This window comes from Pseudomonas sp. HMWF021 (assembly GCF_003061005.1).
Taxonomy (GTDB): Bacteria; Pseudomonadota; Gammaproteobacteria; order Pseudomonadales; family Pseudomonadaceae; genus Aquipseudomonas.
In genome coordinates, this window is sequence record NZ_QAIK01000007.1 from 11,887 (window position 1) to 55,571 (window position 43,685).

41 protein-coding genes are annotated in these 43,685 nt (G+C 59.4%); 13 read left to right on the plus strand and 28 right to left on the minus strand.

The window, feature by feature from the left end:
* Window positions 1-3,173: RHS repeat protein (locus tag DBR18_RS00545; protein ID WP_146188718.1), on the plus strand; the 3,173-nt coding region annotated here is incomplete at its 5' end.
* Window positions 3,170-3,529, plus strand: a complete 360-nt coding sequence (locus DBR18_RS00550; RefSeq protein ID WP_108588870.1) for a hypothetical protein — start codon at window positions 3,170-3,172, stop codon at window positions 3,527-3,529. The genes DBR18_RS00545 and DBR18_RS00550, both read left to right, overlap by 4 nt.
* 79 nt (window positions 3,530-3,608) lie before the next feature.
* Here DBR18_RS00550 and DBR18_RS00555 read toward each other — a convergent pair whose 3' ends face one another.
* Entirely contained in the window at window positions 3,609-5,399 is a 1,791-nt protein-coding gene (locus tag DBR18_RS00555; protein WP_108588871.1) for a bifunctional diguanylate cyclase/phosphodiesterase, read from the minus strand.
* Window positions 5,400-5,533: 134 nt separating this feature from the next.
* Window positions 5,534-7,618, minus strand: coding sequence for a carboxy terminal-processing peptidase (locus DBR18_RS00560; RefSeq protein ID WP_177482329.1), 2,085 nt, complete (start codon window positions 7,616-7,618; stop codon window positions 5,534-5,536).
* A gap of 138 nt (window positions 7,619-7,756) precedes the next feature.
* Here DBR18_RS00560 and DBR18_RS00565 point away from each other — a divergent pair, with 138 nt between their 5' ends.
* Window positions 7,757-8,719, plus strand: coding sequence for a zinc-binding dehydrogenase (locus tag DBR18_RS00565; protein ID WP_108588873.1), 963 nt, complete (start codon window positions 7,757-7,759; stop codon window positions 8,717-8,719).
* A gap of 98 nt (window positions 8,720-8,817) precedes the next feature.
* Here the strand turns inward: DBR18_RS00565 and DBR18_RS00570 are convergent, their stop codons facing one another.
* The 6 genes from DBR18_RS00570 to DBR18_RS00595 all read right to left on the minus strand — a co-directional run bounded on the left by DBR18_RS00570 (window position 8,818) and on the right by DBR18_RS00595 (window position 14,127).
* Window positions 8,818-9,471, minus strand: a complete 654-nt coding sequence (locus DBR18_RS00570) for an HAD family phosphatase (RefSeq protein ID WP_108588874.1) — start codon at window positions 9,469-9,471, stop codon at window positions 8,818-8,820.
* Between the two features lie 34 nt (window positions 9,472-9,505).
* Complete coding sequence (locus tag DBR18_RS00575) at window positions 9,506-10,495, minus strand: ABC transporter ATP-binding protein (protein ID WP_108588875.1); 990 nt, start codon at window positions 10,493-10,495, stop codon at window positions 9,506-9,508.
* Window positions 10,492-11,292 (minus strand): ABC transporter permease, encoded by an 801-nt coding sequence (locus tag DBR18_RS00580; protein WP_007965346.1) that lies wholly within the window; start codon window positions 11,290-11,292, stop codon window positions 10,492-10,494. The genes DBR18_RS00575 and DBR18_RS00580 overlap by 4 nt, the downstream gene beginning before the upstream one ends.
* Window positions 11,279-12,115: an ABC transporter permease subunit gene (locus DBR18_RS00585; protein ID WP_163005303.1), complete on the minus strand. Its 837-nt coding sequence runs from the start codon at window positions 12,113-12,115 to the stop codon at window positions 11,279-11,281. The genes DBR18_RS00580 and DBR18_RS00585 overlap by 14 nt, the downstream gene beginning before the upstream one ends.
* A 5-nt stretch (window positions 12,116-12,120) precedes the next feature.
* Window positions 12,121-12,927, minus strand: coding sequence for an alkaline phosphatase family protein (locus DBR18_RS00590; protein ID WP_108588876.1), 807 nt, complete (start codon window positions 12,925-12,927; stop codon window positions 12,121-12,123).
* A 132-nt stretch (window positions 12,928-13,059) separates the two neighbouring features.
* Window positions 13,060-14,127: an ABC transporter substrate-binding protein gene (locus DBR18_RS00595; protein WP_003223128.1), complete on the minus strand. Its 1,068-nt coding sequence runs from the start codon at window positions 14,125-14,127 to the stop codon at window positions 13,060-13,062.
* Between the two features lie 352 nt (window positions 14,128-14,479).
* On the opposite strand from DBR18_RS00595, the gene DBR18_RS00600 reads away from it, so the two are divergent.
* Window positions 14,480-15,193, plus strand: a complete 714-nt coding sequence (locus DBR18_RS00600; RefSeq protein ID WP_108588877.1) for a UTRA domain-containing protein — start codon at window positions 14,480-14,482, stop codon at window positions 15,191-15,193.
* Window positions 15,194-15,797: 604 nt separating this feature from the next.
* On the opposite strand, the gene DBR18_RS00605 is transcribed toward DBR18_RS00600, so the two are convergent.
* Complete coding sequence (locus tag DBR18_RS00605) at window positions 15,798-17,123, minus strand: amidohydrolase (protein ID WP_108588878.1); 1,326 nt, start codon at window positions 17,121-17,123, stop codon at window positions 15,798-15,800.
* A 313-nt stretch (window positions 17,124-17,436) separates the two neighbouring features.
* Here DBR18_RS00605 and DBR18_RS00610 point away from each other — a divergent pair, with 313 nt between their 5' ends.
* The 5 genes from DBR18_RS00610 to DBR18_RS00625 all read left to right on the plus strand — a co-directional run bounded on the left by DBR18_RS00610 (window position 17,437) and on the right by DBR18_RS00625 (window position 20,719).
* On the plus strand, window positions 17,437-19,383 hold the full coding sequence (locus DBR18_RS00610; RefSeq protein WP_108588879.1) for an S-type pyocin domain-containing protein: 1,947 nt from the start codon (window positions 17,437-17,439) through the stop codon (window positions 19,381-19,383).
* Between the two features lie 19 nt (window positions 19,384-19,402).
* Window positions 19,403-19,633 carry a bacteriocin immunity protein gene (locus tag DBR18_RS00615; protein WP_108588880.1) on the plus strand — a complete coding sequence of 77 codons (231 nt, stop codon included), beginning with the start codon at window positions 19,403-19,405 and terminating at the stop codon, window positions 19,631-19,633.
* A gap of 216 nt (window positions 19,634-19,849) precedes the next feature.
* Complete coding sequence (locus DBR18_RS30185) at window positions 19,850-20,002, plus strand: HNH endonuclease signature motif containing protein (RefSeq protein WP_371921056.1); 153 nt, start codon at window positions 19,850-19,852, stop codon at window positions 20,000-20,002.
* Window positions 20,003-20,004: 2 nt separating this feature from the next.
* Window positions 20,005-20,259, plus strand: a complete 255-nt coding sequence (locus DBR18_RS00620) for a bacteriocin immunity protein (RefSeq protein ID WP_108588881.1) — start codon at window positions 20,005-20,007, stop codon at window positions 20,257-20,259.
* A 205-nt stretch (window positions 20,260-20,464) separates the two neighbouring features.
* Window positions 20,465-20,719 (plus strand): bacteriocin immunity protein, encoded by a 255-nt coding sequence (locus DBR18_RS00625; RefSeq protein WP_003223133.1) that lies wholly within the window; start codon window positions 20,465-20,467, stop codon window positions 20,717-20,719.
* A 48-nt stretch (window positions 20,720-20,767) separates the two neighbouring features.
* Here DBR18_RS00625 and DBR18_RS00630 read toward each other — a convergent pair whose 3' ends face one another.
* The 8 genes from DBR18_RS00630 to minC all read right to left on the minus strand — a co-directional run bounded on the left by DBR18_RS00630 (window position 20,768) and on the right by minC (window position 28,757).
* A complete protein-coding gene (locus tag DBR18_RS00630) occupies window positions 20,768-22,924 on the minus strand; it encodes a mechanosensitive ion channel family protein (protein ID WP_108588882.1) in 2,157 nt (718 codons plus the stop codon).
* Between the two features lie 77 nt (window positions 22,925-23,001).
* Window positions 23,002-23,178: a hypothetical protein gene (locus tag DBR18_RS28325; RefSeq protein ID WP_177327380.1), complete on the minus strand. Its 177-nt coding sequence runs from the start codon at window positions 23,176-23,178 to the stop codon at window positions 23,002-23,004.
* 157 nt (window positions 23,179-23,335) lie between these two features.
* A complete protein-coding gene (locus DBR18_RS00640) occupies window positions 23,336-24,625 on the minus strand; it encodes a M18 family aminopeptidase (RefSeq protein ID WP_108588883.1) in 1,290 nt (429 codons plus the stop codon).
* A gap of 167 nt (window positions 24,626-24,792) precedes the next feature.
* Window positions 24,793-25,893 carry a hypothetical protein gene (locus tag DBR18_RS00645; RefSeq protein WP_108588884.1) on the minus strand — a complete coding sequence of 367 codons (1,101 nt, stop codon included), beginning with the start codon at window positions 25,891-25,893 and terminating at the stop codon, window positions 24,793-24,795.
* A 49-nt stretch (window positions 25,894-25,942) separates the two neighbouring features.
* Window positions 25,943-26,578 carry an RluA family pseudouridine synthase gene (locus tag DBR18_RS00650; protein ID WP_007960625.1) on the minus strand — a complete coding sequence of 212 codons (636 nt, stop codon included), beginning with the start codon at window positions 26,576-26,578 and terminating at the stop codon, window positions 25,943-25,945.
* 175 nt (window positions 26,579-26,753) lie between these two features.
* A complete protein-coding gene (gene minE, locus DBR18_RS00655) occupies window positions 26,754-27,008 on the minus strand; it encodes a cell division topological specificity factor MinE (RefSeq protein WP_003223146.1) in 255 nt (84 codons plus the stop codon).
* Window positions 27,008-27,820 carry a septum site-determining protein MinD gene (gene minD, locus DBR18_RS00660; protein ID WP_007960626.1) on the minus strand — a complete coding sequence of 271 codons (813 nt, stop codon included), beginning with the start codon at window positions 27,818-27,820 and terminating at the stop codon, window positions 27,008-27,010. Before minD ends, minE begins: the two co-directional genes overlap by 1 nt.
* A gap of 199 nt (window positions 27,821-28,019) precedes the next feature.
* Window positions 28,020-28,757, minus strand: a complete 738-nt coding sequence (gene minC / locus DBR18_RS00665) for a septum site-determining protein MinC (protein WP_108588885.1) — start codon at window positions 28,755-28,757, stop codon at window positions 28,020-28,022.
* A 117-nt stretch (window positions 28,758-28,874) separates the two neighbouring features.
* Here minC and DBR18_RS00670 point away from each other — a divergent pair, with 117 nt between their 5' ends.
* Both DBR18_RS00670 and DBR18_RS00675 read left to right on the plus strand, forming a co-directional pair.
* Window positions 28,875-29,810: a lipid A biosynthesis lauroyl acyltransferase gene (locus DBR18_RS00670; RefSeq protein WP_108588886.1), complete on the plus strand. Its 936-nt coding sequence runs from the start codon at window positions 28,875-28,877 to the stop codon at window positions 29,808-29,810.
* A 35-nt stretch (window positions 29,811-29,845) separates the two neighbouring features.
* Complete coding sequence (locus DBR18_RS00675; protein WP_108588887.1) at window positions 29,846-31,003, plus strand: patatin-like phospholipase family protein; 1,158 nt, start codon at window positions 29,846-29,848, stop codon at window positions 31,001-31,003.
* 89 nt (window positions 31,004-31,092) lie between these two features.
* On the opposite strand, the gene DBR18_RS00680 is transcribed toward DBR18_RS00675, so the two are convergent.
* The 8 genes from DBR18_RS00680 to puuE all read right to left on the minus strand — a co-directional run bounded on the left by DBR18_RS00680 (window position 31,093) and on the right by puuE (window position 39,266).
* Window positions 31,093-31,878: an outer membrane protein OmpK gene (locus DBR18_RS00680; RefSeq protein ID WP_108588888.1), complete on the minus strand. Its 786-nt coding sequence runs from the start codon at window positions 31,876-31,878 to the stop codon at window positions 31,093-31,095.
* 373 nt (window positions 31,879-32,251) lie between these two features.
* Entirely contained in the window at window positions 32,252-33,037 is a 786-nt protein-coding gene (locus DBR18_RS00685) for an outer membrane protein OmpK (protein ID WP_007960644.1), read from the minus strand.
* A gap of 158 nt (window positions 33,038-33,195) precedes the next feature.
* Window positions 33,196-34,554 (minus strand): nucleobase:cation symporter-2 family protein, encoded by a 1,359-nt coding sequence (locus DBR18_RS00690; RefSeq protein ID WP_108588889.1) that lies wholly within the window; start codon window positions 34,552-34,554, stop codon window positions 33,196-33,198.
* 167 nt (window positions 34,555-34,721) lie between these two features.
* A complete protein-coding gene (locus tag DBR18_RS00695; RefSeq protein WP_108588890.1) occupies window positions 34,722-36,038 on the minus strand; it encodes a urate hydroxylase PuuD in 1,317 nt (438 codons plus the stop codon).
* A gap of 51 nt (window positions 36,039-36,089) precedes the next feature.
* Window positions 36,090-36,593, minus strand: coding sequence for an ureidoglycolate lyase (locus DBR18_RS00700; protein WP_007960648.1), 504 nt, complete (start codon window positions 36,591-36,593; stop codon window positions 36,090-36,092).
* Between the two features lie 151 nt (window positions 36,594-36,744).
* Window positions 36,745-37,740: an allantoicase gene (gene alc / locus DBR18_RS00705; protein WP_007960036.1), complete on the minus strand. Its 996-nt coding sequence runs from the start codon at window positions 37,738-37,740 to the stop codon at window positions 36,745-36,747.
* A gap of 87 nt (window positions 37,741-37,827) precedes the next feature.
* A complete protein-coding gene (uraD, locus tag DBR18_RS00710) occupies window positions 37,828-38,343 on the minus strand; it encodes a 2-oxo-4-hydroxy-4-carboxy-5-ureidoimidazoline decarboxylase (protein WP_108588891.1) in 516 nt (171 codons plus the stop codon).
* Window positions 38,340-39,266 (minus strand): allantoinase PuuE, encoded by a 927-nt coding sequence (gene puuE / locus DBR18_RS00715; RefSeq protein ID WP_108588892.1) that lies wholly within the window; start codon window positions 39,264-39,266, stop codon window positions 38,340-38,342. The genes uraD and puuE overlap by 4 nt, the downstream gene beginning before the upstream one ends.
* Window positions 39,267-39,687: 421 nt before the next feature.
* Here puuE and uraH point away from each other — a divergent pair, with 421 nt between their 5' ends.
* Window positions 39,688-40,041 carry a hydroxyisourate hydrolase gene (gene uraH, locus DBR18_RS00725; protein ID WP_003223171.1) on the plus strand — a complete coding sequence of 118 codons (354 nt, stop codon included), beginning with the start codon at window positions 39,688-39,690 and terminating at the stop codon, window positions 40,039-40,041.
* A 183-nt stretch (window positions 40,042-40,224) separates the two neighbouring features.
* Here the strand turns inward: uraH and DBR18_RS00730 are convergent, their stop codons facing one another.
* The 3 genes from DBR18_RS00730 to DBR18_RS00740 all read right to left on the minus strand — a co-directional run bounded on the left by DBR18_RS00730 (window position 40,225) and on the right by DBR18_RS00740 (window position 43,034).
* A complete protein-coding gene (locus DBR18_RS00730; RefSeq protein ID WP_108588894.1) occupies window positions 40,225-40,851 on the minus strand; it encodes a LysE family translocator in 627 nt (208 codons plus the stop codon).
* 88 nt (window positions 40,852-40,939) lie between these two features.
* Window positions 40,940-42,289 carry an NCS2 family permease gene (locus DBR18_RS00735; protein ID WP_007960656.1) on the minus strand — a complete coding sequence of 450 codons (1,350 nt, stop codon included), beginning with the start codon at window positions 42,287-42,289 and terminating at the stop codon, window positions 40,940-40,942.
* A gap of 298 nt (window positions 42,290-42,587) precedes the next feature.
* Complete coding sequence (locus DBR18_RS00740; protein WP_108588906.1) at window positions 42,588-43,034, minus strand: MarR family winged helix-turn-helix transcriptional regulator; 447 nt, start codon at window positions 43,032-43,034, stop codon at window positions 42,588-42,590.
* Window positions 43,035-43,116: 82 nt separating this feature from the next.
* Here DBR18_RS00740 and DBR18_RS28585 point away from each other — a divergent pair.
* Window positions 43,117-43,685: aminotransferase class I/II-fold pyridoxal phosphate-dependent enzyme (locus DBR18_RS28585; RefSeq protein WP_371921057.1), on the plus strand; the 569-nt coding region annotated here is incomplete at its 3' end.

Sequence of the window (43,685 nt, forward strand, 5' to 3'; positions counted from 1 at the left end):
GCGTGTCTCGCGATCATCATCAGCGGATTGTCCGGCTCGACAATGGCGCGGGCCGCTCGCTGTTGTTGCGTTATGACCGCGCGCATCTGGTCGCGGTTGATTACCAGGTGCTGGCAGTCGATGGCTGGTGCACCGAACAGACCCTCGCCAGTTATCGCTACGACGCCCGCCAGCGTCTGCTGGAAGCCACCAACGCGGTCGGTGACAGCGAGCGCTACGACTACGACGATCAGCACGTCATCCTGCAGCGGCAGTTGACCGGTGGCGCGAGTTTCTTCTGGGAATGGGAGCGCTCGGGCAAGGCCGCGCGCTGCGTGCGCCACTGGGCCTCGTTCTCGCAGATGGACACCCGCTACGTCTGGGACGACAGCGGCCGGGTCACGGTGCATTACGTCGATGGCAGCGTAGAGACCTACGTCCACGATGACCATGCGCGGCTGGTGCGCAAGGTCCAGGCCGATGGCGCGGAACACCTCAAGGCTTATGACGCTCAGGGCCGCCTGATTGCCGAGCAAGGGCCGCTCGGTGCCGTGACCGAATACCGCTACGACGAAGCCGGACGGCTGATCGCGCTGCTTCCACCGGAAGACGAGCCGACGTCCTACGAGTATCGCAACGGTTTCCTGCACAGCCGTTCCCGCGGCCAGGCGGTGTGGACGTACCGGCGCAATGCTGAGGGGGATGTCACCGAGGCGGTCGATCCCGACGGCCAGGTCACCCATTACTACTACGACATTCGCGGGCAGTTGCTGTCGATCCGTTACCCGGACAGCAGCCGGCACATGTTGGTCTGGAACGACCTCGGGCAACTGACCGAAGAAACCCTGCCCGACGGCGGTGTGCGGCGCTTTTCCTACGATGCGCTGGGGCGACGGACCACCACGTGCGACGAACACGGTGCCGTTACTCGCCAGCAGTGGGACGCCGTTGGCCGACTGGTTCAGACGACCTTTCCTACAGGCGCCACCCGCGCCTACAGCTACGGCGCCTACGGCCAGGTCACCGCCGAGCGCGATGAACTCGGACGCATCACCCGTTACGAGTATGACGACGACCTGCACCTGGTCTCGCGCAAGATCAACCCCGACGGCACGCGGGTGCAGTACCGCTACGACCACGCGCAACTGCTGCTGACAGAAATCGAGAACGAGTCCGGAGAAAAATATCGCCTGGACTACACGCCGACCGGATTGATCCGACAGGAAACCGGCTTCGACGGGCGGCGCACCGCGTACGCCTACGACCCTGACGGTCATCTGCTGGAAAAGACCGAAGTCGGCGATGACGGCTCGACGCTGGTCACCGGTTATGAGCGTGATGCGGCCGGACGTCTGCTGCTCAAAACCCTGCCCGACGGGGTGCAGGTGGCTTACCGCTACGACCGCCTGGGCCGGCTGACCGGGGTTGATGACGGCCAGCAACATCCGCTGGCCTTCGAGTACGACCTGCAGGACCGGCTGATCACCGAGCACCAGGGCTGGGGCACCTTGCGTTATGCCTATGACGCCTGCGGTCAGCTCAAACGCCAGCGTCTGCCGGACAACAGCAAGCTCGATTTCCACTACGCCAAGGGCGGCGCGCTGACGGCCATCGACCTCAATGGCGCGCGGCTGACCAGCCACGTCTACCAGTCCGGTCGTGAGCAACAACGCCAGCAAGGTCTGTTGCGCAGCGATTATGCCTACGATGATCAGGGCCGTTTACTGGCCCACGCTGTAGGCCATCAGCACGCATCGCTGTATCGCCGCGATTATGCTTACAGCGCCAACGGCAACCTCGAGCACATTGCCGACACTCGTCACGGCCAGCGTACCTACGCCTACGACGCCCTCGACCGCCTGATCCGCGTACGTCACTCGCGTGACGAACTGCCGGAATCCTTCGCCCACGACCCGGCCGGCAACCTGCTGATGCAGGACCGCCCCGGCCCTAACCGGATCAAGGGCAACCGCCTGCTGATGCAGGGCGACCGCCACTATGACTACGACGCCTTCGGCAACCTGATCCGCGAACGCCGTGGCCGCGATCAGCAACAGGTCACCGAATACCGCTACGACTGCCAGCACCGTCTGATCGGCCTGACCCGCCCCGACGGCAAAACCGCGACCTACCAATACGACGCTTTTGGTCGACGCATCCGCAAAACCGTCGACGGCCTCAGCACCGATTTCTTCTGGCAAGGCGACCACCTCGTCGCCGAAAGCAGCAAAGCCCAGTACCGCAGCTACGTCTACGAACCCGGCACCTTCCGCCCACTGGCACTGCTCGACGGCAAAGGCCCGAAACGCGCCTGCCCGTTCTACTACCAACTCGACCACCTTGGCACCCCGCAGGAACTCACGGACTACAGCGGCGAAATCGTCTGGTCCGCGCAATACGACGCCTACGGCAAAGTGGCCGCCATCACCCTCGCCGGCGAGGACTACCTGGACCAGCCGCTGCGCTTTCAGGGGCAGTATTTCGATGCGGAAAGTGGGCTGCATTACAACCGGCATCGGTATTACGACCCGCGGTTGGGGCGGTTTCTGACGCCGGATCCCATCAAGTTGGCGGGTGGGTTGAATCAGTACCAGTACGTGCCGAATCCGACGGGGTGGGTGGATCCGTTGGGGTTGACTTGCACCTGTCCTCCGCCGACACCGCGCCGTCCGATGCGGTACGAGGCTGGCCGCGTAGTTGTCGAAGAAGGCGAGCCCCCTCTGCCAAAGATGACAGCGCAGGAGCGGCGGGCGAGGCTTGATGAGGTGGCAGAAGAAAATGCTCATCGGCGTTTGGATGAAATGGAGAAAGCCACACAAGATGCACACTTCTTAGAAAAACATGGCAAACAGACCACACTAGCTTCTCAGCAGGAACGCTCATTGACGGGAAGAAATCCAACAACTGGAATTATTGAGGTTTACACCAATGGGAGACGAGCAGGGCAGCCAAAAATACCCAGTGCGGCTACTCACTTTTTTAGTTATCGAGATCAACTTAACGCAATACATCGTGCTCAGCTTATTTTTAGGCGGAATGGTCAAATCGCGTCCAAAGAACCAATGCATATGGGTAAGGTGGTTGGCGAGGGGTACAAAAGGGGAGGGGTTATTTATGGACAGCAAACACATGCGGTAGTAATTCTCAATAGAGCAGCTAAGCCGATAACCTCTTACACGGAGTTTTTGAATTGAAACGTAAGCCTGAATATTTTGTTTTGCGTGGTCTGCTTTTCCTATTCGATATAGAAAATACTCATGATGATGCTCGAGAAAAAATCATCGTCTCGAAGAACGTCAATGACAAGCAAGAGCTTAGTGATCTGTTTGATATTCTTATGAGGCCTGAGTTTCTTTCTTATAGTCTTGAAGAGCGAGAGTGGTGTATTGACACGCTGAAGTACTATTTGGAAGTCGGTGATAGCTTTGATGAGGTGTTTACAAGAATAACTACTTATTTTGATGACGACGTAGAGGACCAGCGTCAGTTCATGCAGGTTTTGTTAAGTTGTTTATTGAAGTATCACGTCGATGATTCAGATATGCGGTAAGGATGAAACAGCTGGGTTAATTCAACTGACGCCTTCGCGAGCAAGCCCGCTCCCACAGGGATCTGTATCGTCTGTGGAATCAGCGTTGGCCAATCAGTTGCGGCGGTTGCAGGTCAGCAGCAGCGAGACTATCAATCACATGCACGCTATACCCTGGAACATTCTTCGCATGATGCTTCGCCTGGGAAGCCATTTCCGCCAGCTGACTCGCATCGAGTTCGGCGCAGGCTTCTGGGTGCAGGTGGACGACGCCGATGGACAGTGACAGCAACGGGAATTCCTGGCGTACGCCTTGGCGATTCGGTGCAATGAAGCAGCCAGCTTCAAGATGCTCAGGGCGATAGAAGCGCCGACATTGGCTCTGGAAGTCGTCGAGCAATTGGTTGAGACGTTTGCGCCAGTCTTCCGGGCCGAGCACCAGCAGGAAGTCGTCGCCGCCAATGTGGCCGACGAAGTCGCGGGACGGGTCGACGCGTTCGTTCAGGCATTGCGCCAGGCACAGCAGGACTTCGTCGCCACGGCCGTAGCCATAGATGTCGTTGAAGGGTTTGAAACTGTCGATGTCGACGTAACAGATGATCGATTCGCGGCCCTGTTGCAGCAGGCGCGTCAGGCATTGCTGGATCGGCACGTTGCCGGGCAGCAGGGTCAGCGGGTTGGCGTAGCGGGCCTGCTGGATTTTCAGTTCGGTGATCAGTTTGAGTACATCGATCACCCGGCCAAGGCCCAGATAACCGCCATTGAGGGTGATGATGAAATCTTCTTCGATGCGCTGCCGGGCGCGGCTGGTGATCAGGCGGCTGACCTGTTGCAGCGACTGGCTCATCTCCACGGCGAGGAAATCGTCGTTCATCAGGCGGCTGATCGGTTTTCGCGCGAACAGGTCAGTCGCAAACGGTTTGAGCAGCGCGTCGGACAGTGAATGCCGGTGAACGATGCCGCACGGCTGACCCTGCTCGTCGAGCACTGCCAGCGAGTTGAGATTGGCCTGGCGGCGGAAGGCTTCCAGCACCGTGGCAGTCGGTGTGTCGCGATGCACCGCCGGTTGATCGTTGAGCAGGGCGCTGAGGTCGCTGCCTTCGTCATTTAGCGCCACGGCGCTGCTGTCGTGTTTCGGCATCAGGGCGCGAGCATCGCGGGGTGGATGTTCCTGAGGGCGGCCGAGCAGGTAACCCTGCACCAGATCGACGCCCATCTCGGTCAACACCGCCAGTTCCTCCGGCAACTCGATACCTTCGGCGATCACCTGCGCCCGCGAAGCCTTGGCGATTTGCAGGATCGAGCCGACGAACTCGCGTTTCAGCGCATCCTGATGAATGCCGTCGATGAAGTGCCGGTCGATTTTCACGTAATCCGGACGCAGTTCCGACCACAGGCGCAGGCTCGAATAGCCGGCACCCAGATCATCCAGTGCAATCGAAAAACCCATCGCCCGGTAGTGATGCAGGGCGGTTTGCAGCAACTGGAAATCGTCGATCGGCGTCTGTTCGGTGAGTTCGATCACTACCTGGCTTGGTGGAATGCCGAAGTCCTGCAGCAGTTGCAGAGTCCGTCCCGGTTGATGCGCCGCTTCGAGCAGTGATTCCGGGGAGACGTTGAGGAACAGCTTGCCCGGCAGTTGCTGCTCGTTGAACCGACGGCAGGCAGACTGGCGGCAGGCAATTTCCAGTTCGCTCAAACGGCCGGCCTGACGCGCCACCGCGAACAGCGCGATAGGCGAGTGCAAAGGGCTGTTGGACGGGCCACGGGTGAGGGCTTCGTAGCCGAGAATACGACGCTCGGAGAGACAGATGATCGGCTGGAACAGACTGTGCAAACCGCTTTGAGTCAGGATCGAGCTCAAGGCACTCAGCTGTTCGGTCGTGGTCATGGCAATCTCTGGCGATAAAAAAAGGACTGGGAGCGCTCTCGATGAAGAGAGTCGCTCCCAGTCCTTTATTGCACGACAGAATGATGACTGTTTGATGACGATCCGGGGAGCGTCAGAACTAAATTGCCATCATCTTACTTCTTGGCCACCTGATTGCTCAGCTTCAGGTAATCCAGCAGAACGCGCCCGGTCTCGCTCAGGTAGGCGTCGTCCTCGGGTTTGACCTTGTCCGGCTCGGCCGCCGCAAGTGCGTCGTCGTCTTCTTTCTTCAGCTCTTTGAGCGGCTCTTCGCCTTTTGCCTTGCGACGGATGTTCTCCATCGCCAGTTGCTTGGCATCGATGTCCGCGTGCTGGGCACGGCGTTCGGCTTCATTGAGGCTGACGGTTTTCTCTTCCATCAGCTTCTGCGCCAGGGCCAGCTTGTCGCGGATGAACACGAACTCGGCATCCTTGGAACTGCGTGCGTCATGCTCGGATTTGAGCTGCGCCAGATACGGCTTGAACGGATCGACCGCAGGTTTGATCGCCGCCTTGATGGTGTCCCACGGCATCGCTTCCGGCAGGGCGCTCTCGCCGATTTCCTTGGTGTCGATGATCGACGGATAGTCGATGTCCGGCAGCACGCCCTGATGCTGGGTGCTCTGCCCGGAAACCCGGTAGAACTTGGCCAGGGTCAGTTTCAGTTCGCCATGGTTCAGCGGCTGAATGGTCTGCACGGTGCCTTTGCCGAAGGTCTGGCCACCGATGATCAATGCGCGATGGTAGTCCTGCATGGCGCCGGCGAAGATCTCCGAAGCCGAGGCGGACAGGCGGTTGACCAGCAGGGCCATCGGGCCTTTGTAGAACGCGCCCGGGTTTTCATCTTCAAGCACGTCGACGCGGCCATCGGCGTTACGCACGAGGACGGTCGGGCCCTTGTCGATGAACAGGCTGGTCAGCTCGGTGGCTTCCTGCAGGGAGCCGCCGCCGTTGTTGCGCAGGTCGATGACCACGCCGTCGACTTTTTCTTTCTGCAGTTCGGTCAGAAGTTTCTTGACGTCACGGGTGGTGCTCTTGTAGTCCGGATCACCGGCACGGAACGCCTTGAAGTCGAGGTAGAAGGCCGGGATCTCGATGATGCCGAGCTTGTAATCCTTGCCGTCCTGTTTCAGGTTCAGTACGGATTTTTTCACCGCCTGGTCTTCAAGCTTCACCGCTTCACGGGTGATCGGCACGATCTTGCTGGTCTGGTCGTTCGGCGCATTGCTGGCCGGAATCACTTCCAGGCGCACCACGGTGCCTTTCGGGCCGCGGATCAGCTTGACCACTTCGTCCAGGCGCCAGCCCACCACGTCGACCATCTCTTTGTTGCCCTGGGCAACGCCGATGATCTTGTCGGCCGGTGCAACCTGCTTGGTCTTGTCGGCCGGACCTGCCGGCACCAGACGCACGACTTTCACCTGGTCGTTGTCGCTCTGCAACACGGCGCCGATGCCCTCGAGGGACAGGCTCATGTTGATGTCGAAGTTCTCCGCGTTATCCGGCGACAGATAGTTGGTGTGCGGGTCGTAGGACATGGCGAAGGTGTTGATGTACGCCTGGAAGATGTCTTCCGCACGGGTCTGGTCCAGGCGCGCCAGCTGGTTCTTGTAGCGCTTGGTCAGGGTTTCCTGGATCTGCTTGGAATCCTTGCCGGCAATCTTCTGCCGCAGCACTTCGTCCTTGACGCGTTTGCGCCACAGGTCGTCGAGTTCAGCGGTGGATTTGAGCCAAGGGGCGTCCTTGCGATCGATCAGCAAGGTTTCCTTGGTGGTGAAGTCCATCTTGTCGACGCCCTTGTTCAGCTCCGCAATGGCGAAGTCCAGACGCGCCTTGACGCGGTCCAGATAGCGTTTGTAGATGGTGAACCCGGCGTTGAGGTCGCCGCTTTTGAGGAAGTCGTCGAACTGGGTCTTCCACTTGTCGAATTCGGCGATGTCGCTGGCCATGAAGTAGCTGCGCGACGGGTCCAGCAGCTTGATGTAGCTGTCGTAGATGATCACCGAGCGCGCATCGTCGAGCGGCGGCTTGCTGTAGTGGTGGCGCTTGAGCAACTCGACGACGTTGAGACTGGCGATCACTTCGTCGCGGTCAGGCTGCAAGTTGTCCCAGCTGTTGGCTGCGAATGTTTTGCCCGACACCGGCAACAGGCCGATACCGATGAAAAGAGCGAGGGCGGTGCTGGGGAGCAAATGCTTCATGCTGATTCGACGCGGGGACAATTGATAACGCATATTAGGCCGTCTTTGAAGTCGCCGGTTCTACGAGAGCCGGTCGCATAATGCAAAAAGCCCGGCGCTACAGCTTCGGGCTCAGTCCAGACTCACTATGGAGGCACTGTGAAGGCATTGCAAGGCGTTGAAGGTCAAGTGGCATGGCTTGAAGAGCCGAGTCCGGCATGTGATGCAGGACAAGTGCGCATTCGCGTGGCGGCTGCGGGCCTCAATCGCGCCGATTTATTACAGAAAGCCGGGCTTTATCCACCGCCGCCCGGTGCCAGTCAGGTGCTCGGTCTTGAGTGCTCCGGGGTGATCAGCGAGGTCGGCGCCGGGTCGTCCTGGCAGGTCGGCGACCGCGTCTGCGCCTTGCTGGCCGGGGGCGGGATGGCTGAAGAAGTGGTCGTCGACGGACGGCACGTGTTGCCGGTGCCCGAGGGCGTTTCGTTGGTCGAGGCTGCAGCATTACCCGAGGTTTATGCAACGGTCTGGCTGAACGTGTTTCAACTGGCGGCGCTGAAACCCGGCGAAAAAGTCCTCCTGCACGCCGGCGCAAGTGGAATTGGTTCAGCCGCTATTCAGCTGTGCAAGGCGTTCGGCAATCCCTGTTGGGTCAGCGTCGGGTCGGCTGAGCGATTGGCCTACTGTGAGGCGCTGGGAGCCCAGGGCGGAGTGGTGCGTAGCGATGACCTAGAAAGCCTGCGCGACTTCGGGCCGTTTGACGTGATCCTTGATCCGGTCGGCGGCAACTACGCGGCGCTGAACCTCAAGTTGACCGCGCTGGACGGACGTTGGGTGCTGATCGGTTTGATGGGCGGGCGTGAGGCGAAACTGGACCTGGCGCAGGTGCTGGGCAAGCGCGTGCAGTTGCTTGGTTCGACCTTGCGCAGTCGCGACGATCAGTTCAAGGCCGACCTGCTCAGTGACCTGGGACAGCATGTCTGGCCGCTGTTTGCCGAAGGGCGGTTGAGTCCGCAACTGGCGAAAACGTTTTCGGTGAAGGATGCCGAAGCGGCGTTTGCCGAGCTGGCGAGCAATACGGTTTCAGGGAAGGTGGTAGTGGTGATTGACGACAGCCTGAGCTGACTGGCAGAACAAGATCAAAAGATCGCAGCCTGCGGCAGCTCCTACAGTGGGAGGGTGTACACCCTGTAGGAGCTGCCGCAGGCTGCGATCTTCTGCTTTTATTTCCAGTGATGAATCGGCCAGCCGGCTTTTTCGGCGTGCTCCAGCAGTACCGGATCCGGATTCACCACATGCGGGAAATCCACCTTCAGCAGCAACGGTAAATCGTTGCGTGAGTCGGAGTAGAAACTCGCGCCTTCAAGGTTTTCTTCTTCGGCGTCCAGCCATTCCAGCAAACGGGTGATCTTGCCTTCGCGGTAGGTGAGGGTGCCGACAGTCTGGCCGCTGTAAACGCCGTGCGCGACCTCCAGCTCGATGCCCAGAATTTCGTCGATGCCCAAGCGCTCGGCGATCGGTTTGACCAGGTGCGTGCCGGAAGCCGAGATCACCAGAATCCGGTCACCGGCCTTGCGGTGGGCGGCGATGGTTTTGGTGGCGTCACTGAAGATGATTGGTTCGATGAAGTCTTCCACCCACGGGCCGACCAGATGCTCGACTTCTTCCGGGGTGCGGCCGATCAGCGGTTCGAGGCTGAACGTCATGAATTCTTCCATGCGCAATTTGCCATGGCTGTAGGCGTCCATCAGCTCGTTGTTCTTGCGCATGAACGACTCGGGATCGACCCAGCCCAGGCGCCCCATCTGCTCGCTCCAAAGAGTGGCGCAGTCGCCGTGGATCAGGGTTTCGTCCAGATCAAAAATTGCCAGGGCCATCAGTGCAGTTCTCTCTTCAACGTCAGCAAAGTCATCAGGCTACCTCACACAGGGCCGTCGGATCGATGGAAAGCGCCAGACGCTGACCGTCGGGATGCAGATCCGCCGCCGAACGGTTGAGCACGTCCACCACCAACTTCACGCCGCGGGCTTCGACCCGGTAGCGGATCACGTTGCCCAGCAGGCTGTGGCTGCGGATCTGCGCATCGAGTTCGCCATTGAGGCTCAGCTCGATGGCTTCCGGGCGAATCGCGATGCGGTGGTTGATTGGCCGTTGCAGCAGCTTCGAGGCGCTGTCGGCGTCGAGCAAGTTGTAGTTGCCGATGAAGCTCGCAGCGAACAGATCCACCGGCGCAGTGTAGAGGGTTTCGGCATCGCCGCTCTGCACGATCTTCCCTTGGTTCATCAGGAAAATCCGGTCGGACATGGTCAGCGCTTCTTCCTGATCGTGGGTAACGAAAATCGTGGTCAGACCGAGTTCGCGCTGGATCTGCCGGATCTGCTCGCGCAGGTGTTTGCGAATCCGCGCATCCAGCGCCGACAGCGGTTCATCCAGCAACAACAGGCGAGGGCGAGTCACCAGCGAGCGGGCGAGGGCTACGCGTTGGCACTGACCGCCGGAGAGCTGGTGCGGATAACGGCTGGCGAAGTCGTTGAGCTCGACCAGTTTCAACACTTCAGCGACACGCTTGTGGCTGTCGTCGGCATTGACCTTTTGCATGCGCAGCCCGAAGGCGACGTTCTGTTCGACGGTCATGTTGGGGAACAGCGCATAGCTCTGGAACACCATGCCGATCCCGCGTTTCTGCGGACTCAGCGGCACGATGTCGACGCCATCGAGCAGGATCTTGCCGCCATCCACCGGCGTCAGCCCGGCAATGCAGCGCAGCAGCGTGGACTTGCCGCAACCGGACGGGCCGAGCAGGGTGACGAACTCGCCCTTGTTGATCTCGCAATTGATGTCGCTGAACACCGTGGTGCCCGCGTAGTTTTTCTTCAGGTTCTGGACGCTGACATAGCTCATTCGCTTTTGTCCTTGTTCAAGATGTTGGCGATCCAGGTCAGGACCAGCACGAAAAAGAAGTACGAGATCACCAGCGCACTTGTGAAGTGGCCGCTGCTGTTGCGCATGTTGTTCAGATACACCTGCAGGGTTTCGTAGCGCGTGCCGACGAGAATATTGGCGAACACGAACTCACCGAACAGGAACGAGAACGAGAGCAGCAAAGCGACCATCAGGCCTTTGCGCAGGTTTGGCAGCACCACCAGAAATGCCGCCTGAAAGGTGCTGGCACCGAGTAACTGCGCGGCGTCCATCAGGTCGCGCAGGTTGATCGCCTGCAGGTTGTTGGTGATCGCCCGGTACATGAACGGCAGCGCCACGGTGAAGTAGCAACCGATCAGAATCCACGGCGTACCGACCATCGCCAGCGGCCCGGAACCGTACAGTTGCAACAGGCCTACCGACGACACCACCGGCGGCACCGCGAAGGGCAGCAGGATGAGGATGTTCATCAGCGCATCGAGTTTCGGGAAGTGGTAATGCACCACGAACAGCAGCGGCAGAATCAGCACCACCGACAGCACCAGCGCACCGACGCACACCAGCAGCGACTGGCCGAAGGCGTGCAGGAAGCGCGGATCGCTCCACAACTGGAGATACCACTTGAAGGTGAAACCGCTGGGCAGGATGGTCGCCGACCAGCTGCTGGCAATCGAGTAGATCAGCGTGCCCACCAGCGGCAGCAGCAGGATCGCGAACAGCAGATAAACCACGACGCGGTGGTAGACGCCGGCCGGGCCGGATTCAGCGCGAGACATGGTAGCTCCTCTTCAGCAGCAGTTGATGCACGACGGTGACAATGGTCATCAACGCCACCAGCACCACGGCCAGGGCGCTGGCCAGATTCGGATCCAGCGAAATATCCCCGGAAACCATCGCTGCAATGCGGATCGGCAGCACGTTGAAGTTACCGGTGGTCAGCGCGTACACCGTGGCGTAGGCGCCGAGGGCGTTGGCCAGCAGAATCACGAAAGTGCCGAGCAGGGCCGGGGTCAGCACCGGCAGACCGATGTGCCGCCAGAATTGCCAGCCGTTGGCGCCGAGCAGCGCAGCGGATTCGCGCCAGTCTTCACGTAAGGCGTCGAAGGCCGGGTAGAGCAGCAGCACGCCGAGGGGAATCTGGAAGTACGTGTAGAGGATGATCAGACCGGTTTTCGAGTACAGGTTGAAGTCCTGAATGATCCCGGCCTGCTTGAGCATGATGGTGATGCTGCCGTTGAACCCGAGCAGAATGATGAATGCGAAGGCCAGCGGTACACCGGCGAAGTTGCTGGTCATGTTGGCAAAGGCATTCACGAAGTTGCGCAGCTTCGAGTCGACCCGGCGCAATGAATACGCCCCGAGCACGGCGATGATGATGCCGAACACACTGGACCAGAAACTGATCTCCAGGCTGTACTGGATCGCCTGCAGATAGAACTTCGAACTGAAGATCTTGCTGAAGTTGGCAAAGCCCCAACCGAACTCTTCCGACTGCAGACTGTTGATCATCACCCAGACCAGCGGGGCGATTTCGAACACGATAAAGAACAGGGCGAACGGCACCAGACACAGGGCCGCCAGCCATTTGCCGCGCGTCATGGCATTCACTTGAGCAGCTCCCGGCACACAGGTTTGTCGTGGGGCACGCCGAGCAGCTCGCAGACCGTGCCGCAGATATCAATTTGCTTCGGCGTGGCGTCAGCATTGAGGCTGAAGGCGTCGCCGAGGACGAACAAGGGCACCTGGCGTTCTTCGGGCAGCAAGCCGTTGTGCGAGCGGTCGTTGTTCATGCCGTGGTCGGCGGTCACCAGCACCTGATAGCCGGCGTCGAGCCAGCCTTGCAGGTAATCGGCGAGGATGATGTCTGCCGAGCGTGCGCTGTTGCGGTATTGCGTAGAATCGAGGCCGTGCTTGTGGCCGGCGTCGTCGATGTTCATTGGATGGATCAGCAGGAAGTTCGGCGCGTGGCGCAGGCGCAGGTTTTCCGCGTCGGCGAACAGGTGCGAGTCCGGGTAGTGGTCACTCCAGTAGAAGTGTCCGTGCTGGATCGGCAGCGACAGGTTCTCGGTATGCCGGTCGCGAGCGGCCACGAACGGCGACCGGTTGTACAACTCGCTGACCCAGTGATACGCCGCCGCGGCGGTTTTCAGGCCGGCGTCTCGGGCGTAGTGATAGATGCTGCGCTGGTTGGACAGGCGCGCAACGTTGTTGTGGACGATGCCGCTGTCGATCGGCGGCACGCCGGTGAGAATGCATTCGTAAAGCGGTCGGGACAAGGCCGGCAACTCGCACTCCAACTGATAGAGCGCGGCGCGTCCTGCGCCAACGTAAGCCTGCAGATGCCCCATGGCGTGACGCGCGACCTCGTAATTGAGACCGTCGAGCACGACAAGGATGACGTTGTGCTTCATAGGGGCAAAAACTCCGAAAACTAAACTGGAACCAACCCATGTAGGAGCTGCCGCAGGCTGCGATCTTTTGATTTTGATTCTAAAAACCAGATCAAAAGATCGCAGCCTGCGGCAGCTCCTACAGATGAAGGATTACTTCATCTCTACGATGACTTCTTCGTTCCACTTCTGTGGCAGGGCCTTGGAGGTTTTTTCCCAAGCGTCGGCGTCCTTGATCGGCGTGACCTTCTTGTACTGCTCGTTGGGCAGCAGCTTGGCTTTCACGTCTTCCGGCAGTTGCAGGTGATCGGCACGGATCGGACGGGCGTTGCCGCGAGCGAGGTTGGTCTGGCCGGCGTCGCTGAAGATGTATTCGCGGGTCAGCTTGGCGGCGTTCGGGTTTTTCGCGTACTTGTTGATGATGGTGGTGTAGCCGGAAATCACCGATCCGTCGGACGGGATCAGCACCACGTAGTCATCCGGGTTGGCCATCTTGGCCTTGTAGCTCAGGCCGTTGAAGTCCCAGACCACGCCGACTTCGATCTCGCCTTTTTCCATGGTGGCGATGGTCGGGTTGGCCATCGACAGGCGACCCTGCTTGGCGATGTCTGCAAACAGCAGCAGGGCCGGCTGGATGTTCTTCTCGTCGCCACCGTTGGCCAGGGCTGCGGCCAGTACACCGTTGGCGGCTTGCGCGGCGGTGCTCACGTCACCGATGGAAACCTTGTATTTGCCGCCCTTGAGGTCAGCCCATTTGGTCGGTACTTCGGAGCCGTGCAGCAGCTTCTTGTTGACGATGAAGGCGATGGTGCCGGTGTAGGCCAGTGCCCAGTTGCCGTCCTTGTCCTTGGCCCAGTCCGGGACCTGATCCCAGGTGCTTGGCTTGTACGGTTGCACCACGCCTTGCTTGACTGCGATCGGGCCGAACGCCGCGCCGACGTCGCCGATGTCGGCGGTGGCGTTGTCTTTTTCAGCGGCGAACTTGGCGATTTCCTGGGCCGAGCTCATGTCGGTGTCGATGTGTTTCAGGCCGTAGGTTTTCGCCAGGTCTTCCCAGGTGCCTTTCCAGTTGGCCCAGTCATCGGGCATGCCGACGCTGTTGACGGCGCCTTCCGCTTTCGCAGCGGCTTCGAGGGTTTTCAGATCGGTGCCGGCGGCCATGGCCGAGGTGCACATTGCAATGGTCGAGCCTAACAGTGTTGCCAGGAAAAGCTGTTTCATTCCGAAGCTCCTTGGTCGTGTTCAACGCTGCGATTGCGGTTTGTGTTGGTCTAGGTCAGCAATACCTGAGCCAATTTAAGGGGGCTGGATGACACTTTGATGTCGGCGGTCGCCCGACAGGGCCTTTATTTGCCCGGTTCTGGCGTTTGCCCGGTAAGCGTAGACCAATGCCAAAGCCCCGGCTGGCAAGGGACTTGGCCGATGTATTGCAAGTCATGAAGGCGACCGTCGGGCGGGTTTGTCATCTCTCGGTCATCTGCACTGCCTAGGCTTGCAATACATGCAAACGGCTTGCAGGCCGTGCGGTTTTTGCCCCGAAACAGTGCTGGTCTAGTCCAGATAGGTAACGTTGATGCGCGATGAGGCAACAAAAGCGGTGACAGCCATCGGCCAGGTGTTGCAAGAGCAACTTGATCACGGACTGCTTTCGCCCGGGAGCAAGTTGCCGGCCGAGCGCAAGCTCAGTGAGTTGTTCGGCACCACGCGGATTACGGTGCGCGAGGCGTTGTTGCAACTGGAGGCGCAGGGGCAGATTTATCGCGAGGAGCGTCGTGGCTGGTTCGTTTCGCCGCCACGTCTGGCCTACAACCTGATGCAGCGCAGTCACTTTCACGCCATGGTCAGTGCGCAGGGGCGGGTGCCTTCGACCGAGGTGATTTCGGCGCGGTTGCAGCCGGCGTCGGCGGCTGTGTGTGCGTTGTTGCAGTTGCCTGCCTTGTCGAGCGTGATTCAGATTTGTCGGTCGCGGCGTATTGACGGGCGGCTGGTGTTGTATGTGGAGCATTATCTGAATCCGCAATATTTTCCGGGGATTCTCGAGTTTGATTTGAATCAGTCGATGACCGAGTTGTATGCGCGGCATTACGATTTGCACTACGGGCGGGTGCGGTTCGAGATTGTGCCGACGTCATTGTCGGTGGACGCGGCGGCGGCTTTGCGGGTTTCTGTCGGGAGTCCGGGATTGAGGATTGCTCGGGTCAATTATGATCAGCATGAGCGGTTGATTGATTGTGATCTGGAGTTTTGGCGACATGATGCGATTCATGTTGGGGTTGATGTTGTTTGACCTTGGCGGCCGTTGAGCCGACCAGGTTCTTGGGGTTTTGGGTGAATATCCGTTGCTGCGGTAACGGCTGCTTAGGGTTTCGCCCTTACGGCGAGTCACTTTGGCAAACGCCCCAAAGTAACCAAAGGTCTTGGCCCCGGCGTACGGCCCTCGCTTAGGCTCGGGTTCCTTCGTTGCGGGATTCATCCGGGGGCATCGCCTCCGGTTTGCTTCGCTGCACCTCCTCTCGATGTGTTCGACTTCGTCGAACGGTCGCTGCGCTCCCAACCCCCGGATGAACCCCTCCACTCAGCCTGCCGAAGGGGCCGGCACGGCAAGATCAAGAGCTGCAGCCGAGCTAACGCTCATCCTGTGTAGGAGCTGCCGAAGGCTGCGATCTTTTGATCTTGATCGTGAGCAGACTAAAAGATCGCAGCCTCGTTGCACTCGTCAGCTCCTACAGGCTGGTCGGTGTTGGTGTAGTCAGCGATGGCAGCCTGCGAGCTGCCAACCACCTTCTGATACACCCCGCCCTGTAGGAGCTGCCGAAGGCTGCGATCTTTTGATCTTGATCGTCAGCAGACTAAAAGATCGCAGCCTCGTTGCACTCGTCAGCTCCTACAGGTCAGTGGGTGTTGGTGTAGAGGTAGTCTGTTGCCAGTGAGGCCAGTGTGCGTACGCCCACCACCAGCGCCGACTCATCCACAAAGAACCCCGGATTATGATTCGGCGCCGCCTTGCTCATGTCCTGATCCCGTGGCGTCACCCCCAGAAACACAAATAGCCCGGGCACTTCCTTGGCAAAGAACGAGAAGTCTTCCGCGCCGCCCACCAGCGGTGCGTTCACCACGTCATCCTTCGCCGCCCACTTCAACGTCGGCAGCATTTTTTCCGTCAGTGCCGGGTTGTTGATCGTAGGGTCGTATTTTTCGATGATGGTCACGTCGGCTTTCGCGCCGCCGCTTTCGGCAATTTTTTCGATGGTCTGGCGAACGTCGCTGTGCAGTTTCTGGCGGATGCCGTAGTCGTAGGAGCGGATGGTGCCGCTCATGTCCACGGACTCGGGAATGATGTTGTAGCGGGTGCCGCCGTTGATGGTGCCGATGCTGACCACCGACGGGTAGGACGAAATGTCGGTGCGGCGGCTGACCACGGTTTGCAGGCCGACGATAGTTTGCGCGCCGACGGTAATCGGGTCGATGCCGTCCCAGGGGCGACCGGCGTGGGTCTGTTTGCCGAGGATTTTGATACGCAGGTCGTCGGAGCTGGCCAGGGTTGGGCCCGGGCGATAGGCGATCTGGCCGGCGGAGACGCCGGCCCAGACGTGCAGGCCGAACACGGCGTCGGGTTTCGGTGATTTCATCACGCCTTCTTCGACCATCATTTTCGCGCCCCAGGTGTTTTTACCGTCGGGGATGAAGTCGCTGGGGCCTTCTTCGGCGGGCTGGAAGTAGAACACCACGGTGCCCGGCAGAGTGTCGCGCAAGCCTGTGAGAATTTTCGCCGTGCTCAGCAGGATCGCGGTGTGGGCGTCGTGGCCGCAGGCGTGCATCACGTCGACTTCTTTGCCCAGATAAGTGCCTTTGGCTTTCGAGGCGAAGGGCAGGTCGGCGACTTCCTTGACCGGCAATGCGTCCATGTCGGCGCGCAGGGCCACGGTCGGGCCGGGCAGCGCGCCTTTGAGGATGGCGACCACGCCGGTGCGGGCGACATTGGTTTTGACTTCCAGGCCCATGGCCTTGAGCTGTTTGGCGACCAGTTCCGCGGTGCGTGTTTCGGTGTTGCCCAGTTCCGGGTGGGCGTGAATGTCGCGGCGGGTTTCCAGCAGTTGCGGTTCAAGTGCCTTGGCTTGGGTGGCGATCTGTTCGCGGGTGCTGTCCAGGGTGGCGGCGCTGGCGGTGCCGGCCAGCAGAGTGAGCAGAACGGTCTGGGCAATGCGTGTCAGCTGCATCGGATTTCTCCATGGTTATTGTTTTTCTGGCTTCCCTGAGTGGGACAAAAGCATAGCGGGTTAGTGCAACGCCGTAGACCAGTTCGATCTCTGGAACTGAGGTTTTCCATTAAGTTGACGACACAAAAAATCAACTAAGGAAACGTCCTACGGCTTTATCAGTTGGGTCTGGCATGACAGAAAAGCCCCATAGGATAAATATGTACCGCACCCCGCCGCATTTATTTCCATAAGTTTCTCCAGGCGCCGGGAACTGCTTTCGAGCGCTGAAGTTTCCTGGTGGGAAGTTGGATAAATTTTATGGAGAGTAAAAATGTCGCGTAATGGAATAACGCTGCCGCCTACCGTGGTGCGCCCGGATAAAAAAGATGAGTATTTACACTATTTAGGAACGGGTAATGGCTCGGGGCCGAATATTGATTTTGCTCCGCTGGTAGAAATTCTGGATATGGAGATCGCCTTTAAGGCGGTTTCAGAAAGTATTGCGCAAGTCATTGAGGTTGAACTTGCACAAGTAAGGGCCGAGGGCGACTCCCGTGTGCTGCCTGCACTGGAATCGCTGATGCGCGAAATGCAATTTCGGGATGCGTTGATCACCCGGAAGTTTATTGCCCTACTTTCGGCAAGAGATATCGCTGTCACGCGATTTGGTCATGCCCAGGTTGAAATATTTTTCAACGGAGGACGGCTACCGCAGATCAATCGACGCGATGCGAACGTATCCGCCCGGCAAGCCTACAGTTCGCTATTCAATGCCAAATTGCTGGTTGACGGTATCGCCTTGTTGAACACGCAGTCTGTCACGGTCAGGGGCATGATCGCGGTAGTACAAGCGCAAGAGGCCGAGCGAATTGCCCAGGAGCAGGCGCGATTGGCGGCGGAACACGCCCGGCAGCTTGCTCAGGAACAGGTCCGTGCAGCACAGGATCAAGCGCGCCGGATGGCGGAAGAGTTAGCGCGTATTGCCGCCGCCAATGAAGTCAAGCGACTGGCAGAAGAGCAAGCCCGTTTGGCGGCGCAAGCCCGGGAGCAAAAGCTCGCCGAGGAACGGGCAGCACTTGAGGCGGAAGCTGAAGCACACAGGCTCGCAGAGGAAAAGCGCCGACTGCAAGAAGTCGAACAGGCCAATCGCTCGCTTGAAGACCAGCGACCAAGTCTGAGTCATGGCATGCCCCTGCGCCTACAGGGCAATGTCGCCAATGCCCAGTTGGTCTTTGCGACATCCCGTGGCGCGGTGGCCATTGCTGACAACCTGATGGCGGGATCAGCGGCCGCCATTCGTTCGGCGGTTGGGCGCTTGGCTGGACTGACTGCAGGAACGGCGTCGGGCCTGATGGTGGGTGTGAGTGCGTTCATCTACTCACCGACATTGGGCAATGGTGAGTTGCCCGAGCGCTTCTTGCTCAGCCATCCGTTGTCGGACCTGCTATCCGGGCCTCTGCCGGATCTGCACAGGCTGGCAAGCGAAAGGGCCTTGGTGGATTTACCCGTACGTTTAAGCCCCCGGCCATTGGCAGGCAATCTGGCGGAACTGCTCGTTGTTCCGGTAGGCGGCAAAAGACTTCCTTCCGGTGTGCGGGTGATTGCAGCGGGCTATAACCCCGGGGATAACACTTACGGAACCACGCTCACTGACCGACCGCCAACAACTGTGGTCTGGACGCCAATAATTGCGCCGACCGACAGTTCAACGCAGTCGCCCGCCGAGGAGTCAGCTCCACCACGATACTTCGGTGGCAATCTCGTCCCGATTGAAGGGCGGATCGATACCTATCCCGTCCCGGGCAACATTCACTTCGACGACTTCATTCTCGTCTTCCCGCCGGAATCGGGGCTGCCACCGCAGTACGTCATGTTCCGGGATCGCCGGAATGATCCGGGAGTGGCCAATGGTTATGGGGAGCCGGTTGTGGGTCGATGGCTTGAAGCGGCTGCGCAAGGTGAGGGGGCGGCGATTCCATCGGAGATCGCTGAGAAGTTGAGAGGAAGGCAGTTCAAAAGCTTCAGAGCTTTTAGAGAGAGATTGTGGAAGGCAGTTTTTCACGAGGAAAGGTTAGCTGAGTTGTTTAATGCAGCGAGTTTAAGCGAAATGAAAAAAGGGAAAGCTCCGATAGTAAGGGAGAGTGATTTTGTGGGAGCAAGAGTGAAGTACGAACTGCATCATAAGTTGGGGTTGGCAGAGGGTGGGGATTTATATAATGCCGACAATATAAGTATTGTCACCCCTAAGGCGCATATTGAAATTCATAAAGGGCTTTGATGTGAAATCGATACAGGAAATGAGTGAAGAAAATTTTCTTGAGTTTGTCAGAAAAATCTATAACTCAGGGTTTCGTACAGAAAAACAGCAAATTGCCGCCATTCTTGAGTTTAGTCGGCTGGTTGAGCACCCTTCTGGCTCAGATTTGATCTACTACCCGGAAGAAGGTAAGGATGGGCCTGAGAAAGTTGTAATCGAGGTGAAGAAATGGCGCTCCGCTAACGGTAAACCTGGTTTCAAAGACCAGTAAGCACAGCCCCCTATTGGCGCAACCCGCCGATAGGGGGCTCACCAAGACTTAATCGTCCTTCTTGCGCTCCGTGCCCGGCGTAATTACCTGCACGCTCATCCGTGGCGTTGCCAAATCCGGCCCGGCTTCGTCCAGAAATAGTGGGTGTTTGCGTGAAATGGATAATTTGCGGCGAACAATCGAGCGCGCCTAGCTCCAGGTAAATCAACATTCACTATCCCCTCCGAGCAATTGGGGGGTAATAAAGTTTTTGAATTGCATCATGTGGAATATATAAAAAATGGGGGAGAGATATTCGACTTGGATAATTTGAAGGTGCTAACGCCGAGGCATCATTATCAAACGCACTCTCGTGCAGGAGAAATTTGACCATGTACCGTAAATTTGAAGATTTTACCGAGTTCGAGTTTTTTGAATTACTCAGGGATATATGTTTTATGAGGTCTCCAAGTGATAAGGCTCATATGAAACTTGTCGAACAGTTCGAAAAAGCGTCCGAGCATCCTGAACGTAGCGGCGTTATTTATTATCCAAGTGCGGAAGATAATGACAGTCCCGAAGGTATTCTTGAAACGGTAAAAAAATGGCGGGCCGCTCACGGCAAGCCCGGCTTCAAAGACCAATAGAAATACCCCCTCCCGTATTGGCGTTGACTTCCAATAGGGGAGGCTGGATCAGTTTTCCTTTTTGTACTCAGCGTTCGGTGCGATCACACTCATGCGTAGTGTTGCCAGGTCGAGCCCGTCCAGAAATGGAGGGGTTGTATCAGATGAATAATCTGCTCGTGCTAACTATAAAGCAGCATTTGGCAATTCATAAGGGAGTCGAGTAATGAAAAAGTTAATGATCAGTGATATGTCCGAAGAACAATTTTTGCATTTTGTACAAAAGATATGTCAATCGGATTACGCGACTGAAAAGGGGCACACCTCAGCGGTTATGGAGTTTGAACGACTGAGCGAGCATCCAGCCCGTTCCGATTTATTCTATTACCCGGAACCGGGCAAAAGTGGTCCGGAAAACATCGTGGCGGAAGTAAAACGGTGGCGGGCCGCCCACGGCAAACCTGGTTTCAAAGACCAGTAAGCACGGTCCCCTATTGGCGCAACCTGCCGATAGGGGGCTCACCAAGACTTAGTCGTCCTTCTTGCGCTCCGTGCCCGGCGTGATCACCTGCACACTCATCCGCGGCGTCGCCAGATCCAGTCCTGCCTCATCCAGGTGACGTTTGAGCGACAGGTTGAAGGCCCGGGAAACTTCCCATTGTTTGATCGGCGCAGTCTTGAATCGCGCTCGCAGAATCGCGCTGCCGGACTCGAAACTTTCCACACCCTGGATCTCCAGCGGCGACCAGATATTGCGCCGCTGCAGCGGGTCGGTGCGCATTTTCTGACCGACTTCGCGCATCAGTTTGATCGCGTCGTCGATTTCCATGTTGTACGGCACGGCCACCCGGAAGATCGCGTAGCCGAATTCCCGGGAGTAGTTCTTGATGCTTTTGATTTCGCTGAACGGAATGGTGTGAACGATGCCATCGATGTCGCGCAGGCGCACGGTGCGGATCGTCAGGCCTTCGACGGTGCCGAGGTGGCCGCCGACGTCTACGTAATCGTCGATCGCCAGGGAGTCTTCGATGATGATGAACAGACCGGTGATCAAATCCGCCACCAGTGACTGCGCACCAAAACCGATGGCCAGACCGATGACACCGGCACCGGCCAGCAACGGCGTGACGTTCATGCCCATGTTCGCCAAAGCGACGATCAGCGCAATGATGAAAATCGCCACGAACAGCACGTTGCGGATCAGCGGCATCATCGTCTGTGCGCGGGCGTTGGCCAGGCCTTTGCGCGAGCGGGTGAGGGCGTGATGCACGGCGGTGTCGGCGAGGATCCAGATCAGCCAGGAGAAAATCAGCGTGCCGATCAGGCTGAACAGTTTGACGCTGACGTCATGCCCTTCGCCCTCGGCGAAACCGATCAGCGATTTGCCCCACACGCGCAGGCCGAGCTCGATGAAGGTCAGCCACACCAGTAGGTGGGCGAGGGTGTAGAAGAAGCTTTTCAGGCGCTCGGAGTACAACGCATGGCGCTTCGGCCCGCGCTGCGGTTTGAGCGAGTGACGGCGCACGAGACCGTTGATCACCATGCACATCACCAGCAACACCGTGCAGATCAGCGACTGGCGCAGGGCGGTGCTGGTGTCGCCGGCGGAGACGAAAGTGGCAAACAGCGAGATCCCGACCAGCACCAGCGCCGGCACGTACCAGAAGGTGCCGAGGATATCGATGGTGTCGCTGAGGGCGCGGCGGGTCAGGCGGCGGGACAACGGCTGATTGCGGATCAGATGGGCGATCGGCCGGCGGAAGCGCAGGATGAACAGCCCGGTGAACAGCGCCGCGAGGACATTGGTGATGGTCGCGGTGGTGTGCGCCAGGTGCACGCCAAGGCCTTCGACCAGGCGCGGGTCACTCAGCGCTTCACCGAATGCGGCGAAGCTGCCAATCAGCCACAAAGGGCGGAACGCCTGATGCCGCAGGATGTACAGCGCCCGGTGCCGGTGCGGGCCGTCGAGCAGGGAAAACGCGATCACGCAGATCGCCGAGAAACAGGTGCCGACCACCAATGCATAAGCCAGCACCATCGCCAGGCTTTTGCCCAACGAGGAGGGCAGCGCGTAGCTCATGTAAACAGTGATGACCAACGCAATCAGCCACGGCCCGAGCTTGCGCAGGGCGAAGCGCAGCATGTCGAGGGCCTTGGGGTGCTGCGGCAGTTCTTCGGTCAGGCCGAAACGCATGCGCACCCGGTGGCCGAGCCAGATCAGTGCGGCGGCGAGCAGGCTCCAGACCATCAGAATCACGGCAAAGGCGAAGATGATCGGCAGCCATTCGCTGGCCGGCAGCATCAGGTTATCGAGTTCGTCTCGGGCCAGATCGAACTCGTCGGACCAGCGGGTCAGCGGGCTGTCGTCACCGGAGAACTGCTTCTCGAAACTCGCCAAGGTGCCGCCGATCAGGCCCAGCACGCCTTCTTCCGGCGAGGCTTGGGCTTTCTTTGTGGCGTCACGCAGCTTTTTCAGATCGCTCAGCAACTGCGCGCGCTGCTTGTCGTTTTCCAGCGACTTGATGACTTCATCCAGCGACTGGCCCAGCGGCTCCTGCGCCTCGGGCTGCGCCTTGGTGGAGTTGAGCAGCCCCGGCAAGCCGACCGCGTGGGCAGGGGCCAGTGGCAGCAGCGTCATCAGGCAGACAAGGAACAAGCAGGGCAGAGCAAACAGACGAGCGAACACTAGGCGGTCAACCTCGCAAAGGGGCGAATTGAGCGAGTGTACGAGGCAGCCAGAATCAATGCGAGCCGGGCGCCGATTTATTCGTTGAGTTTGGCGAGGATTTTGTAGACCACGGTGGCCAGGATCATCAGCATGCCGATCCACATGGCGAAGACACCGGCGTTCTTGTCGCGGAAGTTGAAGCCGATGGCGAGCAGGATCATCCCGGACAGGATCGGGACGAGCATGGCGTGGAAGGAGGACATCGAGATCATGGAGACTGCCTTGTCATAGGGGATGATTTAAGTCTAGGTCGCTTTCGACCTGCAGGAGCTGCCGCAGGCTGCGATCTTTTGATCCTGGGTTTGCAATTCAAAAGCAAGATCAAAAGATCGCAGCCTGCGGCAGCTCCTACAGGGGGTTGCGATGAGCTTACGGTAACTCGCGGCTGGCGTAGAACGCGCTCAGCACTTTGACCAGGTGCGCCAGGTCGTGGCTGCCGCACAGTTCGCGGATCGAGTGCATGGCGAAGGTCGGCAGGCCGATGTCGACGGTGCGCACGCCCAGGTGGCTGGCGGTGATCGGGCCGATGGTCGAGCCGCAACCCATGTCGCTGCGCACCACGAAGCTTTGCACCGGCACTTCTTCGGCCATGCACAGGTGGCGGAAGAATCCGGCAGTTTCGCTATTGGTGGCGTAGCGCTGGTTGCTGTTGACCTTGATCACCGGGCCGGCGTTGAGTTTCGGGCCGTGGTTGGCGTCGTGCTTCTCGGCGTAGTTCGGGTGCACGCCGTGGGCGTTGTCGGCCGAGACCAGCAGCGATTTCTGGATGGTGCGGACGAACTCGTCACCCTCCGGCAGCAGGCGACGCAGGGTCTGTTCGAGCATCGGGCCATCGGCGCCGCAAGCCGAGCAGGAGCCGACTTCTTCGTGGTCGTTGCACACCAGCACGCAGGTTTCTTCGGTGTCGGCGTTGAGCAAGGCTTGCAGGCCGGCGTAGCAGGACAGCAGGTTGTCGAGGCGCGCACCGGCGATGAAATCGCCGTGCAGGCCGATGATTGCCGCGCTTTGGGTGTCGTAGAAGCTCAGCTCGTAATCCAGCACCACGTCGGCGTTCAGGCCATGTTCGCGGGCCAATTGATCGGTGAGGACGGCGCGGAAGTCGACACGTTCGTCACCGGCGAACTGCGCGAGGATTGGTGGCAGCTCGGTCTGTGCGTTGATCGCCCAGCCCTGATTGGCTTCACGGTTGAGGTGAATGGCCAGGTTGGGAATGATCGCGATCGGTGCCTTGAAGTCGATCAACTGGCTTTCGACCTTGCCGTCGCGACGGAAGGTGACGCGACCGGCCAGCGACAGATCACGGTCGAACCACGGCGCCAGCAGCGCGCCGCCGTAGACTTCAACGCCCAGTTGCCAGAAGCCCTGGCGTTGCAGTTCCGGTTGCGGTTTGACCCGCAGGCAAGGGCTGTCGGTATGGGCGCCGACCAGGCGGATACCGTCGTGCAGCGGCGAGTTGCGGCCCATTTTGATCGCGACAATCGAGGAGTCGTTGCGGGTGACGTAGTAGCGGCCGTTGGCCTCGGTGGTCCATGGCTCGCGCTCGTCGAGGCGCACGTAACCGGCGGCCTCCAGACGCTGAACAAGGCTGGCGGTGGCGTGGAACGGGGTAGGGGAGGCCTTGAGGAAGTCGATCAGGCCTTGGTTCAACTCTTCGCGCATAAGAAGCTCCAGACAGCAATGGGCGGGAGTTTAACGCATCGGCCGGGGAATTGAATCCGGAGCGGATTCCTGTAGGAGCTGCGGCACGCTGCGATCTTTTGATTTTGATTTCAACGAACAGAATCAAAAGATCGCAGCGTGCCGCAGCTCCTACAGGATGGTGGTGTTCAGCGGGCGGCGGCTACGCGCTTTTTCAGGTAGCTCATGATGACTTTTTCGTCTTCCGGTTTGTCCGGGCGCGGCAGCTGCTGCGGCCAGGGCTTCTGGCTCAGCAGTTTTTTCTGCCGGCTTTCGTCCCAACGCAGAATCTCCCGCGAGGCACATTCCCACCATTCGTGTCGGCAGGCGCTGTAGTACGGATCTTCCGGCGCAGCACTGCCGTACAGCAGATCACGGCCGACCTTGCGCAACGCGCCGTTCTGATGACGCAGCTTCCATTTGATTTTCAGGCGCTGAAAAGCCGATGGAAACGGTTTGACCCGTGGCACATCGCTGCACAGATCCACCAGACGCTGGCTGAAGTGTTCACCATGCTGGGAGAAGAAATACGTCTGCATCGCGTGGAAGAAACGTTTTTCCGCGAAGTAGTGATAGACGTGCTTGCGCGCTTCAACCACCTGACGATTGCGCATGGCGTACGACAGGGCGATTTGCTCGATGGTGTGGATTTCGAAGCCGCCGAGGGTCCATTCATCGATCAGCTGAATCGACTCTTCGAACAGCGCCGAATCACTGTCAGTCACGCCGCACAGACCGCTGTTGTAGAGCTTGAAACCGTTATCCTGCGTCACGCCGTGACTGCGCAGGTCGCGGCCAAGCTTTTGATAGTCGGGACGCCGGTGCACATCTTTCCAGTCGTACTCGAAGCGATCCATCACCGAGCGGTTCGGCTCGATGAATTTGAACAGTTGGCCCGGGTGGCGGGTGAACAGGGTATCGGTGTCGACGAACAGGGTCTTCTCCGCCCACTGCATGCCGGCGGCGATGGCGCAGGCCTTGCGACGATGGTGATAGCCGTGGGTGCCTTGCCAGCGGGTCAGGGTCGCGTCGTCCAGCAACACCGTGTCGACCGGCCAGCCGGCGTAGTCTTCGGGGCGGTCGGTGAGAATCCTGATGGCCGGACGCTCGCCGTTTTTGGCTTGGGACAGCGCGGTCAGGATGCTGAACTTGGCTTCACGCCGGTACACATCCTGATTGCCGTAAATCAGGTAAAGCAGTTGGTGACGAACTTTCGTGAGGGGGGTTACCAGGGAATCAATACAACTCATCCGAAAACAAAATCCTTGTACAAAAAACGCGCTGCCGCTCAGGCAACGCTTAAAACGGTGCCGGGCACTCGAAGCGCAAACGCTCGCCGGTTTGCGGGTGGGTGAAGCTCAGCATGCTCGCGTGCAGGCACAGGCGTGGCCAGGCGGCCAGGGCCTGTTCGTGGGCGTAGAGGCCGTCGCCCAGCAGCGGGTGACCGATGGACAGCATGTGCACACGCAACTGGTGCGAGCGCCCGGTAATCGGCGTCAGTTCGACGCGGCACCAGTCGCCGCAGCGTTCAAGTACGCGCCAGAAGGTCAGCGCGTGTTTGCCGAATTCGTGGTCGACCACGTGCCGCGGTTTGGTCGGCGGATCGTAGCGCAGGGGCAGGTCGATGCTGCCGCTGTCCAGTTCCGGCTGGCCCCAGGCGAGGGCGGTGTAGGCTTTCTCGGTTTCACGATCGTGAAACTGCCGCGACAGTTCGCGGTGGGTGTCGGCGTCGCGGGCCAACAGAATGATGCCGGAGGTTTCCCAGTCCAGACGATGGACAATGCGCGCTTCCGGGTAGCCGTTTTCCTGCAGGCGGGTGATCAGGCAGTCCTTGTTGTCGTCGGCACGACCGGGCACCGAGAGCAGCAACGTCGGTTTGTCGACCACCAGCACGGCGGCGTCCTGATGAATGATGCGGATGTTGGACAACGGCATTAAAACAGCCTCGTAACAAATGCCAACGGCGGCTCAGAAACCCCAATGCCCTTGTAGGAGCTGCCGAAGGCTGCGATCTTTTGATGTTCAGAAACAAGATCAAAAGATCGCAGCCTTCGGCAGCTCCTACAGAGGCTTCAGGGATCTGAGCCGCCGTAGCGACTGCCGGATCGACTCAGCGATCGGGCAGGGTGATGTTGAGTTCCAGAATCGAGCAACTGCCCTGGCTTTCCAGTGCAACATGTACGTCGTCGTTGCCGATGTTGACGTATTTGCGGATCACGTCGACCAGTTCCTTCTGCAAGGCTGGCAGGTAATCCGGCGTGCTGCGCTGGCCGCGCTCATGCGCCACGATGATCTGTAGACGCTCTTTCGCTACCGAGGCGGTACTTGGCTTTTTGTTGGCACGAAAGAAGTCAAAAAGGTTCATTACCTACCTCCAAACAGGCGCTCGAAGAATCCCTTCTTCGTAACATCGAGGAAACGATGTTCTTTTTCTTTGCCCAGCAGACGATCAACGGCATCGCTGTACGCCTGACCGGCATCGCTCTGGTCGTCGAGAATCACCGGGACGCCCGAGTTGGAAGCCTTCAGGACCGCCTGCGACTCAGGGATGACGCCCAGCAGGGTCACGGCCAGAATTTCCTTCACGTCTTCGACGCCGAGCATCTCGCCATCGCTGACGCGCTGCGGGTTGTAACGGGTCAGCAGGAGGTGTTCCTTGATCGGCTCTTCGCCGAGTTCGGCACGACGCGATTTGCTGGCCAGCAGGCCCAGCATGCGGTCCGAATCTCGTACCGAGGACACTTCCGGGTTGGTCACGATGATCGCTTCGTCGGCGAAGTACATGGCCAGGTGCGCACCTTTCTCGATGCCCGCCGGGGAGTCGCAGACCACGAAGTCGAAGTCTTCCTTCAACTGCATCAGGACTTTTTCCACGCCTTCCTGGGTCAGCGCGTCTTTGTCACGGGTCTGGCTGGCGGCCAGCACGTAGAGGTTTTCCAGACGCTTGTCTTTGATCAGCGCCTGCTGCAGGTTGGCTTCGCCGTTGACCACGTTGACGAAGTCATACACCACGCGACGCTCGCAACCCATGATCAGGTCGAGGTTACGCAGGCCCACGTCGAAGTCGACGATCACTGTTTTGTGGCCGCGCAGAGCGAGGCCGGTACCGATAGCGGCGCTGGTGGTGGTCTTACCCACACCACCCTTGCCGGATGTAACCACGAGAATCTTGGCCAAGGTGTTTCACCCCTAAGGAAGAAGGACTTTTTAGCCCCTGAAAAACATCTCTTGAAAACTACTGCAGTCGGACAGCCTTGGCTGGAATTCGGCGCAAGTCGCAATTGCCGGGGGCAAACGCTCCTTGATCCTTTTTCCTACTTCGTTTGAGCCGTTTTCGCTACGTTTTAGAGATGCTTGGAAAATGCGGCAGTATCCGTTAAAGCCGAATGATGTTCAACACGTCGGCCGACAGGCTGACCTGTACGCCGGAGCCCCACAGTGGATCGCGGCGCAAATCTTCGGAAACCTTGTAATGCCCGGCGATGGAGATCAGTTCAGCGCTCAATTGCTGACAGAAAATCCGTGCCTTGGTGTCGCCCTTGACGCCGGCCAGTGCGCGACCGCGCATCGGGCCGTATACATGGATGTTGCCATCGGCCAGAAGTTCCGCCCCCGGACTGACCGAGGACACCACCACCAGATCGCCACCCTGGGCGTATATCTGTTGGCCACCACGTACTGGCGTGGTGATGACGCGGGTCGGTTTGACGGTCGGCTCCGGCGGCTTTTCCGGCTTCTTTTTGACTTCCGGTTCCGGGGCTTCCAGCGGTCGCTCGCGGGCGCCGGACGGCGGCAGCACCGGAATGTCGATGGCGATGGCAGCGGCAATGTCTTCGATACGGCTGGCGCGGATCGCCAGGGTGCGCAGGCCATGCTGGCGGCACACGCGCATCAGACCGGGCAAATCCACCGCGCCTTCGCCGGGCGGCAGTTTGTCCAGCGCCAGGACCAGCGGTGCATTGCTGAAGAAATTCGGCGCCTGGGCGACTTTGGCGGCCAGTTGCCGATCAAGGCTGTCGAGGTCGTTACGGGACAGCTCCAGCACCGTAATGGCCAGCATGCTGCCCTTCAACTGGAACACGGGATCTTGGTCTGGCGAATCGTTTTGGCTCATATCGGCATACAACGGCTTGTCACTAAAAGTGCCGAGACTTATAACGAGAACGCCCGCGAGCCGCAAGCCGGGTCGAACGATGTAGAATGCGCGGCCACTGAATTTACGGAAGCTTTAATGGATCGCCCGCGTTTTCGAAGAGCCTTTCTTTCTCCCCGCTTCTGGCCGCTCTGGTGCGGTCTGGGGCTGTTGTGGCTGGTCGTGCAGTTGCCATATGCGGTTTTACTGACGATCGGTCGTGTTCTGGGCGCCTTGATGTATCGCGTGGCCGGCGACCGGCGGCGCATCGCCAAGCGCAATCTCGAGTTGTGCTTCCCGGAAAAATCCGCCGCCGAGCGCAAACGCTTGCTCAAGGAAAACTTCGCCTCCACCGGCATCGCCTTCTTTGAAATGGCGATGAGCTGGTGGTGGTCCCGTGAGCGTCTGGCCAAGCTGGCCCACGTCGAAGGGCTGGAGCATCTGCAAAAAGCCCAGCGCGAGGGCAAGGGCGTGATCCTGATGGCCGCGCACTTCACCACCCTGGAAATCGGCGCGGCGCTGCTCGGTCAGCAACACACCATCGACGGCATGTACCGCGAGCACAAAAACCCGTTGTTCGACTTCGTCCAGCGTCGGGGCCGCGAGCGGCACAACCTTGACTCGCTGGCAGTGGAACGTGACGACGTGCGCGGCATGCTCAAGTTGCTACGTTCGGGCCGGGCGATCTGGTACGCACCGGATCAGGACTACGGCGCCAAGCAAAGCATTTTCGTGCCGCTGTTTGGCATTCAGGCAGCGACCGTGACCGCGACCACCAAATTCGCCCGGTTGGGTAAAGCGCTGGTGGTGCCGTTCACTCAGGAGCGTCTGGCCGACGGCAGCGGTTACCGGCTGGTGATCCATCCACCGCTGGAAGACTTCCCCGGTGAGACCGAAGAGGCCGACTGCATCCGCATCAACCAGTGGGTGGAAAGTGCGTTGCGCGCCTGCCCTGAGCAATACTTGTGGGCGCATCGCCGCTTCAAGAGCCGTCCACCGGGTGAGCCGAAGCTTTACCCGAAACGGCGCGGCTGATTCACTCACCCTTTCAAGCACCATGGAGCGTTGCGATGAGCCCAGCTGAACCGGTCACAGGTTTGATTCTTTCCGGCGGCGGGGCTCGGGCGGCTTATCAGGTGGGGGTGCTGGCGGCGATTGCCGAATTGCTGCCACTGGGCGCGGACAATCCGTTTCCGGTGATCGTCGGCACCTCCGCCGGGGCGATCAATGCGGTCAGCCTGGCCAGTGGTGCTACCGATTTTCGCGCGGCTATCGAGCGCCTGACCCTGTTCTGGCAGGGCTTTCGCAGCCATCGGGTGTTGCGCAGCGACTGGCCGGGGGTGATCCGTCAGGCCAGCCGCTTCGTCAGCCACAGCCTGTTGGGCATGGGCCGGCACCTGCCGGTGGCGCTGCTCAACAGTTCGCCGCTGCGCGACCTGCTCAATGAAAAACTGCACATGCCCGGCATCGCCGAATCCATCGCGCGCAAGCAATTGCACGCGGTGGCGGTGACCGCGTTTGGCTACGAATCGGGGCAGGCGGTGACGTTCTATCAGGGCGGCGGCAAGATCGATGCGTGGCTGCGCCACCGACGCATCGGCGTGCCGACGCAATTGTCGGTGGACCATTTGCTGGCCAGTTCGGCGATCCCGTTGCTGTTTGCCCCGGTGAAAATCGGCGAGGAATATTTCGGTGACGGCGCAGTCCGCCAATCGGCGCCGATCAGCCCGGCGCTGCACCTGGGTGCGAGTCGGGTGCTGGTGGTGGGCGTCAGCGGCAACCCGCGCGGTTTTGATCCGCAGCAGCCGCTGGAGCGTGCCTACACCGGCCAGCAACCCACCCTGGCGCAGATCGGCGGGCACATGCTCAACAGCACGTTCATTGACAGCCTGGAGAGCGACATCGAGTTGCTGCAACGTCTGAACCAGTTCAGCCACCTGATGCCCGAGGGCACGCCGACCCGTGAGCTGGGAGTGGCACCGGTGGAGGTGCTGGTGATTTCGCCGAGCCAGCCGATCGACGAGATCGCGGCGCGGCATCGTCAGGAATTGCCGGCGGCGTTGCGCTTGTTCCTGCGTGGGCCGGGGGCGACGAAAACGAGTGGGGCAGGGGTGTTGAGTTATCTGCTGTTCGAGGCGGGGTATTGCAGCGAGCTGATCGATTTGGGACGGCGTGATGCGTTGGCCAAGCGTGAGGAGCTGTGCCGGTTTCTCGGGTTAACCTCTTAAAGGCAAAAGATCGCAGCCTGCGGCAGCTCCTACATTGGAATGCGCTATCCCTGTAGGAGCTGGCGAAGCCTGCGATCTTTTGATTTTTATCAGAAGTGGAACTTCACCAGGAAGCTGGTCACGTTCTGATTTGTGGTAAACCCACGGGTGTCGTCGATCCCGTACTTGTCTTTCCAGTAGTCGTATTCCACACCGACGTACAGTTGCTTCTCGCCGAAATGCAGCGCCTTGCCCAGATCGTATTTGACCTGTGGGTTGAAGTGCAGGTTGGCGTGGTATTCGCCTTTGCTGTTGACGTCGTTGTCGACCACCCAGTCCATGTAACCATCGATCAGCACGTTCGAGCTGCCGACCGGAATGGTGTAGGACCAGACCGGGGTGATCTGCCAGACGTTGTCACCCGGGCGCGAGCCTTCGGTGTGACGCTGGTAGAAGTTCAGCTGGAAGTAGTCGAAGCCCGGGATCGCCAGGTCGAAGCCTGGACCGATCAGGTACGACTCGACGTCGCCTTCACCGAACTCGTAGGTCATCGCCAGCAGCACGTCTTTGATCGGGCCGAATTCGAGCTTCTGGTCCAGCACCTTGCCCAGCGAGATGCGCGGCTGGAACTCACCGTAGTAGGTGTTGTTGCCGACGTTGTAGTCAGGCTTGCCGTTGTAGAAGATCTTGTCGATGAACAGGAAGTTGTCCCCGTACTTCCAGGCATCGGCGTGCTCGAAGGTGACGGTCTGCTGGATCGCCGGGTTGACCTTGAAGTCTTTGCCGTAGAGGTAGGTCAGGCTGTTGTTCTGCCATTGCAGCAGGCCATCGGCCATGGCCTGGCCGCCGGCCAGCATCGATCCCGCGAGCATCAGGCTGGTGCACATGCGTTTCATTCGGTTGCTCCCAAAGTAGGTGTTCCACGTTTATTTTTTTAAGATCGGCGCTCTGGTGTGGCGCCTTTTTTCGTTGCTGCAAAAGTCATCCGACCGGTCAGCTTTGATGCTGTTAGCAAGAGCTGAGCCAAGGCTTTCGAAAAGCAAAAAAACGCCCGTTCGGCTGCTGAAAAACAGTCGATTGAGCGTGTTTTCGGGATGCCTCGGTACTGACCGGGGCCGGGATAAGTTGGCCCGTTGGTCAGGAATTAAATCCGGGCTTTTTTTTAGACCGAATTCAAGAGGCCGCGGAGAATACTGACTCCTCGGCCAGGTCTCAAGTGCCCCGCAACAGAGCACCGACGACAGGTATGGGGCACGGTTGCGGGCCATCTTAGAAATGCACCTTCACCAGCAGGCTGGCGGTGTTCTGATTGGTGTCGAAGCTGTGCGTGCTTTCGATCCCGTATTTGTTTTTCCAGTAACTGTATTCGGTGCCGACGTACAGCTGCTTCTGGCTCCAGCCCAGGGCTTTGCCGAGGTCGTATTTGATCTGCGGGTTGATGTGCAGGTTGGCGTGGTAGGTGCCGCGCGAGTTCTGGTCATTGTCGACCACCCAGTCCAGATAGCCGTCGATCAGCACATCCGAATTGCCCAAGGGAAAGCTGTACGACCAGCCCGGCGTGATCTGCCACACGCCGTCGCCGGGGCGCGGGCCTTCGGTCTGGCGGCGGAAAATGTTCAGGGTGACGTAGTTGAAGCCCGGCACCTTGAGGTCGAAGCCGGGGCCGATCAGGTAGGCCTCGCTGTCGCCTTCGCCGTACTCGTAGGTCATCGCCAGCAGCACGTCCTTGATCGGGCCGAACTCGAGCTTGCGGTCGAAGATCTTGCCGAACGAGAAGCGTGGGGTGAATTCGCCGTAGAAGGTGTGCGGGCCTTTGTTCGCGTCTTCTTTGCCGTTGTAGAAGATCTTGTCGACGAACAGGAAGTTGTCGCCGTACTTCCATTTGTCGGCGTGCTCGAACGTCACCGTCTGCTGGATCGACGGATTGATCGCGAAGTTCTTGCCGTACAGGTAGCTCAGGCTGTTGGTCTGCCACAGCAGTAGATCGCCGGCCATGGCCTGACTCGCGGCCAGCAGGCCGCCACTCAACAGAACGTTGGTTTGCGTGCGAATCATCTGTTGCTCCCTCTTGTTTTTATTTTTAAGGCGCAGAGCTGTTGACCCTTGTAGGAGTGAGCCTGCTCGCTATGGCGCTCTTTCAATCAACTCATGTGTTGAATGTCATACCGTCATCGCGAGCAGGCTCACTCCTACAGGGAGGTAGCGTTTTTCAGTTAATGCTGATGCGCGTGGCAGTCGTTGATCGCTGCGCGTTCCTTGCCGCCAAGAATGTTGAACAGCAGGTTCAGCGTCAGGGCGCTGAGGGTGGCCATGGCGATGCCGCTGTGGGTGATCGGGCTCATCCACATCGGCAGATGCGCGAAGAACTCTGGACGCACCACCGGGATCAGGCCCATACCGATGCTCACCGCCACCAGCAACTGGTTGCGACGGTCACCGATGTCGGCTTCCTGGAGAATCTTGATCCCGGTGGCGGCGACCATGCCGAACATGGCGATTGCCGCACCGCCCAGCACCGCTGGCGGAATCGACGCGACGAGGAATGCGGCTTTCGGCAGCAGGCTCAGCACGATCAGCAGACCACCGGCGACGATGGTCACCGAACGGCAGCGCACGCCGGTCATCTGCACCAGGCCGATGTTCTGCGCGAACGAGGAGTGGGTGAAGGTGTTGAAGAAACCGGCAACGAACGAGGCGCCGGCATCGCACAGCAGGCCGCGACGCAGCATGCGCGGGCAGACTTCCTGACCGGTGATCTTGCCCAGTGCAAGGAACATCCCGGTGGACTCGACGAAGATGATCACCACCACCAGACACATCGACAGGATCGGCGCCAGTTCGAATTTCGGCATGCCGAAGTGCAGCGGGGTGACGAACTGAACCCACGGCGCGTTGGCCATGCCGCTCAGGTCAACCATGCCGATGGCGCCGCACAGCACGTAACCGATGCACATGCCGATCAGTACGGAAATATTGACCCAGAAACCGCGCATGAAGCGGTGGATCAGCAGAATGGTCGCCAGCACCAGAGCGGCGATGGCGAGATAAACCGGGGAGCCGAATTGTGCAGCGGCGGCTCCGCCACCGGCCCAGTTCACGGCCACGGGGAACAGCGACAGACCGATCGAGGTGATGACCGTGCCGGTCACCAGCGGCGGGAAGAAACGCACAACCTTGGACATGAACGGCGCGATGATCATGCCGAAGAACCCGGCGGCGATGGTCGCACCGAAGATCCCCTGCAGACCGATGCCGGGCATGCCGGCCATGGCGACCATGCTGCCGACGGCGGCAAAACTGGCGCCCATCATCACCGGCATGCGGATGCCCATCGGGCCGATCCCTAAGGACTGCACGATGGTGGCGATGCCGGCGACCAGCAGGTCGGCGTTGATCAGGAAGGCGATTTCTTCACGACTCAGGCCAGCGGCCTGTCCGATGATCAACGGCACCGCGATGGCACCGCCGTACATCAGCAGAACATGTTGCAAACCGACCAGGATCAGTTGCAAAAGGGGCAAACGCTGAATGGCGGGTGCGTCGGGGATGCGCGCTTTGGACAGCTCGGACATGCAACACCTCGGATCTTTTTATTCTTGTGATTAACAGCTGTTGGGTTGCTCACAGCTGTTTCTTTGCATCAGGTAAACCGCGTTGCGGCTAATCGCTGGCAAGCCAGCTCCCACACAGGCAGTGCAAAACCCTGTGGGAGCTGGCTTGCCAGCGATGCTTTTACTGCTTAGTTGGTCTGGGCTCCCTGCGCGATCCATGCACCGATCAGGTCACGTTCCTGCTGGGTCATCTGGGTGATGTTGCCCAGCGGCATGATCTGCGTGGTGATGGCTTGCGCCTGGATCCGCGCCGCGTTCTGGCGGATCTGCTCGGGGGTGTCGAACATCACACCGGCAGGTGCCGCGCTGAACAACGGGCTGGTCGGTTTGGCCGAATGGCAGACCGCGCAGCGTTCCTGGATCACGTTGTGCACCTTGTCGAACGCAGGACCTGCGTTGGACGCCTGCGCCGGTGCCGCAGCAGGGGCTGCTGCTGGTGCTGCAGGTGCCGCCGCTTCAGCCGGTTTCGCGCCACCGCCCAGTGCCGTTTCCGGCAGCGGCTGGTACTCGATTTTCGCGGGTGCCTTGGCCACGTCCGGCGCGGTCGGCATCGGCGCAGGGCCGGTGACGTACGCCAGGGTGATCATGCCTACCGCTGCTACCGGCAGGGTCCAGGCAAACTTGTGGCTGTCGTGACGGGTGTTGAAGTAGTGGCGCACCAACACCGCCAACACCGCGATCCCGGCCAGGATCAACCAGTTGTACTGGCTGCCGTAGGTGCTCGGGAAGTGGTTGCTGATCATGATGAACAGCACCGGCAGGGTGAAGTAGTTGTTGTGACGCGAACGCAGCAGGCCTTTGGCAGGCAGCGCCGGGTCCGGCGTGCGGTTCTCGGCAATCGCCGCGACCAGTGCACGCTGCGCCGGCATGATGATGCGGAACACGTTGCCGACCATGATGGTGCCGATGATCGCGCCGACGTGCAGGTACGCACCACGACCGCTGAACACCTTGCTGAAGCCATACGCCGCGCCAATGATCAGCACGAACAGGATGAAGCCGAGCAGGGCCGGTTTCTTGCCAAGTGGCGAATCGCAGAGGAAGTCGTAGATGAACCAGCCGGCGATCAGCGAACCGATGCCGATGGCCACGCCTTCAGGGCCGGTCAGGCCGCTGCCGGGTGCCACGAGGTAGAGCACGGGGTTGGAGTAGAACACCACGCACAGCAGCGCGATCCCCGACATCCAGGTGAAGTAGGCTTCCCATTTGAACCAGTGCAGGTTCTCCGGCATCGACGGTGGGGCCAGTTTGTATTTTTCCAGGTGATAGATACCGCCGCCGTGGATCGCCCACAGATCACCGGCCAGGCCGGTTTTCGGGTTGACGCGGTTGAGGTTGTTCTCCAGCCAGACGAAGTAGAACGACGCGCCGATCCAGGCCACGCCAGTGATCATGTGAACCCAGCGCACGCTCAGGTTCAGCCATTCCAACAGATGTGCTTCCACAGTCTTTACCTCTCGCCTGTCACTCTTGTTGTCGAGTGATCAGACCTTCTCTTATTGGTGGGGGGCGAGGATCAGACGCTCATCCTCTTTGAAAAAATGCTCATCGCAGTTATTGCCTGTGCCACTGCGATCAACCACCAGGAAGTCATCCCGCTTTTCGATCGTCAGCACCGGATGGTGCCAGACGCCGCGATGGTAATTGATGCCCTGCCTGCCGTTGGTGACGAAGGCGCGGACCAAGCCTGATACAGGTTCATCGCCAAGTGGCGCGACCACGATCAGAAAGGGGTTGCCGAGCAGCGGAATGAAAGCCTGGCTGCCCAGCGGATGGCGTTCCAGCATGCTCACGGTCAGCGGCATGTCCTGCGCGTCGGCGCGGAAGATGCTGATGATCGCGTTGTCCTCGGGCGTAGCGGTTTCGACCGTCGCCAGTTTGTGGAAGCGCATGGTCGAACCGTTGTTGATCATGAAGTGGTCGCTGCCGTCGGTTTCGATCACGTCACCGAAGGGGGCGAAGGCTTCTTTGGTCAGCGGTTCAATCTGTAGTGTGCGCATGCTGTTCTTTTCCGAATTCTGTGTTGTTCAACTTGTCAGTGCGTCTTGCGCGATCCCTGTAGGAGCTGGCGAAGCCTGCGATCTTTTGACTTTGTTTTTTAAGATCAAGATCAAGAGATCGCAGCCTGCGGCAGCTCCTACAGGCTCAGCATTACTTCGCGACCTTGCCCAAAACGCGCAGGCGGCTCACACCACCGTCCGGGAACACGTTCAGACGGATGTGGGTGATCGGGCCCAGTGCCTTGATCTGCTCGACGAAGGTGTGTTCGGCGTGCATTTCCAGCTTCTGGCTTGGCAGCAGTTCACGCCAGAACAGCGACTGGGTTTCGATCTGGCTGTCGGTGCCGCCCTTGACGAACGCGCCCTGGATCGAGCAGGTGTCCGGGTAGTTGCCCTTGAAGTGCAGGGTGTCGACGATGATTTTTTCGATCTCGCCCGGATGGCCCAGCGCGACGATCACCCAGTCATTGCCCGGGGTGCGACGACGTGCGGTTTCCCAGCCGTCGCCCATGTTGATGCCACGGCCCGGGTTGAGGATGTTGCTCATGCGGCCGAAGTGTTCGTCGGAGCAGGCGAGGGCGCGGCCACCGTTGAGAGCTGCTGCCAGGTCAACCTGTTCGTTGTCGCCAACAGCGGACCAGTCGCGGAACGGAATGCCGTACACGCGCAGACGGGCGACACCGCCGTCCGGGTAGATGTTGAAGCGCAGGTGGCTGAACGCTTTGTCGTTGCTGATTTCGTGGTAGTGGTGGCTGTTGCCTTGCAGCTCGACGGCCGACAGCACTTCAGTCCACTGGGTGTTTTCGTCCGGCTCGCCGGAGGCCAGGAAGCATGCTTCCAGCGAGGCCGATGGCGGGAAGTTGCCGGTGAAGAATGAAGTGTCGATGTCCACGCCCTTGATCGAGCCCGGTACGCCCAGGCGGATCACCGCGCTGTCGTAGCCTTCGAAGCGCTTGCGGCGCGATTCCCAGCCGTCCATCCACTTGCCGTTGTCGTCGAACACACCCTCCTTCCACACGGCCGGGGTCGGCTGAAACAGACGATTGGCGTCTGCGAACCAGTCATCGGTGACCGAGATGATTTTGGTGCCCAGACGGGCATCGGCCAGGTTGACGAACTTCTCGAAAGGTACGGCGTAAGCTTTCATTCTTCTTGTCTGCCTTTAAATAAGTGGCTGGGGATGCTTGCGAGGCCCTGGGCGTTCTCCGCGTCTGACACGCTCGGGCCATGCTCGCTAAAGAGTCAGTAAACGGAACAGGGCGATCTTGTTGATCTCCGCCAGCGCGCATTTGAATTCGGTGTCGACCGGGTTGTGAATGCGCGTTTCGAACGCCGCGAGGATCTGATGCCGGTTGCTGCCTTTTACCGCCATGATGAAGGGAAACTTGAACTTGGCCTTGTAGGCGTCGTTCAGCTCGGTGAAGCGCTGGAACTCTTCGGCCGTGCATTGGTGAATACCGGCGCCAGCCTGTTCATGGGTGCTGGCTTCGGTCAGTTGGCCCTGGACGGCAGCTTTGCCGGCCAGGTCCGGGTGAGCGTTGATCAGTGCCAGTTGACTGGCGTGATCGGCGCTCAACAGGATGTCGCTCATGCGCTGGTGCAGGGTTTCGATCTCGTCGATCGAAGCGTCCACGCCCAGGTCGTAGGCCTTCTCGGCCACCCATGGCGAATGTTCGTAGATGTCGGCGAAGGCTTTGACGAAGGCGTCGCGGCTCAGGGTCGACGGTTTCAGCGTTTGAAAGGTGCTCATTTGCCAGCCCCTTGGTACGGATGGGTTTCTTGCCAGTGACGTGCGATGTCGACGCGACGGCTGAACCACACCTGTTCATGACCTTTGACGTATTCGATGAAGCGCTTGAGCGACGCCAGACGCGCCGGACGGCCGATCAGCCGGCAGTGCAGACCGATCGAAAGCATCTTCGGCGCTTCGGCGCCCTCGGCGTAGAGCACGTCGAATGCGTCTTTGAGGTATTCGAAGAAATCGTCGCCCTTGTTGAAACCCTGCACCTGGGTGAAGCGCATGTCGTTGGTGTCGAGGGTGTACGGGATCACCAGATGCGGCTTGCCGGTCGGGTTGTTCGGTTCCCAGTAGGGCAGGTCGTCGTCGTAGGTGTCGCAGTCGTAGAGGAAGCCGCCTTCTTCCATCACCAGGCGCCGGGTGTTCGGGCCGGTGCGGCCGGTGTACCAGCCCAGTGGGCGTTCGCCGGTGAGTTCGGTGAGGATGCGGATCGCTTCGAGCATGTGCTCGCGCTCCTGCGCCTCATCCATGTACTGGTAGTCGATCCAGCGGTAGCCGTGGCTGCAGATCTCGTGACCGGCTTCGACCATCGCGCGGATCACGTCCGGGTGGCGCTGGGCGGCCATGGCCACGGCGAAGATGGTCAGCGGAATGTCGAATTCCTTGAACAGCTTGAGGATCCGCCAGACACCGGCACGGCTGCCATACTCGTAAAGAGATTCCATGCTCATGTTGCGCGCGCCTTGCAGCGGTTGAGCAGCAACCATTTCGGAGAGGAAGGCTTCGGATTCTTTGTCGCCGTGCAGGATGTTGCGTTCGCCGCCTTCTTCGTAATTGAGCACGAAGGACAGGGCGATGCGGGCATTGCCCGGCCAGTGTGGGTGAGGAGGGTTACTGCCGTAACCGATCAGGTCGCGTGGGTAGTCAGCGCTCACTGCAGTCTTCCTTCTTATTCGTTGACAGTTTTGTGTAACGGCCTGCACAGGCTGGCGTCACAGCGATGGGCTGATTGTATACAACTTTATTCTCAATTTGTAAGCCTGAATTTTCGCATTTTTCACCGACTGTCATCTTTTGCTGCTAATGGCGTGAACCTGCAAGAAACCTGCCTGACCAGTCAGCTAATGGATGTAAGGTTCAATACGCAGGCGCTTGAGGGGCAGATCAGGGGTAAACGCCCGAATGGCGGGGGTGAGGTGAAAAATGTCGTTTTTATTGTGTACAATTTTTTTGAAAAGTGTCTTAATCAGTCGCTCGCCGCAACTTTTCGTGCTCCGAATCGGTGCGGTCTCCTTTTTACCTGACTTCGGGAGGCGCGAAGTCTGACTGCTCTTTGCGGCCAGGCGCGCAGAATCAATGGGACGTTTGACAACACACGTTTTGGACGCTGCACACGGTTGCCCGGGCAGCTCGATCAAGGTCGAGCTGTACCGCGTTGAAGGTTCGCATCTGGAATTGGTCGCCAGTGCAATAACCAACAGCGATGGCCGGGTCGATGCGCCATTGCTGCAAGGCGATGACTACCGCACCGGGGTCTATCAGGTGCAGTTCCACGCCGGCGATTACTACCGCGCCCGTGGTGTACAGCTGCCGGAGCCGGCGTTTCTGGATGTGGTGGTGCTGCGTTTCGGCATCTCCGCCGAGCAGGATCACTACCACGTGCCACTGCTGATCTCGCCTTACAGCTATTCCACCTACCGGGGCAGCTGACCCCCAAGCAGCTGCCCCCACCGGGAAGCGACTGCGCATATAGCTTCTTTGGTCTTTCGCCCGCTCACACTGCGGGCTTTTTTTCGTCTGCCTTAAAGTCAAAAGATCGCAGCCTGCGGCAGCTCCTACAGTTTGCAATGCAATCCCCTGTAGGAGCTGCCGCAGGCTGCGATCTTTTGCTCTTTAACGGCTCAACAGCGACGCAGCGCCCGCACCACTGAACAACCCGGCACTCACCCGGTTGAACCAGCTCTGCCCCTTGCCGCTGCGCAGATAGCGCGCTGCGCCATGTGCACCCAGCCCGTAAGCCAGTTTGCAGCACAGATCCAGCACCACCCAGGTCGCGATCATGATCAGCAATTGCGGCAGGAACGGTTGTTGCGCGCTGAGGAACTGCGGCAGAAACGCAGCGAAGAACAGAATGTCTTTCGGGTTGCTCGCACCCAACACAAAGGCGCGCCCGAACAGTGTGCGAAAACGCGGTACCGGAGCAGCCTGCGGCACTTCGGCGCCCACCGACGGCTGAAGCGATTGTTGCCAGCTCTGCCACGCGAGGTAGAACAGGTACAGCGCACCAACGATCTTTAACGCGCTGAACAATTGCTCCGACGCCAGCAGCAGGGCGCCCAGCCCCAATGCCGATGCACTGAGCAGGCAGATCGAAGCAATCACGCCACCCAGAAACGCCGGGTAAGAGCGGCGCAGACCGTAATTCAGACTGTTGCTGATCATCAGCAATGACAGCGGCCCAGGGATCAGGATCACCACCAATGCAGCGCCGCTGAACAGCAGCCAGGTTTCCAGACTCATCACTTTCCTCCTTTTTGTTGTATTGAAAAATGCACAAAAGCCCCACCCGTGAGGGTGAGGCTATTTTGAAGCCTGAACCGCGTAGCGCTTACAGGAAGATGAACTTGGCGATGAAGATCGCGCAGAGCACCCACAGGCTCACGGAAATTTCCTTGTACTTGCCGGCTCCGGCCTTCAACGCCACATAGGTGATGAAGCCCAGTGCGATGCCGTCGGCGACCGAGAAGGTCAGCGGCATCATGATCGCGGTGACGATTGCCGGAATTGCATCAGTGGCTTCGTCCCACTCGATGTGGGCCATGCCGCCCATCATCAGCATCGCGACATAAATCAGCGCACCGGCGGTGGCGTAGGCCGGAATCATCCCGGCCAGCGGTGCGAAAAACATTGCGGCTATAAATAGCACACCTACGGTGACGGCGGTAAGACCAGTCCGACCACCAGCGGCTACACCCGCGGCACTTTCCACATAGCTTGTTACCGGAGGGACACCGACGACTGCGCCGAAGACGCTGGAGGCACTGTCGGCTTTCATCGCGCGGGAGAGGTTTTCGATACGCCCGTCAGCGTTGACCAGATTGGCGCGCTGGGCGACGCCCATCAGGGTGCCGGCGGTGTCGAACATGTGTACGAAGAGGAAGGCCAGCACCACGCTGATCATGCTGACGTTGAACACGCCCGCGACGTTCATCGCCATGAAGGTCGGCGCCAGGCTTGGCGGGGTCGACATGATCCCTTCGTAGTGCACGATGCCCAGGCCCCAACCGGCCAGGGTCACGGTGATGATGCTGATGAGGATCGCACCGAAGACTTTGTGGTAGCTGAGGATCGCGATCATCAGGAAGCAGATCGCCGCCAGCAGCGGGCCGGGTTCACGCAGGGAGCCGAGTTTGATCAGAGTGGCCGGGCTGTCGACGACAATGCCCGCGGTTTTCAGACCAATCAGCCCGAGGAACAGACCGACGCCAGCACCCATCGCAAAGCGCAGGCTGACCGGGATGCTGTTGAGCAGCCATTCGCGAATCCGCGAGAAGGTCAGGATCATGAACAGCACACCGGAGACGAACACCGCACCGAGCGCGGTTTCCCAGTTGTAGCCCATGGTGCCGACCACGGTGTAGGTAAAGAATGCGTTGAGGCCCATGCCCGGCGCCAGGCCCACTGGCCAGTTGGCGTACAGGCCCATCAGCAGGCAGCCGAGCGCGGCGGCGATGCAGGTGGCGACGAAGGCTGCACCGTGATCGATCCCGGCATCGGCCATGATGTTCGGGTTGACGAAGATGATGTAAGCCATGGTGATGAAGGTTGTCAGACCGGCAATCAGCTCGGTCTTCACCGTGGTGCCATGCAAGCTGAGTTTGAAGATGCGCTCCAGCACGCCGGTGCGTAAGGGCGGTGAGAGTTCCAGCGTCGATGCTTCGGATTTGCGGCTTTCCACAGCGAGTACTCCTCAAGAGTTTTATTGTTATTTCCAGGGCCGGACCCATGAGGGGTGGCAGCAGCCCTTTGAGGCATACGCGAATTTGTTGACCATGCGGTCAGGAACTCGCACGCAGTGGATTATGCTTTTGTGTACAAATAAAGCAAATATTGTTTTTGGTTTTGTTTACGAAAGGTCAGGCGATAGGGATATATCGCCCCCAAAGGCCCCATCGCTGGCAAGCCAGCTCCCCCAGGTTTTGTGTACACCACCGATCATTGTGGGAGCTGGCTTGCCAGCGATGAGGCCGGTCCAGTCATTCCAGAGGTGACTGAGTGCTCCCGAGCGCCATATTCACCGCCAACCACCCATTCACCGCCGCCTCCCCAGCCTCGGCAAACACCTTCTCCAGCAATTTCACCTGTTCACGGCGCAATGTCTGCTCGAACTTCGCACCCTCGGCGGTCAGCTCCAGCAGGCGCTTGCGCTTGTCCTCCTGCGAAGCAACGCTGTCCACCAGATGCATTTCCTGCAACTGACGCAGCGGCATGTTCAGCGCCTGCTTGCTCACGCCGAGCAACGCCAGCAATTGCTTCACACTCAAATTCGGATAACGCGCGATGAAAAACACGATGCGCTGATGCACCCGCGAAAGGCCACGCCGCTCCAGCATTTCATCGGCCTTGGCGGTGAACGCCTGATAGCTGAAGAAAAACGCTTCCATCGCCTGTTGCTGGCTGGCAGGGTTTTTAAGGTCAAGCATGTTGACGTACTCGCTCAAGCTGTCGTAGTTTCGGTCAAGCAGTTTGACTCATTTTTCCCAGACCTCGCTACCGGTGACTCCCATGGCTTTTTCCGAACGTGTCTCGCGCCTCAAAAGTTCTCTGATCCGTGAAATCCTCGCCGCCGCCCAGCGCCCGGAAGTGATGTCGTTCGCCGGAGGTCTGCCGGCCGAAGCCATGTTGCCGAAAGTGGAATGGGCCGACATGCCGCTGGCCCTCGGCCAATACGGCATGAGCGAAGGCGAGCCGGCGCTGCGTGAAGCGCTGGCGGCGCAGGCGAGGGCGTTGGGTCTGGATTGCACGGCGAGTCAGGTGCTGGTGGTCAGCGGTTCCCAGCAAACCCTCGATCTGGCCGCCAAGTTGTACATCGACAAAGGCACCGAAATCCTGCTGGAGGCGCCGACCTACCTGGCCGCATTGCAGATCTTCCAGCTGTTCGGCGCCGATTGCCTGACCGTGCCGCAAGAGTCCGATGGTCCGAATCTCGCGCAACTGCGCAGTCGCCTTGAGCAGCATCGCCCAGCGTTCATCTACTTGATCCCGACGTTCCAGAATCCGTCCGCCGTGCGCTACAGCGAAGCCAAGCGCGCTGCCGTCGCTGCGTTGCTGGATGAGTTCGGCGTAACCCTGAT

Coding starts and splice junctions, on each gene's coding strand:
- DBR18_RS00555 (WP_108588871.1), bottom strand. CDS start 5,399: ATGACCACGACCGAACAGCTGAGTGCCTTGAGCTCGATCCTGACTCAA.
- DBR18_RS00560 (WP_177482329.1), bottom strand. CDS start 7,618: ATGAAGCATTTGCTCCCCAGCACCGCCCTCGCTCTTTTCATCGGTATC.
- DBR18_RS00570 (WP_108588874.1), bottom strand. CDS start 9,471: ATGGCCCTGGCAATTTTTGATCTGGACGAAACCCTGATCCACGGCGAC.
- DBR18_RS00575 (WP_108588875.1), bottom strand. CDS start 10,495: ATGAGCTATGTCAGCGTCCAGAACCTGAAGAAAAACTACGCGGGCACC.
- DBR18_RS00580 (WP_007965346.1), bottom strand. CDS start 11,292: ATGTCTCGCGCTGAATCCGGCCCGGCCGGCGTCTACCACCGCGTCGTG.
- DBR18_RS00585 (WP_163005303.1), bottom strand. CDS start 12,115: ATGACGCGCGGCAAATGGCTGGCGGCCCTGTGTCTGGTGCCGTTCGCC.
- DBR18_RS00590 (WP_108588876.1), bottom strand. CDS start 12,927: ATGAAGCACAACGTCATCCTTGTCGTGCTCGACGGTCTCAATTACGAG.
- DBR18_RS00595 (WP_003223128.1), bottom strand. CDS start 14,127: ATGAAACAGCTTTTCCTGGCAACACTGTTAGGCTCGACCATTGCAATG.
- DBR18_RS00600 (WP_108588877.1), top strand. CDS start 14,480: ATGCGCGATGAGGCAACAAAAGCGGTGACAGCCATCGGCCAGGTGTTG.
- DBR18_RS00605 (WP_108588878.1), bottom strand. CDS start 17,123: ATGCAGCTGACACGCATTGCCCAGACCGTTCTGCTCACTCTGCTGGCC.
- DBR18_RS00610 (WP_108588879.1), top strand. CDS start 17,437: ATGTCGCGTAATGGAATAACGCTGCCGCCTACCGTGGTGCGCCCGGAT.
- DBR18_RS00615 (WP_108588880.1), top strand. CDS start 19,403: ATGAGTGAAGAAAATTTTCTTGAGTTTGTCAGAAAAATCTATAACTCA.
- DBR18_RS00620 (WP_108588881.1), top strand. CDS start 20,005: ATGTACCGTAAATTTGAAGATTTTACCGAGTTCGAGTTTTTTGAATTA.
- DBR18_RS00625 (WP_003223133.1), top strand. CDS start 20,465: ATGAAAAAGTTAATGATCAGTGATATGTCCGAAGAACAATTTTTGCAT.
- DBR18_RS28325 (WP_177327380.1), bottom strand. CDS start 23,178: ATGATCTCGATGTCCTCCTTCCACGCCATGCTCGTCCCGATCCTGTCC.
- DBR18_RS00640 (WP_108588883.1), bottom strand. CDS start 24,625: ATGCGCGAAGAGTTGAACCAAGGCCTGATCGACTTCCTCAAGGCCTCC.
- DBR18_RS00645 (WP_108588884.1), bottom strand. CDS start 25,893: ATGAGTTGTATTGATTCCCTGGTAACCCCCCTCACGAAAGTTCGTCAC.
- DBR18_RS00650 (WP_007960625.1), bottom strand. CDS start 26,578: ATGCCGTTGTCCAACATCCGCATCATTCATCAGGACGCCGCCGTGCTG.
- minE (WP_003223146.1), bottom strand. CDS start 27,008: ATGAACCTTTTTGACTTCTTTCGTGCCAACAAAAAGCCAAGTACCGCC.
- minC (WP_108588885.1), bottom strand. CDS start 28,757: ATGAGCCAAAACGATTCGCCAGACCAAGATCCCGTGTTCCAGTTGAAG.
- DBR18_RS00670 (WP_108588886.1), top strand. CDS start 28,875: ATGGATCGCCCGCGTTTTCGAAGAGCCTTTCTTTCTCCCCGCTTCTGG.
- DBR18_RS00675 (WP_108588887.1), top strand. CDS start 29,846: ATGAGCCCAGCTGAACCGGTCACAGGTTTGATTCTTTCCGGCGGCGGG.
- DBR18_RS00680 (WP_108588888.1), bottom strand. CDS start 31,878: ATGAAACGCATGTGCACCAGCCTGATGCTCGCGGGATCGATGCTGGCC.
- DBR18_RS00685 (WP_007960644.1), bottom strand. CDS start 33,037: ATGATTCGCACGCAAACCAACGTTCTGTTGAGTGGCGGCCTGCTGGCC.
- DBR18_RS00690 (WP_108588889.1), bottom strand. CDS start 34,554: ATGTCCGAGCTGTCCAAAGCGCGCATCCCCGACGCACCCGCCATTCAG.
- DBR18_RS00700 (WP_007960648.1), bottom strand. CDS start 36,593: ATGCGCACACTACAGATTGAACCGCTGACCAAAGAAGCCTTCGCCCCC.
- alc (WP_007960036.1), bottom strand. CDS start 37,740: ATGAAAGCTTACGCCGTACCTTTCGAGAAGTTCGTCAACCTGGCCGAT.
- uraD (WP_108588891.1), bottom strand. CDS start 38,343: ATGAGCACCTTTCAAACGCTGAAACCGTCGACCCTGAGCCGCGACGCC.
- uraH (WP_003223171.1), top strand. CDS start 39,688: ATGGGACGTTTGACAACACACGTTTTGGACGCTGCACACGGTTGCCCG.
- DBR18_RS00730 (WP_108588894.1), bottom strand. CDS start 40,851: ATGAGTCTGGAAACCTGGCTGCTGTTCAGCGGCGCTGCATTGGTGGTG.
- DBR18_RS00740 (WP_108588906.1), bottom strand. CDS start 43,034: ATGCTTGACCTTAAAAACCCTGCCAGCCAGCAACAGGCGATGGAAGCG.